The organism is Paenibacillus pedocola, from assembly GCF_031599675.1.
In the GTDB taxonomy this organism is placed as follows: Bacteria; Bacillota; Bacilli; order Paenibacillales; family Paenibacillaceae; genus Paenibacillus_AQ; species Paenibacillus_AQ pedocola.
In genome coordinates, this window is record NZ_CP134223.1 from 4436982 (window position 1) to 4493470 (window position 56489).

Here is a 56489-nt window from a genome sequence, read left to right on the forward strand (position 1 = left end):
TGCTCCTGGGCCAGCTTGTGCAGATCGCTTAGCATCGTATCCGCATCAAGCCCTTTCTCTGCAGCTGCCTCCGCCAGCGGCTTCACTCCTCCGCAGCAGAAATCGATCCGTTGTCCTTTGAAATAATCAGCCGCCTTAGGAAATTGCAGTACGATATCTCTCACCAGATCCTCGCCGCTAAAGCTAAGCGCTTCTGTTGTATGGTTCAATTGATTGGCCGTCATATGGGGCCCTCCCTCACGTTATTGGTTTAGGTTTTTCTTTACTCCTACACCATAACGCTCACCGGAATCTCAGTTTGTGATTGTACGCACAAATACATAAAATTTTATTGAACATGGAGAAAATGAAAACAAACCGCATAAAAAAACACCTCTTATAGAGGTGTTTTCCCAGAATAGCTGCAATACTTCACTGAACCGTAGCCTGCATATAGGTCCGTTTGCCCTGCGCATCCTTCAGATAGGGTCCGAGGCCGGCAAAACGGGAATGGTCCACATACACGCCGGTCATCCACCTGCCTTCGGTTAACCCGCCGTTCCACTGGAGGACAAGATCGGGGGCGGATATCCATTCCTGATATACTTTTATATTACTCTCTTTATATTCTTTAGAAGGTTTGCCGTTCTCCGTCAGACGCACCTTGTTTAAATAGGTCGGCACAAAATAGGAAGAGATAGTGTCCAGATCATCGCCGTTAAGAAAAGCTTCATCACCCAGATACGGCTGAAAAAGCACGGTGTTCTCATACATTGACCAGATTAGCGCCTGCAGAACCATACTCTGCCGGATCCCGTTGTGAAAGGTAAACAACCGCTGATTGCCTGCAGGTTTTCCTTGTGCAGCAGCTGAAGGCTCCAGGCAATGCCGCTCACAGCCTATACATTTCCAGCCCGAAGGACTCTGAATCCACTTTTGAAAAACGCTGCCGCTATCATTGTCTCCTTTATATAAAGAAGAGATAATTTCATAGGGCACCCCTATCCACGCGTCCCACAAGGAATCAGGAAGATGGCCGTGCAGCATGAACAGCGCTTTATCATAAATGAGCTGCACTTTGATCGAAGCGGCTTCCAGTTCGGCAACATCCTCTTTCCCATAGGTTATTTCCCGGGAAAACAAGGTGGTTTTCATCTTCCTCGCCTCCTAAAAGTTTTGTTAGCGTTACATCTTCGAGTCACAACGACAAAACTTGCTCCGAAAGCATACACTTAGTTTTGTTAGCGTTACATCTTCGAGTTCACTACGACAAAACTTACTCCGAAAGCATATCACGAAAGCATATCCCAATTTTGGTTGCGCTTCCACAATAAATATGCAGAATATCGATAGTTACTGAACAGGCGGGTGGCAGCAGTTTTTTCTATTATATTACATCCTGCAGTGAGTTGTGCAAGTTTTATTTATTAAAATTTGAAAAAGCCCCTTCTCCGTCACGCGGATAAAAGGGGCTATCAATAGGACACTTACGGCGGGCTACTCGACCCAGCTCTCGGCCCAGGACTGAATCTGCTGCATAACCGGCTCAAGTGCACGGCCTTTAGGTGTTAATTCATACTCAATGCGCACCGGTGTTTCAGGGTATACATGTCTTACCAGAATACCTTCGCACTCCAAATCCTTCATTCGTTCAGACAGCATCTTATCGCTCATCGACGGAATCAGTCCCGAAATATCCTTGAAACGCTTCGGGCCGCTCATCAATGTCTGGATAATAAGTCCATTCCAACGTTTGCCTAAGAAAGAGAAGGCCGTTTCGAATCTTGGGCACATCGTCAGCTGATGTTCTTCCATTGTTCTCACCTCTCAGTTGTGAAACTTACGATTAGTTAGTATATATAATTTTAACACATTTAAAGCATAATGAACATCGTTTACCAAAAAAAAGTTCATCAGCCCCACCTTATTATATCCTCGGTGTCAATCCCCTGTGCCTTGCCGCGGCTTGCGCTGGGCAATTGCCTCTGTGACCACGTATGCGAGGTCATCGTTGCTGTATAAAGACAACACGCCAAGAACCGTATCATCAGAAATATAACCTGCTTCATCCTCAGGCACAGTAAGTGCAAGTGCATGGCTAAGTGCGGCATTGCCTTCCTGCTGCGGATAAGCCTGCAGATAGAGTGCATGCGGATCAAGCCCGTTGTTCACACACCACTGGGCAAATACAAGGATCATCATTTCCTCATCCCGCTTATAGCTCTCTATGATCTGTTCCTCCATTGATTTGCGGTAATCGTCCATACCCGTACTCCTCTCTGTTAATCTGTCAATCGGCAAGCTCTGCCGCCAGCTTGTGGCTGGCTAAAACGGCGGAAGCTGAAATGCCGCATTGCTCCGGTGTATTCATGGTACTTAGAAAATGGTTCACGACACCGCTGAAGCCCCTCCGCTCCAGAACCGTATCCCAGCTTCCGAAGCCTTGAGTACGCGGCAGCGCCCCCTTCTCATACAGGATCGCCCGTTCCATATCGGACACTTCCACCGATCTCCCGCTGCCGTGAAGCTCCAGCTTCTCAATATCCGCTCCGGCATCCCGGACCATACTGTACATTCCGGTAGCGCCTGAATTCCAGCCAAGCATTCCGGAAGATTGCAGGAGCCGGCCTTCACTGTCGGAATTCAGGCTGCTTCTCAGCAGCTCATAATCATTGCCGCACAGCCAGAGCAGCAGATCCAGCATATGAATCAGGTCATCATGGATCGTCTCGCGGCTGCTGCCGGACTGCAGCTTGGTGCGGTGTTTGAGCGCATGGCAATGGCTGATGCCGCCCGCCTTCTCAAGCCAGGCTTTGGCTGCCGTATACATCGGTGCGAAGCGGCGGTTAAAGCCGACAGCGAGGAGTTGCCCTCTATTCTCTGCCATTTCCGCCATCCGCCGGGATTGTTCCAAGTCATATGAAAGAGGCTTATCTACATAAACTGCCAACCCATGCTCGAGGCACTTTGTAACAAGCTCATAATGGGTAGGCGTGGGGCTGTGCACGAACACGGCATCAAGCTCCCAGGACAGCAGCTCATTCACATCTGTTGTACCCTTGGGAAAACGGTAGGAGCGGACGGCTCCCTGGACAGTGGATTGTGAATGACTGAGTACGCCTACAACCTCCGCCTGATCATGCCGGGAGAGCAGCGGCAAATACACTTTACGGGCAATATCGCCGATTCCGATCATCGCCACTCTTTTACGTACAGGAGTATTCATGGCATATCTTCCTTTACAACTTGTCTTATAGAAGTATTATACCGTGACATCCCGCCGGGACAATGATCTTTGCTTCATTAATTACTTTTTTTTCAGTATGATGAGATGAACAGGTTAAGAAAGGGCATAGTAAAATGAGAAAATGGCTTACAGCAATACTTTATGTTTCGGGTATTATTCTTGCGTTTATCTACAGATATGATCTGCTGGACTGGCTGCGTGAGGATCATAGCCCATTTCTGTCCCTGCTGGCCGCAACAGCGCTGGCATTCTTTCCGGTCCTGCCTTATAAGTTAATCATTGGCTTGTTCGGATATGCATATGGGAGTCTCACCGGGGCGCTGATTTGCTGGAGTGCAACAACGCTTGCAGCAGCGATAATGTACGGCCTCGTTAAATATTTGTTCCAAAAGCAAGCCCGAACCTATCTCGCGTCCGTACCGGCTCTGGAAAAATTCACCTCCGCTGTGCAGCGGCGTCCGTTCGCGTCCATCATCCTGGCCCGCCTTGCACCGGTTGTGCCCCAGACCGCAGTTAATATCTATGCCGGTGCTGCCGGCTTGCCCTTCTGGAGCTATCTCGCCGCTTCCGGACTCGGTAAAATCCCTGGAATCACACTCTACGCATATCTCGGAGGGCAGTTATTCGAGCATCCGCGGAGCGCTGTTATCGCAATAGTACTTTATGCCGCTGTGCTCTTACTGGCCGGTTTGTCTCTGCGCCCGCGTCCAGCCGGTAGTACAAAAGGCCGATAAGAACTGAAGGACGGTGCTGGCAGACAGCGCCTCTTTGCTTTATAATTAAATTGAATTGTGATCTATTTAATTGCATTCTACGGATGGAGGGATATTTATGAGTGATGTTCAGTCTGACAATATAGGCTTCAAGACGGAAAAAGCGACCTTTGCAGGTGGATGTTTCTGGTGTATGGTATCTCCTTTTGAAGATTTACCGGGAATTGAAGGGATCATTTCCGGATATACAGGCGGACATACGGTTAATCCGACCTATCAGGAGGTTTGCTCGGAGACAACCGGGCATGTCGAAGCGGTTCAGATTACGTTTAACCCGGATATTTTCCCGTACAGCAAGCTGCTTGAGCTGTTCTGGCAGCAAATTGACCCTACCGATGCCGGCGGCCAGTTTCATGACCGCGGAACTTCCTATGGTACGGCAATCTTCTATCATTCTGAAGAACAGCGGCTCGAAGCAGAAGCTTCCAAAGCTGCACTTGCGGCCAGCGGACGTTTTTCAGCACCGATTGTGACTCCGGTTCTTCCAGCCAAGCCATTCTATCCTGCTGAAGAATATCACCAGGATTATCATCATAAGAATCCCGGACATTACAAACGTTACCGGAAGGGCTCCGGCCGGGAGGCCTTTATAGAAACCCACTGGAAGCATAAAGAGGACAAACAGAGCCTTAAGGAGCGGCTAACCCCGCTTCAGTATGAAGTAACCCAGAATAATGCTACCGAGTCACCCTTCCGCAATGAATTCTGGGATCACCATGGTGACGGCATTTATGTAGATATCGTATCCGGCGAGCCGCTGTTCAGCTCCCAGGATAAGTACGATTCCGGCTGCGGCTGGCCAAGCTTTACCCGCCCGATCCGCGACTATGCGGTCAAAGAAAAAACAGACCTCAGCCATCTGATGATCCGCACCGAAGTACGCAGCAAAACCGCCGATTCGCATCTCGGTCATGTATTCAACGATGGTCCCGGCGAGAACGGCCTGCGCTACTGCATTAATTCAGCGGCACTGCGGTTCGTACCCAAAGAGGATCTGGAAAAAGAAGGCTATGGCGAGTACCAGGTGCTTTTCCAGCATGCATAAGTTATAGGCCCATTTCACGCCGCAAAGCCTCCAGTCCGTGATAGTACGGAATTGGAGGCTTTGTTATTTCGTATGATTTTACAAAAACAACCCCATCCCCGGTGCATCAGCAGCTCTTCTCTCAAAACCGAATTGTTCATAAAAGTCGGCTTTACCGCTTGCGGCGGACAGCTGGATCCACCGTATACCCTTGGCTCTGCAATGACCGATTAAATGTTCCATCACAGCCTTGCCGACCCCTTGGCCATGATAACCGGGCAATACAATCACATCACAGAGGATACACTGGATCACACCATCCGAGACTATTCTGCCGGAAGCGATGAGTTTCTCCTGCTCATACACGGATACGACATACCAGCTGTTTCTAACGGCTTCCTGCAGCATATCTCTCGTCCATAGCCCTTCAGCATTCCAGCCGGTCGATTGAAACAGATTATAGTAATCATTGCTGTCCGGAAGTTCCGTCCGGAAAGAAAAAGTCACTGCGATTCCCCCACTTCTATAATACAGCGTATCAACCTTTATTCTCTGTCTCCTTCCCGGTTTCCTCTGCGGCTGGAGCATCACCATGTATTACTTCTCCGCCATCCCGGCCAGACAATTCCCGGTTCTGCTCACGATTAGCCGCCCGGATCCGCTGCAGATAACCGTCATCCCTGCGCTTCAACTTTTTCCGCAGCCACAGTACGATAACAAGAATGATACCCGCGACAATCAGGATAGGAAGTGCAGCCGCCAAGAAAACGATCAGCCACTGGAACATGACGGACAAGGCATGCAGACTGCTGGTCAGCGCATCGGAAGCCCGCGTCAGCAGCGGCCCCTGCTCTTTTTGCTGAGTATCCGCGATACTTATGTCGGTCTGATAGAGCCGCAGCTCTACAGTTGAGAACGATACATTCTGATCAATGTAACGCATTCTGCCTTTAATCTGTTCGATTTGCTCCTGAATTGCACCAAGCTGATTGGCAAAAGCAACGAGATCCGCGGATTTGGTCGCTTTTTTCATAAATTCGATATATTGGCTCTCCATCAGCTGTTTGGCCTTGAGCCGCGACTCCAGATCCACATATTCTTCCGACACATCCTGGCCTTCAATATTCCGCTGAATTCCCTCATTTTTGATCTTCTCCAAATTATTCAGAAAAGGGGAAAAGCCGGACGCAGGAACCTTCATAATAAAGGTCCCGCCTTTTTCATATTCAGACATGCTCTCCGTAAATCCAATGATATATCCGCCGGACAGCGTGATCATATTGCGTACTTCAGACTGTGCGGCAGCATAATCTTCGACCTCTATCGTGAGGTTTGCTTTATACATCAGCTTCTTGTTCAGCCCCGCTACGACATCGGTACCAGTCAAACCCGCCGCTGCTTCTGCCGCCTTATCTGAATCAGAACCCTTTACCGCCATGCCTTTAGTTCCGGCGGCAGCATTGCCATCAGCATCAGCAGAGCTTGCGGATTTATCCGCACCGACTGATCCCGCTTCAACTTCAACGGCAGCAGGTGCTGCTTCCTCTGCAGGAGCATTCGCTGCTCCTTGATCTGACTTCATGTTGGTTGTGCTGGCTGAATTAGCCGCCGAATTCTCATTACTGGAACCGCAGCCAGCCAGTACAACCGCCAAAACTAATAATCCCGCCAAGTAATGCAGACCCCATTTTCGCATTCTCATTCCTCCAAAAGTGTAGTGGATTCCCGCTTCTTTTGTAAAAAATAGTTCGGCAGATACCCTTTGTATATTTTTGTAATAATCCGCCTAACTCTTTGACGCTCCAGATACTGGAAGGTTGCATTAAAACTATGGATCCGAATCCTTTTTTGAACCTTTTTTTCCAAAATTAACAATCCGCACAAAAAAAACAGGAACATTCAGCGGCTGAACGTTCCTGTTTGCGAATCCACTCTATATTTGCTACAATTACAATGTCTGAAAAGGCAAGGAAATCCAAATACCCTTTATTCAGAAGAACAAGGGTAAGGTTCTGTTCGGACAAGCTCCACCTTGCTGAACAGAGCAGCACTATTTGCACTGAGCATATTACCAATCTACTATAAGGGGAGGTGACCCTCATGGCAAAAGACGTACTGTGTGCAGTGAACTCTTGCACCTATTGGGCTGAAGAGAACAAATGTAACGCTGAATCCATCTTTGTAGCTTATCACAGCTCCAAGGAGCCTACACAATCTGAAGAAACAGATTGCAAAACATTCGAAAGTAAATAAGTTAGACTTAGAAGGGACCCTCCACGGTTCCTTCTTTTCTGTTTCTCATTCTATCAAGAATGAGAATTATTATCAAGTGTTTACATGAAAAAAATCTGTTACTAACACTGCAACCTCCGGACGGGTGCTAAATTGCATGACTTGATATAAAAACGTACAATTAAAATGCGTTATCAAGAAGACACAAATCGGAGGGTAAATGATGATCAGACAAATCGGACAGGTAATGCTGTATGTAAATGATCAGGACCAGGCTTTACGCTTTTGGACGGAAAAGGTCGGCTTCACTAAAGTTTCGGAAGCGGACAACGGGCAGGGAATGCGATGGATTGAAATTGCACCCGTGCAAGGAGCATCAACGACGTTTGTGCTTCACAACAAGCAGCTAATCGCCCAAATGCAGCCGGAGCTTAATCTAGGCACTCCCTCCATTCTCCTCTACTCTGATGATCTTGATGGCTTGTATCAGGATTTTCAGAAGAAAGGCATTACGGTTGGAGATCTAGTGAATATGCCTGGCGGCCGGGTATTCAACTTCGCCGATGATGAGAATAACTACTTTGCAGTTATGGAAAAGTAATACCTTAATGTAGATGATAACGTCACTGCAGGAATGTAGTGGCGTTTTATATTGTTTGTTAGCAGAAAAACCGGCCGGGGGGAGTAATCCCCCCGGCTGGCCTGCCCGGTCATACTCTGACTTCCTTCCTAATGATCGCTGCCGCCTGTACCATGTTGCGCAGGGCAGCTCCCGTCTCCTCCCATCCTCTTGTCTTCAGCCCGCAGTCCGGATTGATCCAGAACTGCTCGGCATCCAGCACGCGCAAAGCCCGTTCAATACTCACGGTCATTTCCGTCACGTCCGGCACACGCGGGCTATGAATATCATAGACGCCAAGTCCAATCCCTTTATCATATTCCTGCTCTTCAAAGCTCACGATCAGCTCCCCGTGGCTGCGTGAGGTTTCAATAGAGATGACATCCGCGTCCATCGCTGAGATCGATCCGATCATGTCATTGAAGTCGCTGTAGCACATATGGGTATGAATTTGTGTTGTAGCCTTCACCGGGTTCGTAGCAATCCGGAACGATCTGACGGCCCAGTTCAAATAGTGCTCATGGTCTTCCGCCTTCAGCGGCAGCCCCTCACGGATGGCCGGCTCATCCACCTGGATCATTTCGATTCCGGCCTGCTCCAGTGCCTGAACCTCTTGGCGGAGGGCGAGCGCAATCTGTTTCGCTACCTCTTCGCGGCTCAGGTCATCCCGCACGAAGGACCAGTTGAGAATGGTCACCGGCCCGGTCAGCATCCCTTTCACCGGCAGCGTCGTCAAGGACTGGGCATAGACACTTTCCTTGACCGTCATCGGTTCGATGAAGGCGACATCGGCATATATGACCGGCGGCTTCACGCAGCGAGAGCCGTAGGACTGTACCCAGCCGCCTTTGGTAAAGAGGTATCCGTTCAGCTTCTCGCCGAAGAACTCCACCATATCCGTCCGCTCGAACTCCCCGTGCACCAGCACGTCCAGTCCGAGCTCCTCCTGAAAGGCAATCGCACTCTCAATCTGTTCGCGGACAAAGCCGTCGTACCGCTCCTGATTCCACACGCCTTTGCGCCATTTGAGCCGGGCCTGGCGTACCTCAGCGGTCTGCGGGAAGCTTCCGATGGTCGTCGTCGGCAGCAGCGGCAGCTGCCACTTCTCGCGCTGCACCTTCAGCCGCTCTGCATACGGCAGGCTGCGTCTGTCCGGAAGCTGCTCCAGCTCGCGGACCTGCTCCGCTACATCCCGGCGCCCGCGCTCAGGCAGCGCCCGGAAGCGGGCCAACGCTTCACGGCTTTCTGCCAGCGCTGCAGCATAGGTGTCTTGCTCACCCCCGGCTGCGGCTGCGATCAGACTCAGCTCGGCCAGCTTTTCATCCGCGAAGGCAATGGCATTCTTCACTGTGCTCTTCAACCGGTCTTCGCCCTGTACTGATACAGGCACATGCAGCAGGCTGCAGGAAGGCTGCAGAATCAGCCGGCTGGCCGGCACATGGGTGCTCAGCTCACGGACCAGCTCCAGCTTGGCATCGGCATCACTGCGCCAGATGTTGCGCCCGTCAATAATGCCGGCGAAGAGCCATTTATCCTCCGGCCAGCCCAGCCGCCGGACCGACTCCAGATTGGCACCGCTATCATGGACGAAGTCAAGCCCGATACCTTGTACAGGTAGCTGCAGCAGGACTTCCAGCGGCTCTGCGGCTTCGAAATAAGTCTGGAGCAGCAGCTTAAGCCCCGGTACCTCTGCGGCGATTCTGCTGTAGATTGACTCCAGCAGCGCGATCTCTTCAGTAGTCAGCCCTGTTACAACTGCAGGCTCATCGATTTGTACCCAGGCTACACCCTCCTGCTGCAATTCCTTCAACAGCTGCACATAGACAGGCAGGAACCGATCGGCAACCTGACGGATATCCGCCGCCGGGAACCCTTTGGATAGTTTAAGGAAGGTATAGAGTCCGGTAATAACAGGTTTGCCCTCAATGCCCGCCTTCTCCTTGGCGAACCGGTATGCGGCAAGCGGCTTGTTGGCTGTCAGGCGCGGGGTCTGGTTGCCAATCTCAGGTACGATATAGTGGTAATTTGTATTAAACCACTTGGTCATTTCGCAGGCGGTTGCTTCGGTGTTGCCTCGCGCCATGGCGAAATAAAGATCGAGGGAGACCTCGCCTCCGTCATAACCATAACGCGGCGGGATAATGCCGAACATGGCGGCCGTATCAAGCACATGATCATAGAATGTGAAATCATTGACCGGGATTAAAGTGATGCCTGCCTCCTGCTGGGTTTTGAGATGCTGAAGCTGAAGTCCGGCCATTTCTGTGCGGAAAACCTCCTCATTGATTTTACCGCCCCAAAACGCCTCAAGCAGCTTCTTCCATTCCCGGTTTCTGCCGATTCTCGGATACCCGAGACTGCTTGTTGTAATCTTGTCAGCCATTTTAAATCCCTCCTATTTAGAATAGACCACATGAATATCGTTGTTATACGCTGCACAGGAACATCAGGGTAAGTACCATGTATCTCTGACACTGACACTGACACTGACTCTGACTCTGGCTCTGGCATTGGCTCGAGCTCTGCTGCTGCCCGCTTTCCTAATCTGATGCCATCATACTGAATCGCAAGGGGCTGCCGCAACAGATTCCTGGCTTTCCAGCTATACACATTCCCTATAGCTGATGCCGCCAGGAACTTCTAAGCACTGCTGATGCCGCATAAGCCCATGCACTTTCTCCACACGATTTCCACTCCAAAAGACCGGAAACAACGGAGAGGACGCACAAAAACGGCAATACCTTCCCTTAACCGGGTGGCATTGCCGTTCCAATGAACGGGCTATAAATTAGGTTTATGGGTAACGCTCTGTCCGCTGCTTAGAACCAGATCAGATAGACCACTAAGGCCAGCAGAATCCGGTAAATCGCGAACGGCAGCAGCTTGATCCGGTTAATCAGCTTCAGGAAGAAGCGCATCGAGATCAGTGCGAACAGAAAGGCGCTAATAAAGCCGAATATAAAAAACGGCAGCGCATCCAGCGTGAAATACTGCCAGTTCTTGATCAGTGAAATCAGACTCGCACCGGCCATGATCGGTACCGCCATAATAAAGGTGAAATCCGCCGCGGCCCGGTGGCTCATCCCCAGCAGCACGCCTCCAGATATCGTCGAGCCGGAGCGTGAGAAGCCCGGCCAGAGGGAAATGCACTGGATCAAACCGACTGATATCGCCTGCCGGTATGTAATTTGATCGACACTTTCTGTTTTGACCTTCTTAGGGGCAAAACGGTCGGCGCAGATCATGAACACCGCCCCGACTACCAGCCCGATCAGTACCGTCGAGGTCGAGAACAGGTGTTCATCAATATAATCCTCGAACAGAAAGCCGAAGATCCCCGCCGGAATAAGTCCCACAATGACCTGCGCCAGCTTCAGCCGGCCTTCCGTCTCCACCTGCGGCACGCCTTCCGGTACAGCCGTCATCTCCTTGCGGCTGAACCGCTTGAGGCCCAGCAGATCAATAAACCGGTTGCGGAAGATAATGACCACCGCCAGAATTGATCCCAGCTGGATTACAACCTTGAACGTGTTCGCTGTGTATTTTCCCAGAAACTCCTGCGATTTCAGCCACATATCATCAACGATGATCATATGGCCTGTGGAGGAAACCGGAGCAAACTCGGTCAAACCTTCTACAATACCCAGAATAATAGCTTTAATAATGGTTAGCAGCTCCATGTTTATCCCTCCTTATGTTTAAGCTTTTCCACGCGCTTTGCCCGCTGTCTGGCGTCTGCGGAAATACAGCAGTCCCAGTACAAGAACCCCGGCAACAAGCACGGCGTATACGATGTTCGAATATGTGTCCATATATACTGCAATATCCTCCCATGATTCTCCCAGGGCCGCACCCAGCGAGATGAGCAGCAGGTTCCAGGCCAGTGTGCCGATGGTGGTGAACAGCAGGAAGTGGCCGAATTTCATCCCGGACATCCCGGCCGGAATCGAAATCAGACTGCGCACCAGCGGAATCATCCGGCAGAACAGCACGGTCCAGTAGCCGTATTTATCAAACCAGGCATCGGCCCGGCGGATATCCTTGGCGCTGATCCGGATCCATCCGCCCCAGCGTTCGACGATCCGCTCCAGTCTGCTTACATCCAGCATCCGGCCGATCCAGTACAGCACGACTGCACCAAGAAGTGATCCGGCAGTAGCCGCAATCAGCACACCGGTAATGGTCATACCGGAGGTGGTGGTCATGAACCCGCCGAACGGGAGGATGATCTCTGAAGGAATCGGCGGAAAAATATTTTCCAGAGCCAGCATCAGCAGAATGCCGGCGTAGCCGAACTGCTCCATAAAGTCAGTAATCCATGTTTTCATTAGCAGGTCCCCGCTTTCAGAACAGATTTTTTTTGAGATTGCGCAGATAACGGCCGCGGATCAGGATGAAATACAGCCCCTGCGCTGCCAGGTAACCGGCCAGCACCGCCCCTGTTTCAGCAGCGATAGACAGATAGAAGAGCCGCTGCAGGGCAATAAAAGCAAACAAACTGTGCATCATGGCTATCCCTACCGGCACGAAGAACATCAGCGCAAGCTGCAGGGTTAAGGAACGGTCCAGCTCCTGATCGGTCAGCCCCATTTTGGACAAAGTGGAATACTGCAGCCGGTCATGGTCAAGATCCGTATATAGCCGGAAATAAAGGAAGCTGCCTGCGGCGATAAAAAACACGGTACCGACCAAGAGCGAAGCGAACAGCATTGTGCTGTACAGCGTCTTCTGAATTTCAAACAGCGTCCCGCTGACCACAACCGCATACGGGGAGTAGCTTTCATAGGCTACTTTGCCTTTATCAGCGAGTGTCCTTGCAATACCGGCAGTTTGCGGGAAATCATCAACGTAGAAGCCCGTATAATAGTCAATCTGTGCCGGAACAATGGAGTGGAACAGACTGTCACTGACTACAACTCCGCTGAAATCCCCGCCGTCCCGCCCGTCCAGCTCAGGCAACAGATATTCGGCAATCGGGACATGCTCCGTATAGCCGGTCTCCACAATCTCTGTACCCTGTTCCAGGGTGTACACTACTTTGATCCGGCCCTTGGTTAAGCTGCGGTCCCGCTGGGAGCCGATCATCACCAGTCCTTCATTCCCTTGAAGCGGCTGCTCATGGGAGATAAATCCGGCCTGCTGCAGAGCCAGCTTATAATCGCTGTATGCCATCAGCGGCAGCTGACGGGTCCGGTCCGGCCCGGTCTGGGACCTTACTTCCGCGTATTTTACCGGTATTGATAGCGTTTCATAAGGCAGGCCCAGACGCTCCAGCTCATCCCGGATGCCCCGTAGATCTCCTTCTGCGTTGTAGCCGGCCTGACTTCCTTTGGCCACATAACCTACAGCCGCAGGATAATCCAGCTTCAGCTCTCTAGACAAGGTATGAATGGATGCAAATACACCTACAGAAGTGAAAGAGACTGCCGAAACAATGGTCACCATAAAAAACATCCGCCCGTTGTCCTTCCAGCGGTGAGACAAGCCTGAGAGCATAATCATATGGGTCTTATGCCAATAGAAGCGGCGCATCCCCCGCAGGAGCTTAACGATGTAGAGACTCAGCTGTGTATAGAACAGATAGGTCCCGGCAACCGTAATGGCCACCACCGGGAACATGACCATCTCTACGGAAGCTGCTGTTGCCGAAGCTGCCAGACCATAACCGCCCAACAGCAGCAGCGCAGAGACAACAGCCAGCAAAGGAGACACCCGCGGCTCCCTCTCCGCTCTGCGTCCGCTCTGGAACAACCCGCGCGGAGATTCCCGGCCGATAAAGGCAAAGGTGCACAGGGAGATCAGCACGAACAGGAGGGCGAAGCTGCTGACCGTTAACAGGGGTGCCTGCCAGGAGAAGTAAAATTCCAGCGGCGCGATCCCGAGAAATTCCGCTCCAATCATCAGAAACAGCTTGCCGAGCAGCAGGCCAAGCACAGTGCCGGTCAGAATTGCAGAGCTGCCGATCAGCATGTTTTCCAGAAACACCATCGTGTTCAGCTGTCCCTTGGTCATCCCGTGCATCAGCAGAATGCTGAATTCCAGCTTGCGCGACTGCAGAAAAGAGCCTACGGACACCAGCATGAACAGCGAGGAGAACACAAAGATTATCCCTTCCGCCACCATCATCGTATTAGCCGCCGTGCTCAGAATCGTATCCCTGGCGATGGCCGGATGAAAAATAAACAGTGCACAGAGAAAGAAAACCATTACGGAAAAAGCGCTGCTGACAAAATAAGCGGCATATTTGCGTTTATTCCTTGCGACATTCCTATAAGCGAACTGGCGAAAGGTCATGAGCCGCTCCCCCCAGCAGCGACAGCATGTCGATGATGTTCTGGAAAAAAGCCGCCCTGCTGCTGCCGCGGTACATCTCGCTGTAGAAACGTCCGTCTTTAATAAAAATCACCCGGTGGCAAAAGCTCGCTGCCACCGCATCATGTGTAACCATCAGTACCGTGGCGCCTTCTGCCTCATTCACCTCGGCCAGCAGGTTCATGACTTCGCCTGCTGCCTTGGAGTCCAGGCTGCCTGTCGGCTCATCCGCCAGAATCAGCGACGGGCGGTGAATCATCGCCCGGGCAATCGCTACCCGTTGCATCTGGCCGCCGGAAAGCTCATAGGTCCGCTTGGATAATAGTGGCGTGATGTCCAGTCTCAGCGCTGCTTCCTTCAGTCTGCTCTCCATCTCCGCTACGGAGACGCCGGCAAGCGTCAGCGGAAGCACGATGTTCTCCTCCACAGTGAGCGTATCAAGCAAATTATACTGCTGGAAGACGAACCCCAGCTCCTTGCGGCGGAACAGCGCCTTATCCTTGCGCCCCAGCCTGTTTGGGTCCCGTCCGCCGATCATGACTTCACCCGAGGTAGGCTCATCTATCGTTGCAATGACGTTCAGCAGGGTAGTTTTGCCGCTGCCCGAAGGTCCCATAATACCGACAAACTCCCCTTTCTCCACAGCAAAGCGGATATGGTTAAGCGCATGGATGGACACCTTGCCCTCATATATTTTGGATAGATTATGAACGTCTAACAGGGGCAAGTGCGTCCGCTCCTTCTGTGATTTGGATTGTCTTCATTATACAAACTGTAAACTTTAGCTGCTATTTCTGAAACTTACAGTCACCTTACATAATTGTAAGCAAGACAGGGTTGACAGCGAATATAGGAAAGATTATATTTATATGCATGAGCATGCATTTATTATTTCGCTTGACCTGTTTACATAAAAGCATGCCAAATTCAGAACCCTGCCAAGGAGAGATAAAAAATGAACGATCTGTTCACACCTTATGAGCTAAAGGATTTAAAGCTGAAAAACCGTGTGGTTATGCCTCCTATGTGCCAATATTCAGTTACGGCTAAGGACGGGATTGCTACGGATTGGCATTATAACCACTACGTAAGCCGGGCCGTCGGCGGAACCGGACTGATCATCATAGAAATGACCGACGTAGATCCGGATGGCCGGATTACAGATTATGATCTGGGCATCTGGTCGGATGAGCATATTGCCGGCTTGGCGAGAATTGTAGACGCCTGCCATGCCTATGGCGCTAAAGTGGGGATTCAAATTGCCCATGCCGGACGCAAAGCCGAAGACGCAGCGGTGCCTGTGTCCTCCTCCCCGATCCCGTTCGATGATAAATCCAAAACACCGCGTGAACTGACAACGGCGGAAGTGAAAGAAATGGTGAACAAATTCCAGGCAGGTGTAAGACGGGCAGTTCAGGCCGGTTTCGATGTCATTGAACTGCACGGCGCCCACGGCTATCTGATCCACCAGTTCCACTCGCCGCTGACAAACCGCAGAACCGATGAATACGGCCAGGACCTTACTTTGTTCGGAAAAGAAGTCATCGCTGCCGCCAAACGTGAAATGCCGGAAGGTATGCCGCTCATTATGCGCATCTCGGCACAGGAATATGTTGAAGGCGGCTACGGCATCAAGGAGAGTCTTGCTATTGGCGCAGCCTATAAGGAAGCGGGAGCGGATATTTTCCATATCAGCGCCGGCGGTGAAGGAGCGATTGCTGCTGCAGGCAGACCGGGTACACATGCAGCCTATCAGGTTCCGCTTGCACGGGCCTTCAAGCAGGAGCTGGCAGTTCCGGTAATTGCTGTAGGCCGGCTGGATGAAGCAGCGCTCGCCAACGCGGTTATCGGCAATGAGGATGCTGATCTTATAGCTGTGGGCCGGGGGATGCTGAGAAATCCTTACTGGACGCTGGAGGCCGGCGTACAGCTAGGCAAAGAAGCCGGTGTTCCAAAGCAGTATACATTTGGGTTCCCGAGAGTCCACAACTAAGCCGGGAGCTAAACTGTTCTAGTCTGCAGAGCACACGGCGTTCAGTCAGTCGGGCTTCTTTTCTCGCAACCTGCGGGGTGATGATGGTATAATGGATACTACTAAATTTCATGTGCCGGCATACACCGGGAGAGGATTTTGCAGATGAAGAATAACCTGGAGGATGAGCTGATTACCAGCTGGTTGTCTCTGACTCATATACAGATGAATGTGGCGAATGAACTTGAAGCGAGGCTGCAGGAGAATTATCAGCTGTCCCTGAAGGAATTCTACCTGCTGCTCTTTCTCTCCGAGGCTCCGGAGAAGAAGCTGAAGCTCCAGCAGCTGGAGGCGATGGTCGGGCTTAGCCAGAGCGCCGTTTCCCGGCTGGTCAGCCGCTTTGAAGCCAAGGGCTGCGGAGCGCTGGAGCGGAAATCCTGCGACGCTGACCGCAGAAGTATCTATACTTCGCTGACTGCCTACGGGCAGAGCAAGGTAGACCGCGCGCGGGTAACCGTGAACGAGGTGCTGGCTGAGGCCTTCCCCCAGAGTGAAACCGCGCAGCTTCTGGAGCAGCTTGCCCGCCCGAAACAGCAATGATCTGCTGCTGACCTGGCAGGATACAAACAAGAACCCGCTGTCCGATTTCTGGGATGGCGGGTTTTCTTGTTATATTTGTTTATCCAGCATATTTGCTAAATTATCGATTTCACTTGTATAAAAATCAACTGTTTTACCCTCTGTGATGTTCCAGTCGCTTTCCAGCAGAGCGATTATTTCATGGAGCTTTTCAATAGACTCCTCATAGTTCCCTTGAATGTTGTAAATATGGGATATGGCTATAAAGGAATCAGCATATTTAGGACTTGGCTGCAGTTCATGCCCCTTGGAGTAATACTCAATCGCTTCGTCGTATCTGCATAACTTGGCCATACAGTCTCCTTTGGCGGACCATGCCATCCATTCATCAGGATACAATCCGGTCATATGATCCCAAAGCTCTAATGCCTGAGTAAGATTTCCCTCTTCCTTGCAGATCAGTCCCCCGTATAATGGATATAAATAACCTGGACGGATTTGGTTCAAGCTCTTCAGAACTTCTCTTGCTTCTGCACATCTGCCGTCAGCAATCAAGTAGTTCATCAGCCATACATAACCACGCCAGTATTCCGGATGCTGCGGCACAAAATTTTTATAATACTTGATCAGCTTATGGTGGTTTGAAAAGTTCCAGTCAAAAATGACCCCATTCTCCGCATCCCTCAAAGCGTTATGATTGCTTTTGTTATCTGGAGCAAGCATCAGCGCTTCCTTGGCATAACGGGAAGCCAGCTCCCGATGCTCATCGGCTTGATGAATATGCAGCTGGGCCAGCAAGTTGAAGCTTTGGGACTTTTTAGAGTCATCATTGAGTTTTTCTATAAGAAATTGTTCAGCATATTTAAAATCATCTTCAGCTATAAAATGTTCATTGCCGATCATATTTCCGATACGCTCCAGATGAGTGTCATCCGTTAAGGCAAACAGCTCATCAATTGTAACTCCCAGAATCACCGGTAATTCAGGGAGAAGCTGAATATCAGGCATCGTTACATTGTTTTCCCACTTGGATACAGCTTGGGAGGACATATTCAGCTTTGCTGCAAGAACTTCCTGGGTCATTCCCTTCTGTAAGCGAAGTGTTTTAATTTTTTTGCCTATCTCAATATTCATTTAGATAACCTCCAGCACCTTATTAGTTCGACTAGTCAACTGAAGTATAAGCTTTTGGTAAATTATCCTCTATGACCGCTTAGTTAATAGAATCCGCTTATCAGTTACATTCCTTATGTACATGACAAGAACACACATTACCGTCACGGCATACATCAGTAATAAACGAACCGTGAGGTGTGTGTATGCTGTTTACGCTGATGCAGCTGATTGGCGGTATTATTCTTTCTATAGGATGGATTCCGCAAATTGTTCAGATCTTAAAGACGAAGTCTGTCTCTGATTTAAGCTTGAGAGCCTATCTGCTGATGCTGCTGGGTATCGGGCTGATGGAGGCTTACGCGGTAAGCTTGGCTGCTGACGGGAACGGCTTGGCTTTTCTGGTTACGAATACGATGTCCCTCACCGTTGTTTCTACCGTCGTGCTCCTGATCCTGCGCTACCGGCCGCCGAATGTCCCGAAAAAATAATCCGCACCGCCGTCCCCTTGCCCACCTCAGAGGAAATCTCCACCTCATGCCCCAGCTTGCCGCAGATCTGCTTGACGAGATAAAGGCCCATTCCGGTTGATTCCTGAAAGCTGCGCCCGTTCACACCGGTAAAATACGGATCGAATACCCTTGGCAGATCGCCGGAAGGAATACCTACTCCCTCATCACGCACCTCAAGTGTGACCCTCCCCTGCTCCTCAGCATAACCATGAAAATGGACAAATCTGCCTTCCTCCACCGTATAACGCAGCGCATTAGTAATCAGCTGGGTCAGCACAAATGTCAGCCATTTCTCGTCAGAAGTGATCGTAATGCCGCTGTCTACGGAAATGGCCGGAAACACCCGTTTGCGGATGAACAGCCGCTTCTGCTCTGAAGTCACACTGCGCACAATGTCTGCAAGTTTCAGCTGCTCTACGTAAAAATCATGCTCAAACGTATCCAGCCGGGCGGTGTAGAGCACCGTATCCAGCCCTTTTTTCAGCCGGTCCAACTCGTCGCCGATTGCGGTGAATGGAGGTCCGTCCTTGTCCTGTATGATCAGATGGATGACCGAGAGCGGTGTCTTCATGCCATGCACCCACTGGTTAATGAAATGGATATGCTCCTCCAGCTTATGGCGGTAGCTGTGCAGATCATTCTGATAGAGCCGGAACTGCTGGGTCAGCAGTGTGCGCAGGCTGTCGGCAAGCGGTGAGCTCTGGGCGGGACCGCCTGATTCATCAAGCGAGCCCGGCAGCGACTGCAGCCGCTCATAGAAGGAGCGGTTGCTAAGATAACGGTAAGCCAGATATCCCAGCAGCAGGCAAGTGCTGAGCAGCCCCGCATACAGGCTCACCTCTACCGCACTTCCGCCGTCCAGGCGGTATATGAGTGTGATGATCAGCAATTGGGCTATGTAGACTATGATCAGCGGCGTCTGTTCCCGCAAAAACAGCTTCATCCTACACTTCCCCCCAGTTGCCTGATAACCGGTAGCCTTGACCGCGCACGGTCTGAAGCCCATCCTGGATATCCAGGACGGCCAGCTTTTTGCGTACCCGGGTGACATAGACATTCAGCGTATTATCATCAACAAACGCCTGTTCATCCCAGATTTTCTCCAGCAGCCGGTCGCGTGTGACGATTGTGCCGGCTTTTTGCATGAGTTCATCGAGAATTTTCGCTTCGGTGTGGCTAAGCTCAACCTTTGCGCTGCCGCGTGACAGAACCAGCCGCTCTACATCTAGCATCAGTCCGGAAACGCTCAGGCTGCGCTCATTGCTCCCCGCGGCATAGGAGCCGTAGGCACGGCGGAGATGGCTTTTGATTTTGGCAAAGGCAATTTCATAATCAAACGGCTTCGTAATATAATCATCCGCCCCGTTCTCCAGCGCCATGACCTGATCCATTTTACCGTCACGGGCAGAGATGAACAGAATCGGACAGGTGGAAATCCCGCGGATCTGGCGGCACCAGTAGTAACCGTCGAATTTAGGCAGATTCACATCCAGCAGGACCAGATGCGGCGCATACTGCTCAAACTCCGCTTTTACCGCATCAAAATTGCGCACCGCCTGCGTCTCATAGCCGAACTTATGAAGATAATTCTGAAGCAGGGTTACCAGACCCTGGTCATCCTCAATAATGAATATTTTGAACATAGGAGGCCTCCGGTTGCATCCTTAGCCTAAGCCAAGGGGGTTGCCCATAATATATACAGTCCCTGCAGGCTAGTCAAATATGAGGTATACTCTTTTAGTAGTTTTTTACATAGGAGGATGATTCTTTATGGATAAACGATTAACATTTAATGAGGATGTGGAGAACTACGACAAATGGAGACCCACCTATTGCGAAGAATTATTCGAAGATATTATGGCGTATTCTCAAATTGGGCAGGGTAAAAAGGCACTTGAAATAGGGATTGGAACCGGTCAGGCAACAAGGCCTTTTTTGAACACGGGGTGTGAATTAACGGCAATTGAATTAGGAAAAGACCTCGCAGCGTACTCAAAATTAAAGTTTCAGGAATATAAAAATTTCACGGTATGCAACACTGCCTTTGAGGAATTTGAATATCCGGATGACAGTGTAGATCTAGTTTATTCCGCCACTGCATTTCATTGGATTCCTGAAGCAACAAGTTATCCAAAAGTCTCTAAATTATTGAAAACCAATGGAACACTGGCATTATTCTGGAACCGGCCGTTTGTAGCACGTGAAAATGACGAATTACATCAGAACATTCAAAGCATATATCAAAAATACAGACCTGCTAATACCAAAATAATTGAAAATGACACTGAACGATATAATTACATCTTAAAGACTATTCAAGGTTATGGATTTAGGGATGTTGTGTTTAAGTTATATCATTTAACCAGAAGATTTCCTTCGGCCGACTATATCGCATTATTGAATTCTTATTCAGACCATAGAAGTATGCCATCCGCTGCAAAAGAAGGGTTGGAGGCTGAGATTAAAGAAGCCATTATGAATTTTGGAGATGTACTAAGTGTCTATGATACTATCGACTTGTATTTAGCCAGAAAATGAGTTGTTCCCGTTTCGATTCATTAATAACTCCATATTGCTGTCCTCACAAAGTAAAAAGCCGTCCTTCCGGTTCAATCCGGTAGGAACGGCTAATTAATACTTGTTGCAGGCTATCTGCCGTCCAGCAGATTGCCCAGGCCGCCGAGGATGCTGCCCTCTTCCTTGCGTCCCGAATTGCCTGCTGCGGACAGAATGCGGTCGGCCATCCGGCTGAACGGCAGGGACTGCACCCATACCTTGCCCGGTCCGCGCAGGGTGGCGAAGAACAGGCCTTCACCGCCGAACAGCGCTGTTTTTACACCTTTGACGAATTCGATATTGTACTCCACCGATGAAGTCATAGCGACCAGACAGCCGGTGTCGAGCTTAATGGTCTCGCCTGGCTGAAGGGTCCGTTCCAGCACATAACCGCCGGAATGGACGAAGGACAGGCCGTCGCCCTCCAGCTTTTGCATAATAAAGCCTTCACCGCCGAAGAACCCTACACCCAGCTTGCGCTGGAATTCGATGCCCACCGACACCCCTTTGGCTGCGCAGAGGAATGCATCCTTCTGGCAGATGATCTTGCCGTTATACTGCTGCAGGTCAAGCGGGATGATTTTGCCCGGATAAGGGGCGGCAAAGGTTACACTCTTCCGTCCATAACCCCCGCTGTGGGTAAAGAGGGTCATGAACAGACTTTCTCCGGTCAGTATACGCTTACCCGCGCCCATCAGCTTGCCCATCAGCCCGCTACCGCGCTGGGAACCGGACCCGTCGCCAAAAATTGTCTCCATGGTGATCTCCGGGTCCATCATCATAAAGCTGCCCGCTTCCGCAATTACGCTCTCTCCGGGGTCAAGCTGCACCTCTACACACTGAATTTCTTCACCCATAATGACATAATCGATTTCGTGAGCACTCATTCCTGTTTCCTCCTAAGTGTTTGTTGAGCACAGCTCCCAGACTTCCTGCAATTCTATGATGTTTGAATGAGATATATACGTTCAGTGTAGAGCGGCGGTTCCTGATTATCAATGAAAAAGAAACAAAAAGAGGCCTGCCGGAATCTAATCCCGCTGGCCTCTCATCATGAACCCTGTGACTAAGGGTTAACTTTGCATTATTCACATCACTGTACCATCGTGCGGCTTGCCCAGCTTCGGCTGAAGCTTCGGCACTTTGTTCAGCTTCGCTCTGCCGAAAGAAGTGGTAAAGGTGATTACATAACCGGCAACAACTACGGCCATCACCGTATACAGCGTCTCCTTAACCGGCATGTAGAAAAGAGACAAGGCCAGAACAATTACATCCATCAGGATGAATACAGTACCTACCTTAATTCCTTTCCATTCACTGATCAGCAGCGATAAGATATCATCACCGCCGCTCGCCCCGCCGCCGCGCAGGACCAATCCCGCTCCTAGACCTGTCAGTACACCGGACAACAACGCCGCAAGCGGCAAGTTATCCTGCAAGTTGATCACCCATCCGGAATAGCGTTCCATCAGTCCATAGAACAGCGTGAAGGCTCCTACGGAGATGAAGGTGTTGACCACGAACGACTTTCCTTTGAATATCACTGCGATTAGAAGTACTGGAATGTCTAAGAGTAGTGTAGATAATGAAGGCGAAATTCCTAATACGTATTTGCCGAGCAGTGCCAGGCCGACAAACCCGCCCTCGGTCAAATGATTCTGATAATTAATGTGATAATAAGTAAACGCTAATAGCAAAGTTCCGGACAAAATAACGGTGAGTCTTAGCGGCAAATTTGTGCCACTGTTGTGATTCCTCATACAGGTCTCCCCTTATCGTAGATGGCGGCTTAGACGTCACCGTTGCCTCTACGAGGGTCATACCAGAGGAGCTATTCCTTCGCATACAATACTCCTTCCCAAGTGAGAGGCGGCTTCGTCAATGAACAACGTGCGCACATTCTACAGGGAAGCTAAGTATAAGACAGATCATAACGTTTCCAAATCGTCCTTTGGGGAATCGTCCTTCGGGGACACATGGTATCCTGATCCTTTCTCTAATTTAATAAGTTCTGAATAGATTATACCACGCCGCGGGTACTCTCTAAACATATTTCCAGTAAAATAGTTCACGAACTGTGTAAAATCTGTGGTTATTCCTGATTACGCAGCAAACGGTTGACCGTCTCACGCCGGACGCCGATCAATTGTCCAATTTCTTCCTGTGTTAACAGATCTGTCAGCTGTGCGCCATGCGCATATTCATTCATCCAGCGGGTCAGCAGGTCCATCCGCTCGGCCGGCGATCCAACCGTAAGATGATCCACCCGCGTCTGCATAAAACGCACCTTTTCCTGGAGCAGAAGTGCAATCTCCATTACTTTCCCCGAATTCTCACGCAGCTCGCGGTACCATTCCGCAGCCGGAATGACTTCAACCTCGCTTTTCATCATCGCGACAGCTGTTCCATGCGCCTCCTTTGGCGAAATGAGGGAATGGTGGGGAACGGTCTCGCCGGGATACAGAAGGTTAAACAGCACCATATTCCCGTTCTCATGCAGCCTTGTTACTTTAAACAGCCCGCTTTTCACCCGATACAGATAATCGCAGCTGTCACCCTGGCGGAACAAGGCTTCCCCTTTGTGCAGAATCATCTCGCTCTCTCCTTTAGCTTCACTTTATATATATTGGTCATTATACAGAAATACGCCTAAAAAATGCAGCAGACTACAACAAAAAAACTGCGGGCAGCAGAAAGTTGTCTGATGTCCCGCAGTTATTTATTGTGATTAGTGAGATTATTGTTTAGCCTGCAGCGGCTTCTTCCATAGTCCAAGAGCCAGACCGGAGATGACGGAACCGATCAGAACAGCCAGCAGGAACAGCAGCGCATTGCTGGAAAGAGCGGCGACGAAGATCCCTCCGTGCGGTGCAGGAACGTTAATATCCCACAGCTGGGTGAGTCCGCCGGCTACAGCCGAACCGATGATACAAGTGGTTAGGACACGCAGCGGATCGGCTGCCGCAAAAGGAATAGCCCCTTCGGTAATAAACGACAAGCCCAGCACATAGTTGGTTAGACCAGATTTGCGTTCGGTTTCCGTGAACTTATTCTTGAACAGCGTAGTTGCCAGTGCAATCGCCAGCGGAGGAACCATCCCTCCCGCCATTACTGCCGCCATCATCAGTCCGTTGGTATTACCGCTGGAGGTAAATACTCCAATGGCAAAGGTGTATGCTGCTTTATTGAAAGGCCCGCCCATATCAATGGCCATCATCCCGCCGAGAATGATTCCGAGGACGACCATGTTGCCAGTACCCAGATTGTTAAGGGCATCAATAAGTCCTTCATTAAGCCAGCTGAAGACCGGATCGAACAGGTAGAACATTACGGCGCCTGTAATCAGCAGCGAGAATACAGGATAGAGCAGAATCGGCTTCAGCCCGTCAAGCGTGCGCGGCAATCCGGCAAAGGCTTTGCGCAGGCCAATGACCACGTAACCGGCGAGGAAACCTGCAGCAAGTCCGCCGAGGAATCCGGCGTTGGAGTTCAGGGCCATGAGACCGCCGACCATCCCGGGCATAAGCGCCGGCCGGTCGCCGATGCTCATCGCGATGAATCCGGCGAGAATCGGAATCAGGAAGTGGAAGGCACCGTCTCCGCCGCCTATAGTCTGCAGCAGCTTCACCAGCGGATTGTCAACGCTGGCCACCTGCTCGATCAGGAAGGAAATGGCCAGCAGAATACCTCCGCCGACTACGAACGGGAGCATATGCGAAATCCCGTTCATCAGGTCCTTGTAAATTTTACTTCCGATGCTGCCGGACTTTACAGCCGAAGCTTCGTCATTGCCGCGTCCTTCACTGCGGTAGATTGGAGCATCGCCCTTCACAGCCTTACTGATCAGTTCTTCCGGCTTGCGGATACCATCACTGACCGGTCTTTGCAGTACCGGCTTACCGTTGAAACGGGCCATCTCAACATTCTTGTCGGCGGCAATAATAACGCCGCTGGCCCGGCGGATTTCATCGTCAGTCAGCACATTCTGCGCACCCTCGGAGCCGTTGGTCTCCACACGGATATTGACGCCCATTTCCAGCGCTTTTTTCTTAAGGGCATCCTCAGCCATAAAGGTGTGGGCAATCCCGGTAGGGCAAGCCGTTACAGCGACAACGAAGCTTGAAGAAGCGGGATTGCCGGTAATGATCCGCGCAGGAGCCGGTTTAGCAGCTTCTGAAGGCGCGTTAGCCTGCTCGCTGGCTTCCTGCTCAGCCTGCTTGGCATCGAATAGGGCAGCAACTTCATCCGGTGTACCTGCATTCATGAGCGCCTCTATGAATTCGCTTTCAATGAGCATCCTGGACAATGAAGCCAAGGTGCGCAAGTGCATATTTCCGGCCCCGTCCGGCACAGCAATCATAAAGAACAGCTTAGCCGGCTCTTCATCCAATGAAGCAAAATCGACACCCGTGCTGCTCTTGGCGAACACTACGGTTGCTTCATTGACCGCCTTTGTCTTGGCATGAGGCATTGCAATCCCTCCGCCGATCCCCGTGCTGGACTGGGCTTCACGTGCCAGAATCTTTTCTTTTAACAGCTTCGTGTCATTGATCCGTCCGCTGGCTGCAAGACTGGCGATCAGTTCATCAATCGCCGCTTCCTTCGTTGTGGCCTGCAGGTTCATGATCATTGTATCTTTTATCATCAGGTCTGTAATTCTCATGTTTATCAGCTCCCTATATTCCTATGAATGCCTCTTGCTTATAACTGTGAAATTTGAATCTGCGGCCGCAGCTGCTCAATAAGCTCCCCGTCCGCCAAATCATCAGAGAATGCAGTCGCACTTCCCGATGCAACACCTGTGCGGAATGCCTCCAGCACATCCCCCGTCTTGGACAACGTACCCACGAACCCGGCAATCATCGAATCCCCAGCGCCTACAGAATTCTTCACCTTGCCTGCCGGTACGTTCGCATAAAACACCCCCTGCTCTGAAATGAACAGCGCTCCTTCACCTGCCATGGATACAAGCACATGCTGCGCACCCGATTCCAGCAGCTTGCGTCCGTAAGTAATAATTTCCGCTCTGGTGCTGATAGTCACGCCAAACAATTCGGCAAGTTCATGATGATTCGGCTTGACGAGCAGCGGACCATGTATAAGCGCCTGCTTCAAGGCCTGGCCCGTCGTATCGATGACGAAATCCGCCCCCTGCTCCTTGCATACTCCGATCAGCTTGTTATAGAAGTCTTCGCCAAGCGACGGGGGGATGCTCCCGGACATGATAACGATATCTCCGGACTTGAGATTATAAAGCTTGTTCATCAGTGCATCGGCTTCTTCCATACTGATGTCCGGTCCGGCTCCGTTGATCTCGGTTTCTTCGCCGGATTTCAGCTTGATATTGATCCGGGTGTCACCACAGGCCGGAACAAAATCGCTGGAAGTGCCTTCTTCCTTCAGCCAGTCCTCAATGAACTGGCCGGTGAACCCGCCAAGGAAGCCGGTCGCTGTATTTCTGATTTTAAGCTGATTCAGCACGCGCGATACGTTGATCCCTTTGCCTCCAGGCAGTTTCAGATCACGTGTCATACGGTTTAAGCCGCCGAGCCTCAAATCTTCAACTTCCACGATATAATCAATGGAAGGATTGAGTGTCACTGTATATATCATTTTCATCCCTCATTATTGTGGTTTACTTAATCTCAGACGATGGTAAAGTCTACATCCAGCGCTTCGAGCCCGCGGATAAAGCTGTCCGGCGTGTCCGAATCCAGGATGAAATGATCGATTTCCTGCAGGTCAGCCACTTTGCAAAAGGAGACTTGCCCGATCTTGCTGTGATCCGCCAGCAGAATGGCCTGCTTGGCAACGGCAATCATTTTGCGCTTCGTGGCTGCCTCCAGCATATTCGGGGTGGAAATCCCGTCGTGCAGATCAAGTCCGTTCGTACCCAGAAATGCTTTATCCACCCGAACCATCTCCAGGGACCGTTCCGTCATCGGGCCTACGAAAGCCATTGTATCCGGCCGCAGCATGCCACCGGTAATCGACACTTCGATATTCCGGCAATCCTTCAGTTCGTTCAGGGCCATAATCGAATTGGTAATGACCTTGAGATTGGAGAAGCTCTTCAGCGCTTTGGCAATCTGCAGGGTCGTCGTTCCTCCGTCCAGCAGGATCGCGTCGCCTTCCTGAATCAGCTCCACTGCCTTACGGGCCATCCGCAGCTTCTCCTCCTGGAACCGGTCTTCCTTGTCCGGAAATGCGGCCTCAAAGTTGACACTCTGCAGCGAAACCGCTCCGCCATGTGTCCGCTTAAGCAGCCTTGCCTCCTCCAGCTCCTTCAGATCCCTGCGTACCGTCGATTCCGAGACGCCAAGCTGCTGGCTGAGCTCCTGCACGGATGCTCTCGTCTGCTGCTCCACGAACTGCACAATGCTGCGTTTTCTTTCCTCTTCAAACAGCACATTCATCACTCCTTGGATGCAGTGCGCGGGCTTATATTCCGCCAGCCATGCATCATCTATGCTTACTATAGATAATTTGCTCATTTGCTTGGATTATCATGCTCGTTATTGATCATTTGTGCTCATTTATGATTTTAACAGCGTTTTCAAAGTATGTAAAGCGCTTTTTTAATCACAAATGCGCATTTGACTCTCCTCTGTAAATATCCTCCCGATTGCCTATCTCATCTATGTAGACAATGACATATTTATAATACATATGGCGAAAAGCGGGTGAACAGGAAATGGCCTATAACAATAACGGGAATGGCAGCAGTAAGAGCAATAACAAAAGCAGCACTGGTTCCGCCAGCAATGGAAATCCGGCTGAATCTGCAGAGCTGACAGCTGACGATTATGAGATTATTGCTGCCGGGCTTTCCGTTCTTGGAGAATTCTTCGCTTTTTTAGCACTCGTCAAGGCAAAAGAAGTCACTAAGGAAACCGGGGGACAGGTAGATCTGGCGCCGGATCTGTTTATACGATCACGAAAAAAGGCGATGAAACGGAAATCCCGTCCACCGCGCTGATTTTTTATATGCAGATTCTTCCCTCAAGAGCCTGTTATACGGACTCCAGCGGAAGGGTCTGATGCTGCTCCAAGAGTTCACTAACCTGCTTGCGCTGATCCTCCGGAACATTCACGATAACCAGAATATGCTCCTGTTCAGCATGTTCCGCATACCTGGCAGCATCCTTCTTAGGGATTCCAATACTGATCAGGCTGACGGTAAGACCATCACCTTCCAGGTCTGCCCCTGCCAGCTTGCGCGCTGCCGGTCCTGCAGCCACAGCGGTATCTTCGATCATGTCCAGCCCAACCCCAAGCTCCCTGGCGGTTCCGAACAAGCCCGAATTACCATTTCCGCTCTCCGTTTTTCCAATGCCGGTATCATGGCTGATGATCTCCAGCGTATTCTTCTGTTTCGTGACGGCTGAGATTTGCTTCGCTTTAATTCCACTTTTACGCAAGGACTCAATAGCAAGCGCAGCATCGCTTCTGTGCCCGAATATGCCTATAACCAGTGTAGTCATCTGCAATCCCCTCCTGTTATTGCGATATTAACCGCCTATTTTACCGCTTAAACCAGGAGAAGGGGCTATTAGGTGCGTCATCTTGGTTGAATCAATCTCTAGTAATTCGGTTATAAAGATAGAATCGGGATTATGTTACTAGACATCCATGATCCTAACGGATACATAATGTGTAATTAGAAAATAGGAGGTGCTGCTATGCTGCAAAGTAAGTATTTTCGGACCTGTCTGTCCATTATCGCCTTCTTAACGATTCTCTATCTGGGTTCAAAGGTTTTCTTTCTGTTTAATCCTGTGCTGGCGATTCTAAATCTGCTGCTGGTGCCAATGATGCTGTCGGGATTCATGTATTATCTGCTGCGGCCGCTCGTAAAGTTTCTGGAGAAGCATAATCTGAACCGGGCACTGTCTATTCTGTTAATCTATCTCGTGTTCATCGGCCTGTTCGTGCTCTTCTGGATCCTCGTCTGGCCAACGCTGCGCGAGCAATTCCAGAATTTTATCGACAATATGCCTTACCTTGTCCAAGGAATACAAGATCAATTAAACAAGCTGCAGAGCAATCCTACCTTCTCGCGCTTTTTCAAAGGGGATACCGATCTTTCGGTGAGAGTCTCTGAATATTTGAGCAATGGCGTTACGTGGGTGACCAACTCCATGTCCAATCTTATCGGCGTCATCTCCAGCATTGTCGTCATTATAGCCACGCTGCCGGTCATTCTGTATTACATGCTCAAAGACGGGCATAAGCTGTCGCCGATTCTGCAAAGCCTGATTCCACGGAAATACCGCAAGGAGGGCCAGGTTATTCTGGAGGATATTGACAGTGCGCTGAGCGGTTTTATCGTTACCCGTGTGCTGCTGAATGTTGTCCTTGGCATCATGCTGTATATCGGTTTTTTAATTATCGGGTTGCCCTATTCACTGCTGCTCGCAGTCATCTCCATACCGCTCAACTTCATTCCTTATGTCGGTTCGCTGCTTGCCGCTGTACCGGTGGTTATCGTCGGATTCATCGAATCTCCATCGATGGCGATCTGGTCGCTCGTTATTATAGTCATTGCCCAGCAAATTCAGGATAATGTACTCTCTCCGATCATTTACGGTAAATCGCTGGATGTGCATCCGCTAACCACGGTTGTCCTTGTGCTGGTGGGTGGAGACTTCTTCGGGATTATCGGGGTATTGATTGCTCTGCCGGTCTACATGATTGCCAAAATCATCTTTTTGCGGATCTACGAGATTGTCATTGCAGAAAGGGTGGAGGAAATTCAGATCACCCCAGAGGAGAAGCTGTAGGAAAAATAAAAAGGGCAGTGCCGCTCCTTCCGGAGGGCACTGCCTTTTGTTTGGGGATCTGCTTAGCCCCGCAGGGAACGGACCACAAATAGGTGTGAGCCTTTCATCAGGTTCTGTCCGTCCTGGAGGGTAACCGAGCCTTTGGTATGCGAGATGATTACCGAGTTAAAAGCGATCAGCTGATCACCCCTCCAGACGGTTACCGCTGATTTAAAATAAACTGCGTTGTCAAACTGCTGCCGTTCTCTCATGACGTATCCGACGGAGTGTAGAACCGGGGGCAAAGCTCTCTCTTTGGGAGCGAGTGCCTTTATGAACACAATGTCACGAAAAGGTACAGCAATTTCCTGATGGCCGATAACGGCCACCGAAGCCGCAGGGTCCCATTTGCGCAGCACGCCCTTCATGATTGTGTACGGCGGTTCGCCGCAATACATAATGACAGGTCTGCCTACCCAATGCTTCATTGCTCCACCCCCTTCGCTGTGTCCTAGCTACCTATACATTCGGTATGGACCAATCTATTCCTTTCAAACCATGTGACTCCAAAAATTGATTTGCCTGTGAAAAAGGCCGGCTGCCTAAAAATCCGCGGTGTGCGGAGAACGGACTAGGATGCGGAGACTGAATGATCTTATGACGGCTCCGGTCAATGTTGGCCCCTTTTTGCTGGGCATGGCTGCCCCAGAGGATAAATACGACCGGCTCTGTCCGTTCATTCAGCTTCTCCATAATGGCACCGGTAAATGTCTCCCAGCCCAGTCCTTTATGAGAATTGGGTTGTCCTTCACGTACAGTTAAGACTGTATTAAGCATCAGCACGCCTTCTTCGGCCCAATGCAGCAATGAGCCATGATTCGGAGCCGTTACCCCTGTATCGTTATGCAGCTCCTGATATATATTGCGCAGTGAAGGCGGAATCCGCACCCCGGGCTTCACTGAAAAGCTTAACCCGTGAGCCTGGCCCGCTCCATGATAAGGGTCCTGTCCCAGTATAACGACCCGCGTCTTGCTGTAAGGCGTCAGCTTGAGTGCCGAGAACAGCAAATCCTTCGGCGGGTAGACCGTATATTCGCCGTACTCCGCATCTAACGTGTTAAGCAGCTCCTGAAAATAGGGTTTCTCTGTTTCCTGCTGCAGTACCTCATCCCAATCGTTGCCGAACATCCCCGGTCTCCTCCCGCCTTTGCCTGCTGGCAGATCTATCGTTCAACTAATATAATCTATTACCCAATTCCGGGGGCTATTTCCGCCCGTAATCCGCCTTGATCTCGCCCCACTCCTTGGTCTGCCATTTCAGGACCTTATTGTCATAGGTATTCGTCCGCAGCCAGTGTTCTGCCCGGTCAATCAGCGTCCAGATCTCCTCTGTTGAAGCATCCCGCGCCAGTGTTGTGGCTACCTTCTTCTGCTTGACCCATTTCATGGCATTGACGGAATCGCTGTAAACGGTCTTGCTGCTGCCCTCTTTTTTCAACAGCGCCAGCGCGTGAACGATCGCCAGGAACTCTCCAAGATTGTTCGTGCCTTTCTTAATCGGACCGCAGGAGAAGATAATGTCCCCGGTCTGGGTATCCACGCCCTTATATTCTACCGGACCCGGGTTGCCCCGTGTACCGACATCCACAGAGATACTGTCGTAATCAATCTCCTCCGACGTCGGAACGGAAGCGCTCCGGCTCCACGGGCTTGCCGGTTTGCCCTTAGCCCCTCCGGATGCTGCAGCACCAGTTCCCCAATTGCCTTTCCAGCCTGCCTTATAGGCGGTATCTGCTGCTGCCTTAGACTCATAGGACTTGTATTTGGCCCCCGTGTAATGATCGGTCTGGGCCTGGCATTCTGCCCAAGTGCTATATACTCCCGGCTGCTTGCCTTCCCATACTACATAATATTTCTGTTTTGCCATGATTACTGCACCCCCTGCCGCCAAAAATTCATCAGAAGAATATTGTAATCTAAACCGCGTCCAGATTGAAGTGCATTTATTGCTGCTGCCTGCAGCCCGGAGGAAAAGCTGGATAATTATTTGTGGAAGGGCTCATACTATGGCGGACTGTTCAATCCAGCACCTTGAGCGCAGTATCGATGATATTCTGCAGTTTGCTCCGATCCTGTGTCATTTTGACCATAACACGCAAGCCTACCAGCACGTTGTGAAGATAGGCTGCCATATCAGCCGGTTCATAGCTCCGCTGAAGCTCTCCGCTCTCCTGTCCGTGCCGCAGCAAACGCTCGAAGAGCCGCTCAGTGTGCAGGAAAGCATCATTCACCTTGGCTGCCGCATCCGGATCCAGATTGGAAAGCTCCACCGCAGTATTGACGAGCAGGCACCCTTTCGGTTCAATCTCTTCCCGGAGTACGGCCATTTCAAACAACAGCCGGATAGCCTCCTTGGCGGAGGACAGCCCTTCGACCCGGTTCTCCATCTTGGAAGAAAAGATTTCTGCATAACGGTCTATCACTTTCATATATAAAGTATGCTTATCGCCAAAGGTATCGTACATGCTCCGTTTATGGATTCCCATACCGGAAACCAGGTCCTGCATGGAGGTTTTCTCATAACCTTGCTGCCAGAAGATCGTCATTGCCTTTCCGAGTACGTTGTCAACATCAAACTCCTTGCTTCTAGCCATAATCATGCTCCTTTCTGGTGCTATTTTACCATTTATAGAACGTTCGGTAAATATTACTCAAAATCGTGAACTTAATCACTTCAATTCTGCACCAATCATTCTATATTAATTTTGAAGCTATTGGAATGGGTAGCCTTAACATAACTTTGTTGAAAAGAAATGAGGTGCAGCGATGCATTCGCCAGTACGCCGACTGCTTCTATCGATCCTGCTGTCTTTAGTGCTCCTTCTCTTGTCATGCAGCAGACAGGCAGCGGAGCAGAATCCGGTATTCCGGATTCAGTCCGGCCAGCATATAAAACTTCTCACGACAACAGATACACATTATTTATCCCCTCGACTAACCGATAACGGCCCGGCTTTCAGCCGTTTTCTGGCTGCGGGGGACGGTAAACAGGTCACCTACAGCGACGAAACGCTGGATACCCTGGAATACGATATCGGACTTCAGCAGCCGTCGGCAGTCATTATCAGCGGAGACCTGACCCTTAACGGGGAAAAAGCCAGCCATCAGGACTTTGCCAAGCACCTGCAGTCTATTGAGCAGCGCACCGGTACACGGGTCTATGTGATCCCCGGTAATCACGATGTGCAGAACCCTTGGGCCCGGAGCTTCGAAGGAGAGCGGCAAATTCCTGTGGACTCCGTCTCCCCCAAAGTATTCCGCAGCATTTACGGTGCTTTCGGTTATGAAGAAGCGGTGTTATCGGATAAAGATTCGCTAAGTTACCTGGCTGCCCCTTCGGATGACCTCTGGCTCCTGATGCTCGATACCAGCCAATACCGGAGCAATAAAAAACTGGGCCACCCCCAGCTGGACGGCCAGCTGTCTGCATCCACGCTGAAATGGATTGATGATTGCGGCAGACTTGCGGCAGACAGCGGAGCGCATATCCTAGCGGTCATGCATCACAGCCTGCTCGACCACAGTGAATTCATTCAGGACGGCTTCACGATTAATGACAATAATCAGGTCATCGAAACGCTTGTCCGGAACGGCATTACCACTGTTTACAGTGGACACATCCATATTCAGGATATCCGCAAGTACAGTGCAGAGGGTACGGATATCTATGATATTGCTGAAAGCGCGCTCTCCGTCTACCCGCATCAATATGGTGTTCTAACCTATTCTCCCGCAGATCAGACACTTGATTACAGCACCTCCAGGCTGAATGTGGAGCTGTGGGCAAAAGCAGCAGGAAGCACAGATTCAAACCTGCTTCACTTCAATACTTACAGCGAAGAGGCATTCCGGAAGCTGTCCGCGGACCGGAGCTATGCGCGTTTATCACAGGACAGCCGTTATGCCAACTATACGACCACCCAGCTCCAGGCCATGGCTGACGTTGTCGGTAAGCTCAATGAAATTTATTTTGCCGGGACAGCAGATTCGGATCATGCAGCCGTTCTTGCCTCGGAAGGCTACGGTCTCTGGCAGGACGCACCGGCAAGCGGATTACGGAGTTATGTTATGGGCATGGCTAAGCTAGAACAAAAGGATAATCATCACCTGCAGGTAAAATTAACCGGCCGGTAGGGTTTAAGCAACGTGAATTACGTTTAAGTAGGGTCGAGCAGAATAATTCAATAGGCTCAAAGGAGGATGACAATTCAATGTTCAAACGCATGGATGAAATCATGATTGAGATCCCCGATGTCGAGAAGCCGGACCCGAATGCTGCAGCAGCCGTACAGGAGCTTTTAGGCGGTAAGTTCGGAGAAATGTCCACCCTCAACAATTATCTGTACCAGTCCTTTAATTTCCGCTCCAAAGAAAAGCTGAAGCCCTTCTACGATCTGGTGATGAGTATTACCGCCGAGGAGCTGGGGCATGTGGAGCTGGTCTCCCACGCGGTAAATAAATGCCTTAGAGGATCCACCGAATATAAAAAACCGGATTCCACTCCCCTGGATGCCGTAAAGGATGCCCGCTTATCGTATCATTTCCTGGCCGGGGCACAGGGTGCCATGCCATTTGACTCGATGGGTAATCCCTGGACCGGTGCCAATGTCTTCAACAGCGGCAATCTTGTAGAGGACCTGCTGCATAATTTCTTCCTCGAATGCGGGGCAAGAACACATAAAATGAAAGTCTATGAAATGACTGATCATCCGGCTGCCCGCGCGGTCGTCGGTTTCCTGCTGGTCCGCGGCGGCGTCCATGTTGTGGCTTACGCCAAGGCGCTGGAAATCGCTACAGGCGTGAACGTGACCAAGCTGGTGCCGGTTCCGTCATTAAGCAATAAATCCTTCACCGAAGCCAAGAAATACGAGGAAAAAGGCGTTCATACGAAGCTATACACCTGGAGTGACCAGGATTTCAGCTCCATTGACCAGATCTGGAAAGGCACTCATCCGGAGGATGGGCTCCCGCTTGAAGTTATCGCCGGCGCACCAAAGGGCGTACCGATTCCTGAAGCCCCTGAATCCAAAGAAGAGTTCGCACCCGGCATTTCTGCCGAAGACTTTAAGGAAATAGCCAGACGGCTTAAAATGGCCGGCAACATTACGGACTAGCATATATAAGCAAAAGGGCGCCTGCCTGTGCAGGACGCCCTTTTGCTTATTGCTTCAATCATATCCGCTGACCGATCGATCGTATTCCCCCACACCCGGCTAGCTAAAACACGAGCAACAGCGAAAACTGTGGCAGCAAAGGCCGCCTCATCCTTCCTCCTTCAATACAGATTCTGCAAAAAAGATACCTCCCGTGTACGGGAAAGTATCTTGGAATGAATCAATTATCTAGGTTTCATAGCAAAAAGACGCCGCCGATTCCAGCACACCGGCAATATACCCGGATACCTCAACATGAACAGGATGGACAAGATAGGCTTCGAGGTCTTCCATCGTCTCATATTGAACAATCAGCATCAGATCGTAAGCACCGCTGCGGATATCCGTCTCCACCCGCAAATCCCGGATGTACTCTATCTTCCCTTGCATGCTGAGCAGCTTGTCCCTTGCGGCAGCAATACTCTCAGGACTGTGTTCTTTCAGCTTAATCATCAAATTATTAATGATCATCTTCCGCTTCCTCCTGCCTGATCAGCTTCAAGATTGAGCAGCGCTGATGCAGCTTCGCGCCCGTTCACCAGCAGCGTAATCCGGTGCTCTCCCGGATAATGGCGGCGGGTCGTCAAATCTGCCCAGCGGTGCGTCCGCACCGCTGATAGCCTCGAACCTCCCGGCACTGTCTTATCGGACAGCAGGAACAGCTTGCGTGAGGTTTTCCCGCCCGCCTTCACGAAGTCTATGCCGTATTCAATCCGGATACGCACGGGGTCACCTTCACGGACCGAAAGACTGTAGCGCAGCTCGCAGCTGCCGCCAATCTGCAGCACAGACGGATCTACAGACAAAGAGGCAGCAGCCACCAGCGGCATATCGTCCGTCTCGTCCGCATACCCGAATAAAGCCATAATCTCCGGGTTTGCTTGGCGGATCAGGGAGCGGCAGCCATGCCGCACAATCCAGTCCGTGTGTTCACTAACCCCCTTCCAGCGGCGTGCAATGCCTATGACCACATCCGGGTGGTCCTTGGCAATGTCGTTCAGATTGTTTGCGACACTTTTGCGCACATACAGCGAGGGGTCTGCCTTCAGCTGCTCCAGCACCGGCAGGACCGGAGACGGGTCGCGCTTGAACATCGGCAGCGCCTGGCCCCAGGGCAGGCGTGGCCGGCTGCCTTCGCTGGCCAGCCGCCGCACATGCTCATTGTCATGGCGCGACCAGACCCGCATCTGTGCCATCATGCGCTGCGGGTCACGCAGCATAAACGGCCTGACGGCAAACTCAGCCGACGATCCCGGGGTAAACCGTTCCAGCGCTGCCATCGACAGCTCCCAATGCCCTTCCCCCTGCCCGTATACCTCGACGAAATCGGGAAAGATCAGGTACGGAAAACCAGTGCACTCCCCATCTACCGCATATAGAACAGTCAACGCCTCTTCATAATCTGCTGGCAGAAAAGTTCCCAGCGTCTCCGTAATCCGCCGCATCCGGGCTTTCAGCTCCAGTTCCTCCCACGGCTCCTTCATTGCCGCCGCGACGAAATCATCCGTGTTAAACACGCTATATACCCGGGCAAGCTTCATGCCGAAGCTCCGCAGAAATCCTTCATTGTACATTGCTTTTAATGGTTCTGCCATGAGTTAATCCTCCTGCTGATTCTTCAAAACTTCTGTATGAAGCATACCATGGGAAACTGGACAGCCTTGTGTCATGTTCGTATATCAGCTTTGGAAAATCTTCTTCCGGAGACTTATACCTCCTACCGCGCAGCCCTTCCGGCGATGCCTACGCCCGGCTCATACTCTTCGTCTTCCAAGAACGGGGAGAGGCTCCAAAGCTCTGCCATGCTTATCACGTCATCCTCACCCGGCACAGGGAGCTCCTCATAATCTTCTTCGCTATACTCAGTAACGGCGCCGTCTTCATCGTTAGCTTCATCATCTTCGTAAAGATCATATCCGGCGAATATCAACCCGTTGTCTAATTCTTCCGCCGTCAGCTCCCCTTCGTCAACAATTACCTCATCAGACTCGCCCACATAGCTGTAGGCACGGATCAGCTCCCCGTCAACAGCCTTGGCCCAGGCATGGTAATCAACAACACGGTGTGTGGCGAAATAACAAGCCTCACCATACCGGCTGCTGAGCCGTTTCACCGTTTCCAGCGGATTGTCTTCTCCTGACGCGTTCAAATCCGGCATAAAAGAATTAACGGCAAGAGTCCAGCCATTAACAGCCGGTGACACAAAGTAGTACCCTTGATAGGCACCGGCCAACCCTGTCTTCCAGTTAGCCGGCTGAGGTTCATTCAAATTGAAAAACGCGGCAACCGATGCCGTATCCGCTGTCCGGATTGCATACCATTGGCATTTATAGCCGAAGCTTACCGGAGAATCCGGGCTTGGATCAAACATATGAACACTCTCCTTAGTTCAGTCTAGGTCATTTTCACAGATCTGGATTAAGATTGATCAAAAGAATGCAGCAGGATATTTCAGCTCACCCCGAAGACCGTTCAGCCCGCCTTCATGTAGCTCACATACCTGAAACACATCGTCCTCCACCGGGAACTGCAGAAGCTCCAGCCCATAGGCTCTCGCCGGTACAAAACCGAATCTGGGATAATACGAGGGATATCCGATCAGCAGGACTGCACCGAAGCCCAGCTTCGCGGCCCGTCTTTTCCCCTCTTCAATCAGCAGCCCGCCGACGCCTCTTCCCTGGTAATCCGGACGAACCGCAATCGGTGCCAGCACAATCACCTGATGTTCCCGGTCATCCTCCATTACCTTGGCTCCGCTGATCAAGACATGGCCGACAATCTCTCCCGCCTCTTCAGCAACTATGGACAGCTCCGTAATAAACTCTTCAGAAGCTCTAATTCTTTCAACCAGCTTCGCTTCATCCTCACGATTGCCGAACGCAATCTCATTCAATTGAAAGACCTGTTCATAATCCTTTACATTTTCGGTTCTAATCTGCATGCATTGCTCTCCTCGCATCATTAACTGATATCGTTAAATTGTAGTGGGAAATTCTCCTGCTAATTCATTTGTTTCTACCTAAAGACGGAATATAGTTGGAATACCTCCAGCTAATTTCACAAAAACCACTGATTTAGGCTCGTAAAGGAGAAATTAGTGGGAGGAAATCCAACTAGTATTTGACTACATCCAGTCGAGCCGAAGTTAAGGTGGAGGAAATCCCACTAATGTACTGCTGCCCAAATTCATCAGTTTAGCAGCTTTTCCACTTCTTCAATGCTCTTCTTCGCTCTGCTGTTCAGCGTTCGCTTGTCCCGCAGCCCAAGCTGCTGCAGCTCATGACCGGGGTCGATGACCAGCGGCTGGACTATGACCGCCTCCAGAATCTGCACTGCCGTGCGGCAGGCACTGAATAGCTGCTCACGGGAAATCAGCAGCTTATGGGCACGGATAATGCCAACCAGCCCCTCCGCATACATCAGCCTGACGATACTGTCCGCGCTCATGATGTTGCGGTCCGCGAACGAAACGGTTTTTTCTACGATCACCGGGTCTTGATATTGTCTGGAGAGTGTCTCCAGCCCCGCAACCGCTTCCCAGTCTCTTATAGACAACCGCTGCAGATAATCGCCCGCCAGCTCCTGGAGCCACTGCTGCTCAGTCTCCTTGGGGATGCTGTACTCTTGATAGGTCTTCAGTACACCTTCACGGTGCATCTGAACCAGGCTGCCGGAATAGCGGACAAACAGCTCACGGGCCCGCAGACATTCATCATTCATTTTTCCGCTTCCCGCCTTTCATACAAATTGTTATGTTTTCATCACTTTTGCAAAATAAAACCTGTTTTCAAAATTCACAGCCTGTCGTAAAATAATTGAAAAGCTTTTTTCGGGCAAATTGGATTCAAGCTACTTAACGGGGGGACCGGGACGATGCCGAAAACACTTGTAAAAAACATCGATTTTTTTGTTGCCGCCATGTCGCAGACCTTTGTATCCGCGCTGCAGCTTGACCCTGACGGAATGTATTCCCAGGTCGGCTACGGAATTATTGAGAAGTTCTCTGAAGAATATGTGCGTGTAAAACGATTTGACGGCTCCGTCTCGCATTATGACCGGGAAATCACGAAATTTCAGCATAACCGGGCTTAACACCTAAGTAATACTTCCCTTTCAGAGCGGATTTTCCTGCTCCTGGTATCTAATAACCTCACATGTGTCCTGGTTCAAATGCTCCGGACCGGTTTACTGGTTACATAGTATATGCGTTTCTGGCATATCCTAACTTTTACTGACCGGAAAGGATGAGCAACATGAGCGATAAGGACAAGTTCAAGGATGAACGGGGAGCAGCATTTGAGCAGATTCCGGAACCTGACCACAGCAGGCTTGGGCAAGAAGGCGCCACCGGCAAGGTAGAGGATATCGTTGGAGGCATTGTTGATAATGTGCAGGAAAGCCTGACTGGGGAGAAGGATAAGCATTCCGGGAAGGACAAGTGAGCAGTAGCCTGAAAAGGGTAACCAAGTTCCAGATAACCTGAAAGCAAACTTGTCAGCCCTTTCGCTTCCTAATAGGAAGTAGGAAGGGCATTATTCGTGTTCCGGGACGAACTGAATCTAAGAATTTCCGGTGCCAAGTCCTTACAAGTTTATTTCTTGCGTTTCCGGCAGGCTTTCCCCAGGCCCATGCTGGGCGTACTATACAAAAAGCAGACACCTGACTTCATGCACCCGCCTTTTTTGATGTTCACCCTGCTTGGTGTTAAGAGAAATTAAAGTAATAGCGGTGTTGAATATTAGACTAAGAATCCTATGTACTACACCTTCACTACAATATAAAGGGAGCTGCATGGCTGCAGCTCCTCTATCGTTCTAATATATTTGAAAATTGGAGTATTAATGTCTATCCGTTGTCCGGTTGACATGGACATCCCGGTCCCGCCGTTTCAAACCGGCCAATCCCGCTAAACCCAACAGACCCAGCAGGCCCCAGTTACCGTGATCCTCATCATCATTGTTGTCTGCAGCTTGCACTTGAGTGGTGTCAGTGTTACCAGAATTAGTGGTGCTGGTATTCTCTACTGAATCCGCAAAGGCTGCCGATGCACCAAGACTTGAAACGATGAGTACCGTCAGAAACATTGTCTTAACTTTTAACATAATGATCAGCTCCTCTAGGTGATGTTAAGTCTGATTATTATCTAACCTATGTGAGCTATGGTGAATCATTTGCAGAAAATGGGATTAAACTGAATAGCATCGAAATATTCTTCTGATAGTTGGTTACAGTTGCTTTCCGGGTCAACCCTGCAGCTGCTTCAGCTCATAAAAAGCGCCTTTGCGGCTCATCAGCTCTTCAAAGGTTCCAGCCTCTGCTACCTGCCCGTCCTTCATGACCACAATCCGGTCCGCATCGCGGATGGTCGACAGCCGGTGAGCCACGATAAAGGTGGTCCGCCCGCGCATCAGCTCCCGCATCGCTTTTTGGACAATAAACTCAGAGATGTTGTCGAGGGCAGAGGTGGCTTCATCCAGCAAAATAATCTCCGGATCACGGATCATCGCCCGGGCAATGGCAATCCGCTGGCGTTGTCCGCCTGACAGCTTGCCGCCGTGTTCCCCAATCAGTGTATCGATGCCCTGCGGCATCTGAGAGATCACATCCTGCAGATTGGCCAGCCGGATGACCTCCTCGAGCTTGCTGTCCGGTACATCCGTCAGCCCGAAGGTGATATTGCTGCGGATGGTGCCTGAGAACAGCACGGTGCTCTGCGGCACGACAGCCAGCTTCTGGCGGTACATGCGCATATCCAGCTCATCCAGCGGCCTGCCGTCCACCAATATCATGCCGCCGGTCGGCCGGTAAAATCCCACCACCATGTTAAGCACCGTAGATTTGCCCGCACCCGATTCACCCACCAGTGCGATGCATTCCCCGGGTCGGACGGTTAAATTGAAATCCTTGAGCACATGCTTGTCTGTATCTTTATAGCTGAACTGCACCTGGCGGAATTCATAAGCACCGCGCAGCGAGTCTACCGCCGCAGTTCCCTGATATTCTTCAATTTGCGTGGAGGTCAGCACCTCCGAGATCGAATAGATGGACTCAAACCCCCTGGCGAATTGCGGATATACACCCAGCAGACTGTTGATCGAGGCCAGAATCGTCGAGAAAAACCCCTGATACATGACCACATCCCCGACCTGAATCTTCCCCTGATACGCGAGTACGCAGGTGAAGCCGAGACACAGCAACTGAAACAGTGTGAACACGACCCAGCTGGAAGCCCCGAACAGCGCTTCGGTGATATCGAGCCGGTATCCTTTTCCCTTCAGCTCAGACAGCGTCGTATCCACTTTGCCGATTTCCACTTCTTCCAGCCCGTGTGCCCGGGTCACCGGGATCATCTCCACCGTTTCCGCCACCTGTCCGGACATGTTCTCAATCTGGCGGCGGAATTCACGGTTGCGGGTACGGATTTTTTTCCGGAAGAACGTAATCAGCAGGACGCCAAAAGGAATGACCAGCACGAAGAACAGGGTTACCTGCAAGCTTTTGAAGGCGGTAATGGTGATGGCGATCAGCACATTAGTTACAGCCGGGACAAAGGAATACATCATCTGCTTGGACAGTGTCTCGATAGTTTCCACATCACGCAGCACCTTGGACTGCAGCCGCCCGGCCCGCAGATCCGTATGGTAGGTCATGGACAGATGCTGGAGCTTGCGGATCAGAGTGCCGCGTAAACCCGCCTCAACCTGACGGGAAGACCGGCTCATGAAGCTGACATGCATATAGGCGGACGGAATATTCTGCACAATGACAACGGATACAATCGCCAGATCGAGCCATAGCCAATTCAGACTGCTTAAGTCCGGGCGGCTGAGATGATTAATAATATCGGCGGTAATTACGGGTATGACCCAGGTCGGAGCATGCTTAAGGATATAGAACAACAGCGAGACGAGCAGATTGATTCTCATCCCTCTGTACAGCAGCAGCAGCGTATGGAATGGGCGGTCCTTCTTGATTTCCCGGCTCATAAACAGCTGTTCAAAGTCCGGCATGCCCTCTTCTCTGCGCTCCATAATCTCCACCCCCTTTTCCGGTAATGGCTTGTGCTATGCAGCTACTTCCAGAACTCCGTCCCAGCAAAGACCTGCGCTTTATCCGGCCCAGCCTCCCCCTCCCCTGGTAAAAGGGCCCAAGGCACACGCTGCTCCCGCAGCTTATCATCATCCGCTATGCCGTATTCCCGGTAACGGACCGTTGTTTCATTGGCCGGATTGCCCCAGTAATCCCAGCCGGAGGGATGAATATGGGATCCGAGCCGGCAATTCACAAACTCCGTCCTAGCATAACCGCGCCATGGGCGTCCAAGATACACTCCGGATACACCTTCGGCAGCCGTCAGATAACATTCATCAAAAACATACCCGTAGCTCTGCCCCTGCGGAGTAGACGCTGCTGTTATGAAGCCGGACCCTTCGTTAGTGGACTTCAGGCTGCGGATTTCACAATGCTCAAAATAGGCGGCCGCTCCGCCGAAAATAAAGTCCACCGTCCCTTCGATATAACAGCCCGTGTACAGCTGGCGGCAGATTTCACGCCGCTCCTGCAGCGGGATGCCGCCGAAGGGGCCACCGTGCTTGTTGGCCGCCGGCAGCGGGCCGGTAAAGATAGTGTCCTGATGCCCCTTAAACGTACAGTTGCGGAACACTGTTTCATCGCAATGGGCATACAAGGCAAGAGCCTGCCCGATATCAGGGCCTTGCCCCGCGGTATTGACAACGATAAGGTTCTCAACAATCAGCCTGCTGCCGCCCAGAAACAGGGTCGGTGTGGCGAAGGTCCCTTGTTCTTCTCCGGTTTCATCCAGCTGCCGGGCATAGCGGTTACTCCTGATCATCACCTCTCCGATGCCGGTTATCGTCAGGTCCGACCGGTATATCCTCACATTCTCTTCATACACGCCAGCCAAAATATACAGCGTCTGGGCTTCACCCGCAGGCAGCTGCTCAAGTACATCTACCGCCTCTGTGATTGTCTGATAATCGCAGAAGGCTTCTTTTCCCACCAGCATGACTTATCCTCCCAGTCCTTATTCGCCCGTCCTTGCCGGAAATATACTACCCATTCCAGTTCCCTATTTCATCTTCCGGTCTTGTCAAACAAGCAAGTTGATTATAGCGCTCAAGCGAGGTCTATGCCAACAAAAATTTTAACGTGTGCATTTCATTATGTTCTTGACTTGAAGGGGCTTGAGGACTACACTGAAATCGTTAACAATTCTATTGCCGGGGAGAACTTATGATTACCATCAAAGATATTGCCCGTGTTGCCGGCGTCTCCCACACCACTGTGTCCAGAGCGCTGAACGGCAGCCCGCTGATCAAGAAGGTCACCCGCGACAAGATTGAGAAAATCGCCGCGGAAATGAATTATGTGCCGAATTACAGCGCCAAGAGTCTGGTTACCAAGCGCTCTTTTACCATCGGGCTGTTCTTCTCCAGTATTGATCAGGGAACCTCGTCAAGCTTTCTTGTGGATGCGATCAAAGGGATCAGCCATGTGCTGGATGAGAATTTCAACCTGACCGTTCACGGGATCGACGGCGTCCACAACTACGGAAACATTCAGCCGCAGCGTTTTGACGGCATTCTTGTCATGAGCCAGAGCGATGAGGATAATGCTTTTATTTACCATGTCAAGACGATGGGCATTCCCCTGGTCGTGCTGAACCGCCAGCTGGAGGACCCGGGTATTATGAACGTGGTGGCGAACGACCGCGAAGGCGTCAAGGAAGCTATCGATTATGCGGTCTCGCAAGGACACCAGCGGCTGGCTATTATTGAGGGCAAACCCGGCTTCAAATCTTCGACCGAACGCAAGCAAGGCTTTATGGACAGTCTGATTGAACATCGCCTGCAGCTGAATTCCGATTATTTTGCAGCAGGGGATTACAGTATTGAGAGCGGTTATGCTGCAATGACTGCCCTGCTCAGCCTTTCGGAGCCGCCGACTGCCGTATTCTGTTCCAATGATGATATGGCCATCGGTGCCATGAATGCCTGCTACGCCCACAAGATCAGCATCCCGCAGCAGATTTCCCTGCTCGGATTCGACGATATTATGTTCGCCCGGTATACGAATCCCGCGCTGACGACAGTCCGCAAGCCGATTGCCGATATCAGTGAGCTAGGTACGAAGATGCTGATCCAGCTGCTTCAGCAGCCGGAGACGAAACCGCAGCAATTATTCGTTAAGACCTCACTCGTCGTGCGTGATACTGTTGCAGGGTGTTAAGCAGCCCCTATCATCTTTGTTTCTTGCAGAACCGGATGCCCTTCCCAAGCGGAAGGATTATCCGCTTCTTCCTGATAAAAATGTTCACGTGTGCATTTATTATGTATCTTAAAGGAGATTGTGAAACCATGACAAAACGCCTATCCAGAAGCACCCAGCCCGGCTTGCCCGTGTATCCTGAACGAATGATCCAATTCGGTGAAGGCAACTTCATGCGCGCCTTTGTAGACTGGCAGCTGCAGCAGATGAACAACCAGGGATTGTTTAACGGCAGTGCAGTGCTGGTACAGCCGATCGGCCAGGGGCTTGGCGCACTGATGGCTGAACAGGATAATCTGTACACCGTGCTGCTAAACGGCATCATGCAGCAGCAGACCGTGAATTCCCGGGAGATCATCGCAAGCGTCAGCCGGGTCATCAGTCCCTACGAAGACTACGCAGCCTATCTGGCATTGGCTGAGGACGATGGACTTGAATTCATCACCTCCAACACCACCGAAGCCGGTATTGCCTATCACGCGGGAGAGCTGAATGATGCTCCGCCGAAGAGCTTCCCGGCCAAACTGACGGCACTGCTCTATAGACGTTTTGAGCTGGGCAAAAAGGGCTTTGTCATAATCCCCTGCGAGCTGATTGATCGCAACGGTGAGAAGCTGCGGGAGATTGTGCAGCAGTACGCTGCTGAGTGGCAGCTGGGCGATGCCTTCGATAAATGGTTAGTTGAAGAGAACACCTTCTGCTGCAGCCTGGTGGACCGGATCGTGCCGGGATACCCGCGTGATAAGGCAGCTCAACTGGAAGCAGAACTGGGCTATCTGGACAATCTGATGGTCACCGCCGAGCCTTTCCTGTTCTGGGTGATTGAAGGCCCCGCATGGCTGTCCGAGAAGCTGCCGCTGGCGGAAGCCGGACTTAACGTCGTTGTGACTGACGATATGACCCCTTACCGTGAACGCAAGGTGCATCTGCTGAACGGCCCGCATACCGCAATGGTGCCGCTTGCCATGATGGCCGGCCTGAAAACTGTCGAAGATGTAATGAATGACGAGACCTTCTTACGGTTTGTACAGGATCTGATGAACGATGAGCTGATCCCGATGCTGGATCTGCCTGCTGACGAGCTGACCTCCTACTCTGCTGCTGTACTGGAGCGGTTCAAGAATCCGTTCGTCCGTCATGAGCTGGCATCCATCTCACTGAACAGCATATCTAAATTCAAGTCCCGGCTGCTTCCGGTTCTGCTCCGCTACCAGCAGGAGCGCGGTAAATTGCCTGAGCTGATGACGCTCGCCTTTGCCGCCCTGCTGCTTAGCTACCGGGGAGACCGTGTGGCACGTCAGGACGGTGCCGAAGTACTGGAAGTATTCGATCTGGCCTGGAGCCATCCGGGCAGCTTCGTGCAGACCATCCTGAAGAATGACAGCCTGTGGGGCCAGGATCTGACACTGGTGCCAGGTCTGGCTGACGCCATCGCGGCCAAACTTCAGGAGCTTGAGAGCACAGACAGCCGTGCCGTGCTGCAGCAGGTTGTGAGCTGATAGAGATCTATATAAAAAATTAACAGTTTAATCTATATATCAAACCTTTTAGGAGGGACAGACAGCATGAAACGATTAATGAAAATGAACCCAAGGGATACGGTGGCTGTAGCGCTGCGCCCCATCCCTGCCGGTGAACAGCTTGAGTTCGAAGGGCTGACGCTGCAGGCAGGCCAGGATATCCCTCAGGGCCACAAAATTGCATTAACCGCCTTCGCACCGGATGACGTAATCACCAAATACGGCTATCCCATCGGCCACGCGATTGCTCCAATTGCAGCGGGCGACTGGGTCCATACGCATAACATCAAGACCAACCTTGCCGGAGAAGAGGAATATGACTATAAGCCCGAGCTCCATCCGGTCACCTATCCGAAGCGGGAGTTGACCTTTCAAGGCTACCGGCGTGCTAACGGCAAGGTCGGCATCCGCAATGACCTGTTCATTATCCCTACAGTCGGCTGTGTGAATGGCATTGCCGAACAAATGCTGACGGAGTTCAAGGCCGCGCATCCGGATCTCGGCGGCTTTGACAATTTCACTGTGCTGAAGCATCCTTACGGCTGCTCACAGCTTGGAGATGATCACCGCATGACCCGCAGTATCCTGCTGGATGCCGTGAATCACCCCAATGCCGGAGGTGTGCTCGTGTTCGGCCTCGGCTGTGAGAACAATATCGTCGCAGAATTCCGGAGCATGCTTGGCGATTACGACGAATCACGGGTCAAATTCCTTGTAGCCCAAGAGGTGGGCGATGAGGTCGAGGCCGGGCTTGCCCTGCTGGAGGAGCTGTATGAAGCCGCAAAGGATGATGCCCGCGAGCCGGTTCCGCTCAGCGAGCTGAACATCGGCCTGAAATGCGGCGGCTCTGACGGCTTCTCCGGCATTACCGCCAACCCGCTGCTGGGTGCCTTCTCCGATTTCATCATCTCCCAGGGCGGCACTTCGGTATTGACGGAAGTACCGGAAATGTTCGGTGCAGAGAAAATGCTGATGGCCCGTGCAGAGAGCCGTGAGGTCTACGAAGATATCGTCTCCCTGATCAATAATTTCAAGCAGTACTTCCTCTCCTACGGTGAACCGGTGTACGAGAATCCTTCGCCGGGCAATAAGGCCGGAGGCATCAGTACCCTGGAGGACAAATCGCTCGGCTGTACCCAAAAGGCCGGAACCTCTCCGGTCGTCGATGTGCTGCAATACGGCGTGAAGCTGCGCAAAAAAGGCCTCAGCCTGCTGCAGGCGCCGGGCAACGACCTTGTGGCCGCTTCCGCGCTGGCTGCCTCCGACTGCCAGCTGGTGCTGTTCACCACCGGCCGGGGAACACCGTTCGGCAGCTTCGTGCCTACAGTTAAGGTAGCTACCAACAATGAGCTATTTGCCAAAAAAGGCCACTGGATGGACTTCAACGCCGGGCCGCTGCTGGAAGTGCCGATGGCCGAAGTGCTCGAAGAATTTATTAGTTATATTATCGCAGTTGCCAGCGGCCAAAAAACACGTAATGAGCAGAACGAAGTACGCGAGCTGGCCATTTTCAAAACCGGAGTAACGCTATAATCTCTTATCCTAAATCCATGTAAAGGGAGCGTCATCATGTTTTTAAACGACGATTTTTTATTAACCACCGAACCTGCCCGGCAGCTCTTCCATCAACATGCCAAAGCGATGCCGATCATCGACTACCACTGCCACCTCGACCCGCGGGAAATTTATGAGGACCAGCCATTCAAAAACCTGACTGCTGCCTGGCTCTACGGCGATCACTACAAATGGCGGCTGATGCGTGCAAATGGGGTTCCGGAATCACATATTACCGGAGACGCTACGGATTACGACAAATTCCTGGCCTGGGCCAGAACGCTTCCCAAAGCTGTCGGCAACCCGCTCTACAGCTGGACCCATCTGGAGCTGCGCCGCTTCTTCGGTGTATCAGAGCTGCTGAATGAGGATTCTGCCCCGGCCATCTGGGAGCAAGTGAACCGCAAGCTGGCTGAACCGGAATTCACACGGCGGGGGCTGATCCGCAGTTCCCGTGTAAAAACGATCTGCACCACCGATGATCCGGCGGATTCGCTTGTATATCATAAGCTGCTGAAGGAAGGAGAAAAGGATTTCAGCGTATTCCCGACCTTCCGTCCTGACAAGGCGCTGAACATTGATGCTCCCGGGTTCCCCGCTTGGCTTAAAGCACTGGAAGAGGCTGCCGGAACGCCAGTAAACACGTATGCCGAACTGCTTGACACGCTGCGCGCACGTGTTGAATTCTTCCATTACCACGGCTGCCGCCTGTCTGACCATGCGCTGGATGTGCTGCGTTACCGCGCCGGATCTGTCGCTGAAGCCCAGGCCATCTTCGCCAAAAGACAGGAAGGCGCTGAGCTGTCTCCAGAGGAAATTACGCTCTACCGCACGGAGCTGCTTACCGCACTCATCGGCTTCTATCATGATAAAGGCTGGACCATGCAGCTGCATATCCACGCGTACCGTAACAATAATACACCGATGTTCCAGAAGCTGGGGCCGGATACTGGATACGACGGCATTAATGACTTGTCCATTACCGAAAGCCTGTCCAAGCTGCTCGACCGGGCCGAATGCGGATCAGGATTACCTAAGACGATCCTCTACTCGCTTAATCCGAGGGATTATCCCGCACTCCTGGCTTTGATGGGCTGCTACCAAAAGGATACTGCAGGCAAAATGCAGCTCGGCTCCGGCTGGTGGTATAACGATACCCGCAGCGGTATGCGCCAGCAGCTCACCCTGCTTGCCGACAACAGCCTGCTGGGTAACTTCGTTGGCATGCTGACCGACTCCCGCAGCTTTCTCTCTTACACCCGCCACGAATATTTCCGCCGGGTGCTGTGCGGCCTGATCGGAGAGCTCGTTGAACGCGGAGAAGCACCAGACGACATGGAGCTGTTGGGACAGCTGGTCCGGGATATCTCCTATAACAATGCCGCCGGTTATTTCGGATTTCCGTCTGCGGAATAAATAGAGGGGGAGCAAGCATGCTGCAGGTATGCCTTGAAGGGGATGGAGCTGCGCCGGAGGAGTCCGGCGTGTCCATCCTCTCCCTCTATCCTCTCCCTGTTCAGGAGGAGCGGCCTTTTATTCTTGTCCTGCCCGGAGGAGGCTATCATCATCTGGCCCGGCATGAGGGGGAACCGGTAGCTCAGTGGCTGAACAGCCTCGGCATTCATGCCGGGGTGCTGAAATACCAGACGCAGGATATTGATCCGTCCCTGCTGATCAAGGATGTAGAGGATGCACTGGTCTGGGTCCGTGAGGCACCGAAAGAATGGAACGTCCGCCCAGGGCAGATTGGTCTTACCGGCTTCTCGGCAGGCGGGCATCTTGCGGCTATTACTGCCGTCACCGCTGCCGCGGAATCTAAGCCGGATCTGCTGCTGCTGGGCTATCCCGTTATCACCTTCGAGGAGCCCTTCGCCCATGCCGGAAGCCGCCTGAATCTGCTTGGGGCGAATCCCGTGGAGGCAAGCCTCATAGCATATTCGGCGGACCGGCAGGTTGACAGCAGGACACCTCCCGCCTTCATTTGGGCTACGGCGAACGATGCCAGCGTTCCGGTGGAGAACAGCCTGAAATTTGCCGCTTCATTATCTCAGAGCGGCATTCCATTTGAGCTGCATATTTTTGAAGAAGGACGCCACGGACTCGGCTTATCCGCCGGGAATGAGGAATGCCGGCAATGGCTGCAGCTCTGTGCAAGCTGGCTAAAGAAACATCACTATGTGACAGAGGAGGAAGATTGATGCCAACACTATATATTGCCGGGGACTCTACTGCCGCCCTAAAGGGTGCGGAGGCAAAACCGATGGCAGGATGGGGTGAATATCTCCAGAAGCATTTCGGACCGGAGGTTATCATCGACAACCGCGCCATCAATGGGCGGAGTACCAAGTCGTTTCTGGCAGAAGGACGCCTAGCGGACATCGAGCGAGATTTCCGGCCCGGAGACTTCCTGCTGATCCAGTTCGGACATAATGACGAGAAGCAGGAAGATCCGTCCCGGTACACCGATCCTGATACCGGGTATAAGCAGAATCTGCAGCTGTATATTGAATCTGCCCGCAGCAGGGGCGGGCATCCTGTCCTGCTAACCTCCGTAAGCCGCCGCCGCTTCACTGCGGAGGGTGAACCCGATCCGCTGGCGGTCGGAGCCTATCCTGCGGCCATGCGTGCTGTGGCGGAGCTGACCGGAACCCCGATGCTCGATATTTTCGCTGCCTCCCAGCAGTTGTACCGGACCCTTGGCTTCGAGGGATCGCAGCATTTATTCATGCATCTGCCGCCCGGACAGCATCCAAATTATCCGGACGGCGTCACGGATGACACACATTTCAGCACTGAAGGGGCCAAACGGATTGCTGAGCTTGTAGCCGTGGCTATCAGAGAGTGTTCAGCCTTATCAGGGTTGCATCCGTCTCTACATTTGAATGCGGATACATAGTATAGATTGAGCCTGTGATTGCACTTCATACAATAGAAAACTCACTATTCTGCACTAACTCGCCATCTACCGTATTTGTTGCAATAGATTTTCGGTATTCTGTGGAAAGGCACTGGTTCGATGTAAATCTGCTGTACAGAGTGCAATAGATTCGGTTATTCGGCTAAATTAATAGGCATCTGCTGCAGAAAGTGCAATAGAATGATACGGAACTGGAATACTATGGAGCTGGAATTCAAATGGTAATTATGTACCGGCATCCGGGCCGGGCAATTGCATGCTAACTAATTTGTATCACTTAAAGGGGGATTCGATATCATGACCGTTCCGCTGCATCTCGGCATCCGCGCCCATGACTTTCCCCGGCATTACTTGCCGGAGCTGATCGGGAAACTGAAGCACTACCGGTTCAGCCATATTCAGTTTGCAGTCCATAAATCCTTCCCGGAAAGTGTCCCTTCCCTCTCCTCGCTCAGTCCGGGTACGGCTGCTTATTTCGGCGAAAGCTTCCGTCAGGCCGGTATAAGGATCGCCGTGCTCGGCTGCTATGTCAACATTGTCGACACGGATCCAGCCAAGCGCGCCCAGGCGCTGAACGATTTCAGCACCCATCTGCGCTTGGCCCGCGATTTCGGGGCCAGTCTGGTCGGGACGGAAACAGGCAGTGTAGGCAAGGGCTATACCCCGGACAATTTTACCGAGGAAGCTTTTCAGGAAGTGGTCACCTCGGTAAGGGCGATGGTGGCCGAAGCGGAACGTTTCGGGGTAACGGTAGGCATTGAAGCGGGACAGAATCATCCCCTGCATACCGCACAGCTGGCCAAGCGGCTGCTGGAGCTCGTTCCCTCTAATAATCTGCAGATCATCCTTGACTGTGCGAATCTGATGTCGCCGGATAATTATATGCAGCAGGAATTCGTCATTGCCGAGGCGCTGGAACTGCTGGGTGACCGGATTGCCGTCATCCACCTGAAGGATTTCACCGTTGAAGACGGCCGGATTGTTATCGTTCCCGTCGGCCAGGGTCAGCTGCAATTCGCACCTATTCTTCATTATATGAAATACAAGCGGCCGCATATTCAGGGACTTCTGGAGAGCACTACAGAGCCGTACTTACAGGAAAGCGTGGATTTTCTGCACCGGCTGTATAACGAAGTATAGCGAGCTATTGTTTACGCATCTGAGCACAAATAAGCACCTGCGAAAGCTCAGGTGCTTATTTGTGCTGACCTACTTTTGCAGAGGGCTACTCCCATCTCGACATGGCCTATCCTTAATGAAAGGCCTGCAACCGATGTGTTCCTCAAGATTTTCATGTAAAATAGTAAATAATGCCGGTAAGCATACTATGGCTGCAGACCCTTTCAGATTATTTTGAGGAGGACGGAATTTGATTTCATCATTGAAATGGGCTGGCCAATAAACAATTCGCTTCAACTGCTGATCGTCTGAATTCCCCTTACATATGTTAGTGATTCAAGATCATGGGTACAATTATTACAAAGTGTCATTATATAAAGGATAGGTGAAACCATGCATAATTTCGGATTCGCTCGTGTCGCTGCCGCTTCCCCTGAACTGCGGGTGGCCGACTGCGAGTTTAATGCAGCACAAATTATTGAAGTTATTAAGCAGGCAGACGGACAGCAGGTGGAATATCTGGTACTGCCGGAGCTATGTATCACAGGATATACGTGTGCGGACCTGTTTCTGCAGCCCAAACTGCTGGATTCGGCCCTGCAGGCGCTATATGAGATCACTGCCGCAACAGCCGGATCAAGCCTGGTCGTCATTGCCGGGCTTCCCATCGCAGTCCGGGGCCGCCTGTTCAACTGCGCTGCTATCATTCAGCAAGGGGCTATTCTCGGCATTGTGCCTAAGACCTGCCTTCCGGGCTACAGCGAGTTCTACGAACCCCGCTGGTTCGCAGGGGCCGAGGAGCTGGAGCTTACAGAGCTTCGACTTGGGAATCATACGGTGCCAATCGGTAATGATCTGATCTTCGCAAACGAAGCGGACGGCAACCTGTCCTTTGGCGTAGAGATCTGCGAGGATCTGTGGGTGCCTGTTCCGCCAAGCAGCCTGCTCGCCCAGGCAGGCGCGGTGCTGCTGTTCAATCCTTCCGCCAGCAACGAGCTGGTCGGTAAAGCGGATTACCGCCGCCAGCTGGTATCCAGCCAGTCCGCCTCCTGCGTGGCCGCATATGTCTATGCCGGCAGCAATACCGGTGAATCGACAACGGATGTCGTCTTCGGCGGACATTCGCTGATCGCTGAGAACGGACAGACTCTGGCCGAATCCGAGCGGTTCACCCATGAGAGCCGGATGATCACCGCCGATGTCGATGTGCCGCGCCTGCAGTACTCCCGTTCTGTAATGGGTACGTTCCGTGCCGGCAAGGGCAGACGCAATTACCGCGAAGTACTGTATGCCGATCCGGCAACGCAACACAGTGAGCGGAAACTGAACCGCCCCGTAGGTGTTAATCCCTTCGTACCCGGCAATCCGCAGCAGCGGGACGAACGCTGCCGGGAGATCCTCTCCATTCAGGTCTCCGGCCTGATGAAGCGGATCCGCCACATCGGTACCAAACAGGCTGTCATCGGAATATCCGGCGGACTCGATTCCACTCTCGCACTGCTTGTCGCTGTACGTGCCATGGAGCGCCTCGGCCGCCCGGCCAGCGATGTGCTTGCCGTAACCATGCCGGGCTTCGGCACGACGAACCGGACCTACGACAATGCCGTAGGCCTGATCAATGCCCTTGGAGCCTCACTCAAGGTTGTCGATATCAAAGCCGCCTGTCTTCAGCATTTCGAGGACATCGGCCATGACAAGGATGTCCATGACTTAACCTATGAGAATGTACAGGCCCGGGAACGCACGCAAATTCTGATGGATCTGGCCAACAAAAACGGCGGTATTGTCATCGGCACCGGCGACTTGTCGGAGCTCGCCCTCGGATGGTGTACCTATAACGGTGACCATATGTCTATGTACAGCGTCAACTCAGGAATTCCCAAAACCCTGATCCAGTACGTCGTCGCGTGGTACGCCGATCATGAAGCGGATGAGACGGTAAACAAGCTGCTGTACAGCATCATTGAAACAGGCATCAGCCCCGAGCTTCTGCCGCCGTCAGCCACAGGCGAAATAGTCCAGCTGACCGAGAACATCCTGGGACCGTACATTGTGCATGATTTCTTCCTTTACTATATGCTGCGGACAGGTGCTGCTCCGGCAAAAATGCTGTACCTCGCCCGGCATGCCTTTGGGGACTCATACCCTAAAGAGCAGCTGGTTGCCTGGCTCAAGGTGTTCATCTCCCGCTTCTTTACCCAGCAGTTCAAACGCTCCTGCCTGCCGGACGGCCCGAAAGTCGGAACCGTAAGCCTCTCCCCGCGCGGTGACTGGCGTATGCCAAGCGATGCTTCCGCCGCTCTATGGCTGCGTGAAGTGGAGAACCTGTAAATACAATTTTTGAATAAAGCTGTTCCTTGCGTCAGATAATGCTGATGCACGGGACAGCTTTTTTGTGTGTAAAAAAATTAGTTAGGTCCTTGACGTATTTCTGCTCAGATGATATATTGTTTCATGCTTTAATAATTAAGTTGTTAATTATTTATGGCTAAATTATTTTTAGGTTAATATATAAACTTTGATCTAATAAACAATTTATGTATCCGGAAGCAGCCATGGAGGTGAAGAATTGACAGAACGGGATGATTATTTTGAAATCTCCTTGCTATTCAAGACGTTCTTGAAGGGGGTTGCCCAGGAATGGAACAAACAAGGCTTTCGTTTAAGCCAGACGCAGTTCAAGGCACTGCATGTCTTGTCGAAGGAAGGACCGATGATGGTATCGCAGCTTGCCGCTGCCCTTGATTTGACTCCTGCCGCAGTTACCGGCATTACGGATCAGCTGCTCGCTGAAGCTTACATTCAGAAAGAACGCGCCGAAGGAGACCGCCGGGCGGTAAAAATTACACTCACAGCCGAAGGTAAAACCATCATCAAAGAGGTGCAGGATAAGCAGAAGGAAGTTATGCATTCCTATTTCAGTATTCTGCCCGAAGAAGACATGGATCATTTAAGAAGAATTTTTGCTGTATTGATTAAAGAAATTGACAAAAACTAAAAAGAGACGGTGACGAAGAAAACCATGGAACATTTATCTGACAAGCGCAAGCTTTCAATTATGATCGCCATTATGGCAGCTATGCTGTTTGCCGCGATTAACCAGACAATTACAAGCACGGCGATGCCGCGCATTATCGCTATCCTCGACGGTATGGATTACTATACCTGGACCATTAATATTTATCTGCTTACCTCCACGATTGCTACTGTCCTTGTCGGCAAGCTCTCCGATATGTTTGGACGCAAGCCGTTCCTGCTGGCCGGGATTTTGCTATTTATGGTCGGTGCCTTTCTGACAGGTACTTCTGATGATGTGTATCAGTTTATTATTTATCGCGGGATTCAAGGGATTGGCGCAGGTATTATCCAGTCCACCGCATTCACAGCCGTAGGCGACCTGTTCCCTCCGCGTGAACGCGGCAAATGGATGGGCCTGATGACAGCGGTCTTCGGTTTCTCCAGCGTACTTGGACCGACACTCGGCGGGTACCTGATTGATCATCTCGACTGGCACTGGCTCTTCTGGATCTTCCTGCCGCTTGGTTTTGTAGCGTTCGCAATGATCCTTGCCCTGTTCCCAAAAGCCAAACGCGGAGAGTCGACCAGTATCGATTACCTGGGTTCTCTGTTTATGACAACTACGATTGTACCGCTGCTGCTGGCGTTTTCCTGGGCGGGTACAGAATACGAGTGGGGTTCTTCGCAGATTCTCGGCCTGCTGGCAGCAACGGTTGTGTCGGCTGTCATCTTTATCTTCACCGAGACCAAAGCTAAGAATCCGATCCTGCCTCTTCATTTATTTAAAAATAGCGTCGTTACCATCTCCAATCTGATCGGGTTTCTGATGAACTTCGGCATGATGGGGGCAATGATCTATCTTTCCTTCTTCGTGCAAGGCGTGCTGGGAATTTCCGCAACTTATGCAGGGTATGTCACCATGCCGATGTCGATCGTTATGGTAGTAGCCAGCGCCTTAACCGGTCAGATGATTGCCAAGAAAGGCAAATACAAACGTTTCGCACTGATCGGTGTACCGATCATGGTTGCCGGGATGGCAATCATGGTATTCATGAACAACGTGCCGATGGCAGTCCTCAGTATGATCGTATTCGGGCTTGGCCTTGGTCTAGGGATGCCTGTATTCTCACTGGCTACACAAAATGCCGTATCTCATACCGAGCTCGGTGCAGTTACGGCCTCTACCCAGCTGTTCCGTAACCTTGGCGGCACGATTGGGATCGCCGTTATGGGTACAGTTATGTCGAACAATCTGACCAAACATCTAAAAGAAGCATTGACCTCACCTTCGGCACCGGATTTCAGCACACTGGATCCGAAGATGGCTGAGCAGCTTACAGCCTTCGCCAATCCGCAGGCGCTGATGAACAAGCCGCTGCTGGAGCAGACGCAAGCAAGTCTTCCTGCTGATGTCCAGCCGCTCTTCGCACAGATGATTGACAGTATCCGTGACGCGCTGGGCCAGACCTTGTCCACTGTATTCTTAACCGGAACAATTGTCCTGTGTGCCGCCTTCGTGCTCGTCTTCTTCCTGAAGGAGCTTCCGCTTCGGTCCTCGAACAAGGCACCGGCAGAAGGTGAAGCGCCAGAAGCCTTAGACTCCGGTAAGCTGGCTGTAGACAAAGCTTAAGCATAACGCATCCATAATTAACCCTGCTATTCAAAAAGGGCAATCCCCGGTCATTGTGACTGCGGGATTGCCCTTTTGCCTGTTCAAGATGGTTAGACCCGGAATGATCCGGGTAAAACTATTCACATCTTCCTTACAAACTGCTGTAGATTCAATAATACTAGAATTATTAAAAAGGAGGCGGCGGTGCATGACATTCTTCGAACCTGCTCAGCCGGGAGCGGACCTATCCATAGAGACTTTACATTTCGAGGCTGACGGCTTACTGCCGAATAATCCGGAACTTCCGGCGGTTCTGTATACAGGTGCTCTGCAGGATAAACCGGAAAATGCAGAGCAGATCTTTAATAGTAACGGCTGGCTGAACAGCTGGGTGAACGGTGTGTTCAGCTACCACCATTATCACAGCAATGCTCATGAGGTGCTTGGGGTGATGTCCGGCAGCGCCAGCCTGCAGCTTGGCGGTGATTCCGGCCGTACCGTTCAGGTGTCGGCCGGAGATGTGCTGGTACTGCCGGCGGGAACGGCACACAAGCGTCTTACCGCCACG

General features: G+C 51.5%; 58 protein-coding genes and 1 pseudogene (2 of these 59 cut by a window edge). 25 read left to right on the plus strand and 34 right to left on the minus strand.

The genetic code is table 11. The features are described from left to right. The 5 genes from ric to QU597_RS19810 form a co-directional block, all read right to left on the minus strand. On the minus strand, positions 1-224 hold the 5' portion of the coding sequence (gene ric / locus QU597_RS19790; protein WP_310829485.1) for an iron-sulfur cluster repair di-iron protein. Its footprint begins 502 nt before the window's first position; 224 of the gene's 726 nt are visible here — the first part of the coding sequence; it begins with the start codon at positions 222-224; its stop codon lies beyond the left edge, outside the window. Positions 225-411: 187 nt separating this feature from the next. Next, positions 412-1134, minus strand: a complete 723-nt coding sequence (locus QU597_RS19795) for a hypothetical protein (RefSeq protein ID WP_310829486.1) — start codon at positions 1132-1134, stop codon at positions 412-414. A 342-nt stretch (positions 1135-1476) separates the two neighbouring features. Then, positions 1477-1794, minus strand: a complete 318-nt coding sequence (locus tag QU597_RS19800; protein ID WP_039875309.1) for a winged helix-turn-helix transcriptional regulator — start codon at positions 1792-1794, stop codon at positions 1477-1479. 126 nt (positions 1795-1920) lie between these two features. After that, positions 1921-2244, minus strand: coding sequence for a protein YxiS (yxiS, locus tag QU597_RS19805; RefSeq protein ID WP_206101289.1), 324 nt, complete (start codon positions 2242-2244; stop codon positions 1921-1923). Positions 2245-2269: 25 nt separating this feature from the next. Then, complete coding sequence (locus QU597_RS19810) at positions 2270-3205, minus strand: Gfo/Idh/MocA family protein (protein ID WP_310829487.1); 936 nt, start codon at positions 3203-3205, stop codon at positions 2270-2272. 134 nt (positions 3206-3339) lie between these two features. On the opposite strand from QU597_RS19810, the gene QU597_RS19815 reads away from it, so the two are divergent. Together QU597_RS19815 and msrB are read left to right on the plus strand one after the other, a co-directional pair. After that, the gene (locus QU597_RS19815) at positions 3340-3960 is read left to right on the plus strand and encodes a TVP38/TMEM64 family protein (protein ID WP_310829488.1); all 621 of its coding nucleotides are present in this window, start codon (positions 3340-3342) and stop codon (positions 3958-3960) included. Between the two features lie 97 nt (positions 3961-4057). Beyond that, positions 4058-5044 (plus strand): peptide-methionine (R)-S-oxide reductase MsrB, encoded by a 987-nt coding sequence (gene msrB, locus QU597_RS19820; RefSeq protein ID WP_310829489.1) that lies wholly within the window; start codon positions 4058-4060, stop codon positions 5042-5044. Positions 5045-5122: 78 nt separating this feature from the next. Here the strand turns inward: msrB and QU597_RS19825 are convergent, their stop codons facing one another. Beyond that, the gene (locus QU597_RS19825; protein ID WP_310829490.1) at positions 5123-5530 is read right to left on the minus strand and encodes a GNAT family N-acetyltransferase; all 408 of its coding nucleotides are present in this window, start codon (positions 5528-5530) and stop codon (positions 5123-5125) included. A 31-nt stretch (positions 5531-5561) separates the two neighbouring features. Beyond that, the gene (locus QU597_RS19830; protein WP_310829491.1) at positions 5562-6719 is read right to left on the minus strand and encodes a DUF4349 domain-containing protein; all 1158 of its coding nucleotides are present in this window, start codon (positions 6717-6719) and stop codon (positions 5562-5564) included. 404 nt (positions 6720-7123) lie between these two features. Here QU597_RS19830 and QU597_RS19835 point away from each other — a divergent pair, with 404 nt between their 5' ends. Together QU597_RS19835 and QU597_RS19840 are read left to right on the plus strand one after the other, a co-directional pair. Further along, positions 7124-7276 (plus strand): DUF1540 domain-containing protein, encoded by a 153-nt coding sequence (locus QU597_RS19835; RefSeq protein WP_076108838.1) that lies wholly within the window; start codon positions 7124-7126, stop codon positions 7274-7276. A gap of 202 nt (positions 7277-7478) precedes the next feature. Further along, complete coding sequence (locus tag QU597_RS19840; RefSeq protein WP_310833361.1) at positions 7479-7856, plus strand: VOC family protein; 378 nt, start codon at positions 7479-7481, stop codon at positions 7854-7856. Positions 7857-7965: 109 nt separating this feature from the next. On the opposite strand, the gene metE is transcribed toward QU597_RS19840, so the two are convergent. From metE to QU597_RS19865, 5 genes are all read right to left on the minus strand, one after another. Then, positions 7966-10257, minus strand: coding sequence for a 5-methyltetrahydropteroyltriglutamate--homocysteine S-methyltransferase (gene metE, locus QU597_RS19845; RefSeq protein ID WP_310829492.1), 2292 nt, complete (start codon positions 10255-10257; stop codon positions 7966-7968). A gap of 436 nt (positions 10258-10693) precedes the next feature. After that, complete coding sequence (locus tag QU597_RS19850; RefSeq protein WP_206101296.1) at positions 10694-11554, minus strand: undecaprenyl-diphosphate phosphatase; 861 nt, start codon at positions 11552-11554, stop codon at positions 10694-10696. An 18-nt stretch (positions 11555-11572) separates the two neighbouring features. Beyond that, entirely contained in the window at positions 11573-12202 is a 630-nt protein-coding gene (locus QU597_RS19855) for a DedA family protein (protein WP_206101297.1), read from the minus strand. Positions 12203-12218: 16 nt separating this feature from the next. Beyond that, entirely contained in the window at positions 12219-14168 is a 1950-nt protein-coding gene (locus QU597_RS19860) for an ABC transporter permease (RefSeq protein WP_206101298.1), read from the minus strand. After that, the gene (locus tag QU597_RS19865) at positions 14143-14913 is read right to left on the minus strand and encodes an ABC transporter ATP-binding protein (RefSeq protein WP_206101299.1); all 771 of its coding nucleotides are present in this window, start codon (positions 14911-14913) and stop codon (positions 14143-14145) included. The genes QU597_RS19860 and QU597_RS19865 overlap by 26 nt, the downstream gene beginning before the upstream one ends. A 228-nt stretch (positions 14914-15141) precedes the next feature. Between QU597_RS19865 and QU597_RS19870 the strand changes: the two genes are divergently transcribed. Then, complete coding sequence (locus QU597_RS19870) at positions 15142-16179, plus strand: NADH:flavin oxidoreductase/NADH oxidase (protein ID WP_310829493.1); 1038 nt, start codon at positions 15142-15144, stop codon at positions 16177-16179. 144 nt (positions 16180-16323) lie between these two features. Further along, positions 16324-16758: a MarR family winged helix-turn-helix transcriptional regulator gene (locus QU597_RS19875; RefSeq protein ID WP_206101301.1), complete on the plus strand. Its 435-nt coding sequence runs from the start codon at positions 16324-16326 to the stop codon at positions 16756-16758. 69 nt (positions 16759-16827) lie between these two features. On the opposite strand, the gene QU597_RS19880 is transcribed toward QU597_RS19875, so the two are convergent. Beyond that, a complete protein-coding gene (locus QU597_RS19880; protein ID WP_310829494.1) occupies positions 16828-17871 on the minus strand; it encodes a helix-turn-helix domain-containing protein in 1044 nt (347 codons plus the stop codon). 185 nt (positions 17872-18056) lie between these two features. On the opposite strand from QU597_RS19880, the gene QU597_RS19885 reads away from it, so the two are divergent. Then, on the plus strand, positions 18057-18341 hold the full coding sequence (locus tag QU597_RS19885; protein WP_310829495.1) for a PQ-loop domain-containing transporter: 285 nt from the start codon (positions 18057-18059) through the stop codon (positions 18339-18341). Here QU597_RS19885 and QU597_RS19890 read toward each other — a convergent pair. Both QU597_RS19890 and QU597_RS19895 read right to left on the minus strand, forming a co-directional pair. Further along, on the minus strand, positions 18286-19305 hold the full coding sequence (locus tag QU597_RS19890; RefSeq protein WP_310829496.1) for a sensor histidine kinase: 1020 nt from the start codon (positions 19303-19305) through the stop codon (positions 18286-18288). The genes QU597_RS19885 and QU597_RS19890 overlap by 56 nt on opposite strands. 1 nt (position 19306) lies before the next feature. Beyond that, on the minus strand, positions 19307-20005 hold the full coding sequence (locus tag QU597_RS19895; RefSeq protein WP_310829497.1) for a response regulator: 699 nt from the start codon (positions 20003-20005) through the stop codon (positions 19307-19309). A 127-nt stretch (positions 20006-20132) separates the two neighbouring features. Between QU597_RS19895 and QU597_RS19900 the strand changes: the two genes are divergently transcribed. Beyond that, positions 20133-20900, plus strand: a complete 768-nt coding sequence (locus QU597_RS19900; protein WP_310829498.1) for a class I SAM-dependent methyltransferase — start codon at positions 20133-20135, stop codon at positions 20898-20900. 110 nt (positions 20901-21010) lie between these two features. Here the strand turns inward: QU597_RS19900 and QU597_RS19905 are convergent, their stop codons facing one another. From QU597_RS19905 to QU597_RS19930, 6 genes are all read right to left on the minus strand, one after another. Beyond that, on the minus strand, positions 21011-21805 hold the full coding sequence (locus tag QU597_RS19905) for a TIGR00266 family protein (RefSeq protein WP_310829499.1): 795 nt from the start codon (positions 21803-21805) through the stop codon (positions 21011-21013). Positions 21806-22006: 201 nt separating this feature from the next. Further along, positions 22007-22678, minus strand: a complete 672-nt coding sequence (locus QU597_RS19910) for a YitT family protein (protein ID WP_310829500.1) — start codon at positions 22676-22678, stop codon at positions 22007-22009. 332 nt (positions 22679-23010) lie between these two features. Then, the gene (locus QU597_RS19915) at positions 23011-23511 is read right to left on the minus strand and encodes a Crp/Fnr family transcriptional regulator (protein WP_310829501.1); all 501 of its coding nucleotides are present in this window, start codon (positions 23509-23511) and stop codon (positions 23011-23013) included. 144 nt (positions 23512-23655) lie between these two features. Continuing rightward, on the minus strand, positions 23656-25581 hold the full coding sequence (locus QU597_RS19920; protein ID WP_310829502.1) for a PTS fructose transporter subunit IIABC: 1926 nt from the start codon (positions 25579-25581) through the stop codon (positions 23656-23658). 38 nt (positions 25582-25619) lie between these two features. Then, complete coding sequence (pfkB, locus tag QU597_RS19925; RefSeq protein WP_310829503.1) at positions 25620-26531, minus strand: 1-phosphofructokinase; 912 nt, start codon at positions 26529-26531, stop codon at positions 25620-25622. A 32-nt stretch (positions 26532-26563) separates the two neighbouring features. Further along, positions 26564-27412, minus strand: a complete 849-nt coding sequence (locus QU597_RS19930; protein WP_310829504.1) for a DeoR/GlpR family DNA-binding transcription regulator — start codon at positions 27410-27412, stop codon at positions 26564-26566. A gap of 200 nt (positions 27413-27612) precedes the next feature. On the opposite strand from QU597_RS19930, the gene QU597_RS19935 reads away from it, so the two are divergent. Further along, on the plus strand, positions 27613-27897 hold the full coding sequence (locus QU597_RS19935; protein ID WP_310829505.1) for a hypothetical protein: 285 nt from the start codon (positions 27613-27615) through the stop codon (positions 27895-27897). A gap of 34 nt (positions 27898-27931) precedes the next feature. Here the strand turns inward: QU597_RS19935 and QU597_RS19940 are convergent, their stop codons facing one another. Further along, positions 27932-28402, minus strand: a complete 471-nt coding sequence (locus tag QU597_RS19940; RefSeq protein WP_310829506.1) for a general stress protein — start codon at positions 28400-28402, stop codon at positions 27932-27934. A gap of 198 nt (positions 28403-28600) precedes the next feature. On the opposite strand from QU597_RS19940, the gene QU597_RS19945 reads away from it, so the two are divergent. Continuing rightward, the gene (locus tag QU597_RS19945; protein WP_310829507.1) at positions 28601-29701 is read left to right on the plus strand and encodes an AI-2E family transporter; all 1101 of its coding nucleotides are present in this window, start codon (positions 28601-28603) and stop codon (positions 29699-29701) included. A 62-nt stretch (positions 29702-29763) separates the two neighbouring features. Here the strand turns inward: QU597_RS19945 and QU597_RS19950 are convergent, their stop codons facing one another. From QU597_RS19950 to QU597_RS19965, 4 genes are all read right to left on the minus strand, one after another. Beyond that, a complete protein-coding gene (locus tag QU597_RS19950) occupies positions 29764-30168 on the minus strand; it encodes a hypothetical protein (RefSeq protein ID WP_236332165.1) in 405 nt (134 codons plus the stop codon). 31 nt (positions 30169-30199) lie between these two features. Then, positions 30200-30868 (minus strand): uracil-DNA glycosylase, encoded by a 669-nt coding sequence (locus QU597_RS19955; RefSeq protein ID WP_310829508.1) that lies wholly within the window; start codon positions 30866-30868, stop codon positions 30200-30202. A 76-nt stretch (positions 30869-30944) separates the two neighbouring features. Continuing rightward, positions 30945-31607, minus strand: coding sequence for a ribonuclease H (gene rnhA, locus QU597_RS19960; protein WP_310829509.1), 663 nt, complete (start codon positions 31605-31607; stop codon positions 30945-30947). A gap of 151 nt (positions 31608-31758) precedes the next feature. Further along, positions 31759-32334 (minus strand): TetR/AcrR family transcriptional regulator, encoded by a 576-nt coding sequence (locus QU597_RS19965; protein ID WP_310829510.1) that lies wholly within the window; start codon positions 32332-32334, stop codon positions 31759-31761. Between the two features lie 172 nt (positions 32335-32506). On the opposite strand from QU597_RS19965, the gene QU597_RS19970 reads away from it, so the two are divergent. Together QU597_RS19970 and QU597_RS19975 are read left to right on the plus strand one after the other, a co-directional pair. Next, positions 32507-33874 (plus strand): metallophosphoesterase, encoded by a 1368-nt coding sequence (locus tag QU597_RS19970; RefSeq protein WP_310829511.1) that lies wholly within the window; start codon positions 32507-32509, stop codon positions 33872-33874. A gap of 77 nt (positions 33875-33951) precedes the next feature. Further along, positions 33952-34854: a manganese catalase family protein gene (locus QU597_RS19975; protein WP_310829512.1), complete on the plus strand. Its 903-nt coding sequence runs from the start codon at positions 33952-33954 to the stop codon at positions 34852-34854. 228 nt (positions 34855-35082) lie between these two features. Here QU597_RS19975 and QU597_RS19980 read toward each other — a convergent pair whose 3' ends face one another. From QU597_RS19980 to QU597_RS20000, 5 genes are all read right to left on the minus strand, one after another. Continuing rightward, the gene (locus QU597_RS19980) at positions 35083-35364 is read right to left on the minus strand and encodes a Dabb family protein (protein WP_310829513.1); all 282 of its coding nucleotides are present in this window, start codon (positions 35362-35364) and stop codon (positions 35083-35085) included. Continuing rightward, positions 35361-36488: a DNA alkylation repair protein gene (locus tag QU597_RS19985; RefSeq protein ID WP_310829514.1), complete on the minus strand. Its 1128-nt coding sequence runs from the start codon at positions 36486-36488 to the stop codon at positions 35361-35363. The genes QU597_RS19980 and QU597_RS19985 overlap by 4 nt, the downstream gene beginning before the upstream one ends. Positions 36489-36610: 122 nt before the next feature. Then, positions 36611-37264: a hypothetical protein gene (locus QU597_RS19990; protein WP_310829515.1), complete on the minus strand. Its 654-nt coding sequence runs from the start codon at positions 37262-37264 to the stop codon at positions 36611-36613. 57 nt (positions 37265-37321) lie between these two features. Next, on the minus strand, positions 37322-37834 hold the full coding sequence (locus QU597_RS19995; RefSeq protein ID WP_310829516.1) for a GNAT family N-acetyltransferase: 513 nt from the start codon (positions 37832-37834) through the stop codon (positions 37322-37324). A 248-nt stretch (positions 37835-38082) separates the two neighbouring features. Continuing rightward, on the minus strand, positions 38083-38613 hold the full coding sequence (locus QU597_RS20000) for a hypothetical protein (protein WP_310829517.1): 531 nt from the start codon (positions 38611-38613) through the stop codon (positions 38083-38085). Between the two features lie 153 nt (positions 38614-38766). Here QU597_RS20000 and QU597_RS20005 point away from each other — a divergent pair, with 153 nt between their 5' ends. Further along, entirely contained in the window at positions 38767-38985 is a 219-nt protein-coding gene (locus QU597_RS20005; RefSeq protein WP_054941569.1) for a hypothetical protein, read from the plus strand. A 161-nt stretch (positions 38986-39146) separates the two neighbouring features. Beyond that, positions 39147-39335 carry a hypothetical protein gene (locus QU597_RS20010; protein WP_310829518.1) on the plus strand — a complete coding sequence of 63 codons (189 nt, stop codon included), beginning with the start codon at positions 39147-39149 and terminating at the stop codon, positions 39333-39335. A 396-nt stretch (positions 39336-39731) separates the two neighbouring features. Here QU597_RS20010 and QU597_RS20015 read toward each other — a convergent pair whose 3' ends face one another. The 3 genes from QU597_RS20015 to QU597_RS20025 form a co-directional block, all read right to left on the minus strand. After that, positions 39732-39995 (minus strand): WGxxGxxG family protein, encoded by a 264-nt coding sequence (locus QU597_RS20015; protein WP_310829519.1) that lies wholly within the window; start codon positions 39993-39995, stop codon positions 39732-39734. Between the two features lie 141 nt (positions 39996-40136). Continuing rightward, positions 40137-41924 carry an ABC transporter ATP-binding protein gene (locus QU597_RS20020; protein WP_310829520.1) on the minus strand — a complete coding sequence of 596 codons (1788 nt, stop codon included), beginning with the start codon at positions 41922-41924 and terminating at the stop codon, positions 40137-40139. Positions 41925-41965: 41 nt separating this feature from the next. Continuing rightward, positions 41966-42919 carry a pectinesterase family protein gene (locus tag QU597_RS20025; protein WP_310829521.1) on the minus strand — a complete coding sequence of 318 codons (954 nt, stop codon included), beginning with the start codon at positions 42917-42919 and terminating at the stop codon, positions 41966-41968. 224 nt (positions 42920-43143) lie between these two features. Between QU597_RS20025 and QU597_RS20030 the strand changes: the two are divergent. The 11 genes and pseudogenes from QU597_RS20030 to QU597_RS20080 all read left to right on the plus strand — a co-directional run. Then, positions 43144-44142, plus strand: a pseudogene (locus QU597_RS20030) (LacI family DNA-binding transcriptional regulator); the annotation flags it as partial. 128 nt (positions 44143-44270) lie between these two features. After that, the gene (locus QU597_RS20035) at positions 44271-45680 is read left to right on the plus strand and encodes a tagaturonate reductase (protein ID WP_310829523.1); all 1410 of its coding nucleotides are present in this window, start codon (positions 44271-44273) and stop codon (positions 45678-45680) included. A 66-nt stretch (positions 45681-45746) separates the two neighbouring features. After that, a complete protein-coding gene (locus QU597_RS20040) occupies positions 45747-47234 on the plus strand; it encodes a UxaA family hydrolase (RefSeq protein WP_310829524.1) in 1488 nt (495 codons plus the stop codon). Between the two features lie 36 nt (positions 47235-47270). Beyond that, entirely contained in the window at positions 47271-48671 is a 1401-nt protein-coding gene (gene uxaC, locus QU597_RS20045) for a glucuronate isomerase (RefSeq protein WP_310829525.1), read from the plus strand. 17 nt (positions 48672-48688) lie between these two features. After that, positions 48689-49453: an alpha/beta hydrolase gene (locus tag QU597_RS20050; protein WP_310829526.1), complete on the plus strand. Its 765-nt coding sequence runs from the start codon at positions 48689-48691 to the stop codon at positions 49451-49453. After that, positions 49453-50151 carry a rhamnogalacturonan acetylesterase gene (locus QU597_RS20055; protein ID WP_310829527.1) on the plus strand — a complete coding sequence of 233 codons (699 nt, stop codon included), beginning with the start codon at positions 49453-49455 and terminating at the stop codon, positions 50149-50151. Before QU597_RS20050 ends, QU597_RS20055 begins: the two co-directional genes overlap by 1 nt. 318 nt (positions 50152-50469) lie before the next feature. After that, complete coding sequence (locus QU597_RS20060) at positions 50470-51312, plus strand: sugar phosphate isomerase/epimerase family protein (protein ID WP_310829528.1); 843 nt, start codon at positions 50470-50472, stop codon at positions 51310-51312. Between the two features lie 372 nt (positions 51313-51684). Continuing rightward, positions 51685-53622 carry an NAD(+) synthase gene (locus QU597_RS20065; RefSeq protein ID WP_310829529.1) on the plus strand — a complete coding sequence of 646 codons (1938 nt, stop codon included), beginning with the start codon at positions 51685-51687 and terminating at the stop codon, positions 53620-53622. A gap of 238 nt (positions 53623-53860) precedes the next feature. Further along, a complete protein-coding gene (locus QU597_RS20070) occupies positions 53861-54289 on the plus strand; it encodes a MarR family winged helix-turn-helix transcriptional regulator (protein WP_310829530.1) in 429 nt (142 codons plus the stop codon). 24 nt (positions 54290-54313) lie between these two features. Further along, positions 54314-55939 (plus strand): MDR family MFS transporter, encoded by a 1626-nt coding sequence (locus tag QU597_RS20075; protein ID WP_310829531.1) that lies wholly within the window; start codon positions 54314-54316, stop codon positions 55937-55939. 190 nt (positions 55940-56129) lie between these two features. After that, positions 56130-56489: the 5' portion of a cupin domain-containing protein gene (locus QU597_RS20080; protein WP_310829532.1), read on the plus strand. The gene runs 174 nt beyond the window's last position; only the first 360 of its 534 coding nucleotides appear in the window; it begins with the start codon at positions 56130-56132; the stop codon falls past the right edge of the window.

What these genes read in the sequence shown, in the direction of transcription:
- QU597_RS19795 (WP_310829486.1), bottom strand. Translation starts at nt 1,134, where the DNA reads ATGAAAACCACCTTGTTTTCCCGGGAAATAACCTATGGGAAAGAGGAT.
- QU597_RS19800 (WP_039875309.1), bottom strand. Translation starts at nt 1,794, where the DNA reads ATGGAAGAACATCAGCTGACGATGTGCCCAAGATTCGAAACGGCCTTC.
- yxiS (WP_206101289.1), bottom strand. Translation starts at nt 2,244, where the DNA reads ATGGACGATTACCGCAAATCAATGGAGGAACAGATCATAGAGAGCTAT.
- QU597_RS19810 (WP_310829487.1), bottom strand. Translation starts at nt 3,205, where the DNA reads ATGAATACTCCTGTACGTAAAAGAGTGGCGATGATCGGAATCGGCGAT.
- QU597_RS19815 (WP_310829488.1), top strand. Translation starts at nt 3,340, where the DNA reads ATGAGAAAATGGCTTACAGCAATACTTTATGTTTCGGGTATTATTCTT.
- msrB (WP_310829489.1), top strand. Translation starts at nt 4,058, where the DNA reads ATGAGTGATGTTCAGTCTGACAATATAGGCTTCAAGACGGAAAAAGCG.
- QU597_RS19830 (WP_310829491.1), bottom strand. Translation starts at nt 6,719, where the DNA reads ATGCGAAAATGGGGTCTGCATTACTTGGCGGGATTATTAGTTTTGGCG.
- QU597_RS19835 (WP_076108838.1), top strand. Translation starts at nt 7,124, where the DNA reads ATGGCAAAAGACGTACTGTGTGCAGTGAACTCTTGCACCTATTGGGCT.
- QU597_RS19840 (WP_310833361.1), top strand. Translation starts at nt 7,479, where the DNA reads ATGATCAGACAAATCGGACAGGTAATGCTGTATGTAAATGATCAGGAC.
- metE (WP_310829492.1), bottom strand. Translation starts at nt 10,257, where the DNA reads ATGGCTGACAAGATTACAACAAGCAGTCTCGGGTATCCGAGAATCGGC.
- QU597_RS19850 (WP_206101296.1), bottom strand. Translation starts at nt 11,554, where the DNA reads ATGGAGCTGCTAACCATTATTAAAGCTATTATTCTGGGTATTGTAGAA.
- QU597_RS19855 (WP_206101297.1), bottom strand. Translation starts at nt 12,202, where the DNA reads ATGAAAACATGGATTACTGACTTTATGGAGCAGTTCGGCTACGCCGGC.
- QU597_RS19860 (WP_206101298.1), bottom strand. Translation starts at nt 14,168, where the DNA reads ATGACCTTTCGCCAGTTCGCTTATAGGAATGTCGCAAGGAATAAACGC.
- QU597_RS19870 (WP_310829493.1), top strand. Translation starts at nt 15,142, where the DNA reads ATGAACGATCTGTTCACACCTTATGAGCTAAAGGATTTAAAGCTGAAA.
- QU597_RS19875 (WP_206101301.1), top strand. Translation starts at nt 16,324, where the DNA reads ATGAAGAATAACCTGGAGGATGAGCTGATTACCAGCTGGTTGTCTCTG.
- QU597_RS19880 (WP_310829494.1), bottom strand. Translation starts at nt 17,871, where the DNA reads ATGAATATTGAGATAGGCAAAAAAATTAAAACACTTCGCTTACAGAAG.
- QU597_RS19885 (WP_310829495.1), top strand. Translation starts at nt 18,057, where the DNA reads ATGCTGTTTACGCTGATGCAGCTGATTGGCGGTATTATTCTTTCTATA.
- QU597_RS19890 (WP_310829496.1), bottom strand. Translation starts at nt 19,305, where the DNA reads ATGAAGCTGTTTTTGCGGGAACAGACGCCGCTGATCATAGTCTACATA.
- QU597_RS19895 (WP_310829497.1), bottom strand. Translation starts at nt 20,005, where the DNA reads ATGTTCAAAATATTCATTATTGAGGATGACCAGGGTCTGGTAACCCTG.
- QU597_RS19900 (WP_310829498.1), top strand. Translation starts at nt 20,133, where the DNA reads ATGGATAAACGATTAACATTTAATGAGGATGTGGAGAACTACGACAAA.
- QU597_RS19905 (WP_310829499.1), bottom strand. Translation starts at nt 21,805, where the DNA reads ATGAGTGCTCACGAAATCGATTATGTCATTATGGGTGAAGAAATTCAG.
- QU597_RS19910 (WP_310829500.1), bottom strand. Translation starts at nt 22,678, where the DNA reads ATGAGGAATCACAACAGTGGCACAAATTTGCCGCTAAGACTCACCGTT.
- QU597_RS19915 (WP_310829501.1), bottom strand. Translation starts at nt 23,511, where the DNA reads ATGATTCTGCACAAAGGGGAAGCCTTGTTCCGCCAGGGTGACAGCTGC.
- QU597_RS19920 (WP_310829502.1), bottom strand. Translation starts at nt 25,581, where the DNA reads ATGAGAATTACAGACCTGATGATAAAAGATACAATGATCATGAACCTG.
- pfkB (WP_310829503.1), bottom strand. Translation starts at nt 26,531, where the DNA reads ATGATATATACAGTGACACTCAATCCTTCCATTGATTATATCGTGGAA.
- QU597_RS19930 (WP_310829504.1), bottom strand. Translation starts at nt 27,412, where the DNA reads ATGAGCAAATTATCTATAGTAAGCATAGATGATGCATGGCTGGCGGAA.
- QU597_RS19935 (WP_310829505.1), top strand. Translation starts at nt 27,613, where the DNA reads ATGGCCTATAACAATAACGGGAATGGCAGCAGTAAGAGCAATAACAAA.
- QU597_RS19940 (WP_310829506.1), bottom strand. Translation starts at nt 28,402, where the DNA reads ATGACTACACTGGTTATAGGCATATTCGGGCACAGAAGCGATGCTGCG.
- QU597_RS19945 (WP_310829507.1), top strand. Translation starts at nt 28,601, where the DNA reads ATGCTGCAAAGTAAGTATTTTCGGACCTGTCTGTCCATTATCGCCTTC.
- QU597_RS19950 (WP_236332165.1), bottom strand. Translation starts at nt 30,168, where the DNA reads ATGAAGCATTGGGTAGGCAGACCTGTCATTATGTATTGCGGCGAACCG.
- QU597_RS19955 (WP_310829508.1), bottom strand. Translation starts at nt 30,868, where the DNA reads ATGTTCGGCAACGATTGGGATGAGGTACTGCAGCAGGAAACAGAGAAA.
- rnhA (WP_310829509.1), bottom strand. Translation starts at nt 31,607, where the DNA reads ATGGCAAAACAGAAATATTATGTAGTATGGGAAGGCAAGCAGCCGGGA.
- QU597_RS19965 (WP_310829510.1), bottom strand. Translation starts at nt 32,334, where the DNA reads ATGGCTAGAAGCAAGGAGTTTGATGTTGACAACGTACTCGGAAAGGCA.
- QU597_RS19970 (WP_310829511.1), top strand. Translation starts at nt 32,507, where the DNA reads ATGCATTCGCCAGTACGCCGACTGCTTCTATCGATCCTGCTGTCTTTA.
- QU597_RS19975 (WP_310829512.1), top strand. Translation starts at nt 33,952, where the DNA reads ATGTTCAAACGCATGGATGAAATCATGATTGAGATCCCCGATGTCGAG.
- QU597_RS19980 (WP_310829513.1), bottom strand. Translation starts at nt 35,364, where the DNA reads ATGATCATTAATAATTTGATGATTAAGCTGAAAGAACACAGTCCTGAG.
- QU597_RS19985 (WP_310829514.1), bottom strand. Translation starts at nt 36,488, where the DNA reads ATGGCAGAACCATTAAAAGCAATGTACAATGAAGGATTTCTGCGGAGC.
- QU597_RS19990 (WP_310829515.1), bottom strand. Translation starts at nt 37,264, where the DNA reads ATGTTTGATCCAAGCCCGGATTCTCCGGTAAGCTTCGGCTATAAATGC.
- QU597_RS19995 (WP_310829516.1), bottom strand. Translation starts at nt 37,834, where the DNA reads ATGCAGATTAGAACCGAAAATGTAAAGGATTATGAACAGGTCTTTCAA.
- QU597_RS20000 (WP_310829517.1), bottom strand. Translation starts at nt 38,613, where the DNA reads ATGAATGATGAATGTCTGCGGGCCCGTGAGCTGTTTGTCCGCTATTCC.
- QU597_RS20005 (WP_054941569.1), top strand. Translation starts at nt 38,767, where the DNA reads ATGCCGAAAACACTTGTAAAAAACATCGATTTTTTTGTTGCCGCCATG.
- QU597_RS20010 (WP_310829518.1), top strand. Translation starts at nt 39,147, where the DNA reads ATGAGCGATAAGGACAAGTTCAAGGATGAACGGGGAGCAGCATTTGAG.
- QU597_RS20015 (WP_310829519.1), bottom strand. Translation starts at nt 39,995, where the DNA reads ATGTTAAAAGTTAAGACAATGTTTCTGACGGTACTCATCGTTTCAAGT.
- QU597_RS20020 (WP_310829520.1), bottom strand. Translation starts at nt 41,924, where the DNA reads ATGGAGCGCAGAGAAGAGGGCATGCCGGACTTTGAACAGCTGTTTATG.
- QU597_RS20025 (WP_310829521.1), bottom strand. Translation starts at nt 42,919, where the DNA reads ATGCTGGTGGGAAAAGAAGCCTTCTGCGATTATCAGACAATCACAGAG.
- QU597_RS20035 (WP_310829523.1), top strand. Translation starts at nt 44,271, where the DNA reads ATGACAAAACGCCTATCCAGAAGCACCCAGCCCGGCTTGCCCGTGTAT.
- QU597_RS20040 (WP_310829524.1), top strand. Translation starts at nt 45,747, where the DNA reads ATGAAACGATTAATGAAAATGAACCCAAGGGATACGGTGGCTGTAGCG.
- uxaC (WP_310829525.1), top strand. Translation starts at nt 47,271, where the DNA reads ATGTTTTTAAACGACGATTTTTTATTAACCACCGAACCTGCCCGGCAG.
- QU597_RS20050 (WP_310829526.1), top strand. Translation starts at nt 48,689, where the DNA reads ATGCTGCAGGTATGCCTTGAAGGGGATGGAGCTGCGCCGGAGGAGTCC.
- QU597_RS20055 (WP_310829527.1), top strand. Translation starts at nt 49,453, where the DNA reads ATGCCAACACTATATATTGCCGGGGACTCTACTGCCGCCCTAAAGGGT.
- QU597_RS20060 (WP_310829528.1), top strand. Translation starts at nt 50,470, where the DNA reads ATGACCGTTCCGCTGCATCTCGGCATCCGCGCCCATGACTTTCCCCGG.
- QU597_RS20065 (WP_310829529.1), top strand. Translation starts at nt 51,685, where the DNA reads ATGCATAATTTCGGATTCGCTCGTGTCGCTGCCGCTTCCCCTGAACTG.
- QU597_RS20075 (WP_310829531.1), top strand. Translation starts at nt 54,314, where the DNA reads ATGGAACATTTATCTGACAAGCGCAAGCTTTCAATTATGATCGCCATT.